This is a genomic window from Hydrogenovibrio kuenenii DSM 12350 (assembly GCF_000526715.1).
GTDB classification, from domain to species: Bacteria; Pseudomonadota; Gammaproteobacteria; order Thiomicrospirales; family Thiomicrospiraceae; genus Hydrogenovibrio; species Hydrogenovibrio kuenenii.
Map to the genome: position 1 here is coordinate 115,344 of NZ_JAGP01000001.1, position 57,671 is coordinate 173,014.

Consider the following 57,671-nt stretch of genomic DNA (forward strand, 5'->3'; position numbering starts at 1 on the left):
TAATGTCTTTCACTAACGGTTTCCACGGTATGTCGATGGGGTCGTTAAGTATTACTGGTAACAGCTATTACCACGATGAAAGTTATGGTGTGCCTGGTTATACCACTCAGGTACCTTTCCATAACTATTTAGGCGATAAGGTCGATACCATCGCGTATTTGAGAAAAATTTTGGAAGATGCGTCAAGTGGTACTGAGTTACCTGCGGCGATTGTATTGGAAACCATTCAGGCAGAAGGTGGTATTAACGTTGCCGGAGAACCCTGGCTAAAAGATTTACGTAAAGTTTGTGATGACTTCGACATCCTATTGGTTGTTGATGACATTCAGGCAGGTAACGGACGTTCAAGTGATTTCTTCAGTTTTGAGCGTGCTGGTATTGTGCCGGATATCGTGACTTTGTCGAAATCGATTGGTTCTGGTCACCCTATGTCGATTGTATTGATGAAGCCTGAGTTGGATAAGTGGAGTCCAGGTGAGCACTCGGGAACCTTCCGTGGTAACAACTTAGCGTTTGTCGCAGCAAAAGCGGCAATTGATCATTATTGGTCGAATGAAGATTTTCGCAAAGAAATCAAGCAAAAGTCAGATCACGTGCAACAGCGTATGCAGAGCCTTGCATTGAAGTTTCCAAAAGCGATTCGTGAGATCCGTGGTCACGGCATGATCTGGGGAGCTGAATTTAGAGATCCAGAACTTGCGTCGAGTATTTGTGAACAATCCTTTAACGATGGCTTGGTGGTAGAAACCGCAGGTGCCGATGGTGAAGTTATTAAGTTTTTAGGTCCATTGATTATCACCCCAGAGTTGATCGACGAAGGGTTTGATATTTTGGAATCAGCCACGACAAAAGTGCTGTCAAAAGCTTAATTTTTATACCTACTATTAACAACGAATTTTTACTCTATAAAAATAGGAGAAAACCATGATTGTAAGAAATTTATATGATGACATTATCGGCACAGATGCGGATGTTGATTCCGAACAATGGACCAGTCGTCGCTTATTGCTGGCAAAAGACGGTATGGGTTTTTCTTTCCACGACACCATTATCAAAGAAGGTGAAGTTTGCCATTTCTGGTACAAAAACCATTTGGAAGCGGTTTATTGTATTGCCGGAGAAGGTGAGATTTATGATAAAGCTACGGGCATTACTCACCCTATTCGTGAAGGAACGATTTACGCATTAAACGAGCATGACCGCCATATCCTGAGTGCAAATAAAGGATCTGAACTTCGTCTTGTTTGTGCCTTTAATCCGCCAGTTACTGGGCGTGAACAACATGATGAAGATGGTTCTTACCTGTTGGTAAAGGAATAATCACTCGTCATGTCACAAAAAAAAGAACAATCTGACGGTAGGCTGTTAAGCGTCGAGAAAATCGGCGGTACGTCGATGAGTGACTATCAAGCGGTTCGGGACAATATTGTTCTTTATCCTGAGAGTCCTTATCAACGCATTCTTGTTGTGTCCGCCTATGGCGGCATGACGAATGATCTTCTTGAGCACAAAAAGACCGGGCAACCGGGTGTTTACGCATTGTTTGCGCATAATGATGCAGATGATGATGGCCTAGAAGATGAAGAAATATCTTGGCGAGATGCTTTGGAAGCTCTGTCGGAGAAAATGCAGGCATTTAATGATGAACTTTTTGAGGATGCAGATTTAAAAGCATCAGCAAATGCATTCATTATTGAGCGTATTAAGCACACCGAGAAATTGCTGTCACACTTGCAGAACCTTTGTCTTCATGGACATTTTACATTAGACGATCATTTGCTCACGGTTCGAGAGCTTCTTGCCAGTATTGGGGAAGCGCATAGTGCCTGGAACTTGACCAAGCTTTTGCAAGCCGAAGGTGTCAATACATGCTGGGTTGATTTAACTGGCTGGCAGGATGATGAAAAACTGCCATTGGATGAAGTGATTCGTAACAAGCTTTGTGATCTAGATTTTGACAAAGTGTTGCCGATTGTCACCGGCTATGCGCACTGTGAAGAAGATCTGATGAATACGTTTGATCGTGGTTATAGTGAAATGACGTTCAGTCGTATTGCTGTTTTGTGTCAAGCGACCCAAGCGGTTATTCATAAAGAGTATCACCTGAGTAGTGCAGACCCACGCTTAGTGGGTGAAGATCAAGCGGTTCCTATTGGTAAAACCAATTATGACATTGCAGACCAATTGGCAAATCTGGGTATGGAAGCTATTCATCCAAAAGCGGCGAAAGGGCTTCGCCAAGCGCAGATTCCGCTGCTGATTAAAAACACGTTTGAGCCAGACCATCACGGTACGATTATTCGAGAAGATTATGTCAGTCAGTTCCCTCAAGTGGAAATTATTGCTGGCCGTCACAAGATTCTCGCATTAGAAATCTTTGATCCGGAAATGATGGGTCAGCAAGCCGAGTATGAAAGAGCTGTTTTGGACATTACACAACGTATGAAATGCCAAGTTTTGACCAAAGATTTTAATGCCAATACCATCACGTTATATTTACAAGCTTCTTTGAAAGTCACTAAGCGTTTGGCTACCCAATTAGGGGAACGTTTACCTACGGCAAAAATCTCGACTAGTAAGGTTTCTTTAGTTTCTGCCATGGGTAGTGATATGCGTATAAAAGGTCTATTGGCAAAAGCGGTACAGACCTTATATGAAGCGGATATCAATATTCAAGCGTTGCATCAAAACTTACGTCAGGTAGAGATGCAATTTTTGGTCAGAGAGCAAGATTTTGAGCGTGCGGTTAAACGACTGCATGAAAGTTTAATCGAAGTTCATAATCATGGAAAAGCGATATGGGAACACTAAATAGTGTCATTAAAACAGGGATGTTACTAGCGGGTTTACTCATGATGAGTAATGCTGTTTTGGCGGCAGATACTTCTGCGCAGTCAGCTAAGGTTGCATCATCTGCACAAGATAAACAGGTGGAAAAAGCGGTCGATCACCTGAAAAAACCTTTATATACGCCGTTTATTGAAAGGTATGTATTGGATGACCTTAAGCAATTGCGTGTCGATATGAATAATCTGCGGGTGGATATGACCAAAGAAGTTACCGATCGCGAATTAACGGCAACCAATCGTGCAGTCAACTATGCGACGGATACTGTCACCTATTTCTTTTATTTGATCGCCGGGATCAGTTCGGTGTTGCTACTGGTTGGTTGGACTTCTTTACGGGAAGTTAAGGAGCGAGTACTTAACCTTGCGGATTCTAAAGTTAATGCGGTGGTGTCACAGTATGAAGGCCGGTTAGCTAAGCTGGAACAAGACCTACAAAAGAAATCCGTCGGTATCTACAATGCGCAGAAGAAGCTGGAACAACATCAGGATATTCATAGTCTCTGGTTGAAAGCCGGCCAGGAACAGATATTGAGTAATCGCTTGGATATCTATGACCAGATTTTGGAGTTGGATCCGGAAAATGGTGAAGCCATGACCTATAAGGCCGACGTTGCGCTAGAAATGGATGAACCACAATGGGCGATAAATTTGTGTAATCAGGCATTGAGTGTTGATCCGGAAAACAAGCATGCGTTCTATCAGCTTGCAGGTGCCTATACCTTACTTGATCAACCCAATGAAGCTTTATCAAATCTTGAAAAAGCGCTCAAGGATGCCGAAGGGATGGCAGACGAAGTCGTCAATGATCCCATATTTGCAAGTCTACTCGACAATCCAAAATTCAAAGAACTATTGAGTATTGGTGGTGAAAATGTGCAAGGCGAGTCAGACACACCACAACCCAAAACCTAAAAGTACGGCATTATGATTTTAATAACCTTTCTCTTTTTTCTTGGCCTGTTCTTTTTGATTGGGGTGGCGACCTATTTCTTTTCCAAAAACACCACAGAGGATTATCTTGTAGCAGGTAAACAAGTGCATCCAGCGCTCGTCGGACTATCCGCAGTCGCTACCAACAATAGTGGGTTTATGTTTATCGGAATGATTGGTGCAACCTACAGTATGGGGTTGTCATCGATTTGGTTGATGATTGGTTGGATTGTCGGGGATATGCTCGCACAACGCACGACAGTCGGTGCGATTCAAAATCATGCCCAAAAAGATGGCGTGCATTCCTTTGGCGGTTTGTTGTTGAACTGGATGGGGCATCATCAATCGCCAAAGGGACATAGATTAAGACAATTGATTGGGTTGTTGACGATTGTTTTTTTGGTTGTCTATGCCGCTGCACAATTGAAAGCCGGTACCAAAGCTACACAAGTCTTACTGGGCTGGTCTTCGCAAACCGGGATTTTCTTGGCCGCAGCCATTATTTTTGCTTACAGTTTGGCGGGTGGGTTGAGAGCCTCAATCTGGACGGATGCGGCTCAGTCGGTTGTGATGATTACCGGTATGATTTTGATGGTATTTTTCGGAATCACTGCTTTAGGAAGTTTGCCGGAAATTTTGTCGCAATTACACGCTGTGTCTCCTCATTATATGCACTGGTTTCCCGAGGGAATGACTGGTATTTCAGCAATTTTATTCGTTATAGGTTGGGTGTTTGGTGGCATGGGTGTAATCGGTCAGCCCCATATCGTTATCCGTTTTATGACGCTACATCCAGAAAGAAAACCAGGTGAAATGCAAGCTTACTATTATGCTTGGTTTATCGCTTTTTATGGATTGACGGTTACCGTTGGTTTATTAAGTCGTTTGTTGATTCCAACGACTGGAGGGTTCGATGCGGAGTTGGCCTTGCCAACGCTGGCAATTGAGTTGATGCCGAAAATGTTTGCAGGACTGATGTTGGCTGCGTTATTTGCTGCCACCATGTCAACAGTCGATTCGTTGGTACTTTCCTGCTCGGCTGCTTTAACACGAGATTTGACGCAAAAACCGATAAACAGTTTGTATTTAACCAAGTTCGCGACGTTCAGTATTATCGTGACCGCCGTCTTGATAGCTATTTCCAACAATCAAACTGTGTTCAAAATGGTGTTGGATGCTTGGGGCTTGTTAGGTTCTGCATTTGGGCCTCTGATCATTTGGCTGGCGCTGAAGCAGCCTATGGGTCAAAAGTGGGCAGTAGTCACAATTTTATCGGGAATTTCTACGTTTGTACTTTTCTCTTACTTTGACTGGATGCCAGAGGTCTACCCAGTTGCATTTGGTATGTTGACTGGGTTGATAGTCGCATTTTTGATGCCTGCTGTTCCAAACCTTCAAAAACAACCCAACGACTAGATATGAGTCAGGCCTAAAGTGGACAAAAACAATTATTTATCAAATATTTATTGAGGTTTTTATTGGGGTTTATTTGAAAGGGTAGTAAACTAATAACCTAGTATTACTCGGGTTTTTACATAAACGGGTATCAGCCACTATAGGTTTGTTTTATGCCCTTAAACCCACCACCATGGACTTTCAAGGATTGTGAAATCCATGATGCCAGTGAACAAGCCGCGCTTCAACGTTGGCTACCGCTGAGTTGCCGTCAAATCAGTTCTGGTCGTTTTCTCGGACATTATAGAGAAGTAGACTTAGGCAGTTTTCTGCTGGTTAACGAATGTCAAAACCAGGATGTTGTCAAAAGTGCAGTGACACCGCAAGGGGTTTGCACCTTATCCTTTATTGCGAACGAACACAATTTAGAGCGATTTTCACAGTATCGAGGTTCCTCTAAGTCCGCACTTTATCTGTTACCGGCTGACACCGAGGCGGATATTTTAGCGCCGAAAGATATTGAGACAATCTATGTGAAGTTAAGCCAGGATGTGCTCATGGAAAAGCTTCGGACAGTAAATGAGCCTTTTTTCCAACTCAATCCTCATTTCCTTCAGGTTTTTCAAGGCGCCAAACATATCGAAAAGCTCACAGAGTCTGTTCGGGTTATGCAATTTCTCGCGAGTCAGACAATCAACACCCAAGACCTGCTCAAGATGAGAAAGCCTTTCCTTGATCAACTGGTTCTGGCTGTGGATGCCTGTGATTCTGTCATTGGCGGCAATGCATTGGATATGGAAGATTGGTATCGAAGGTCGTATATCATCACACAGGCAAAACACTATATTGATGAGTGTTTACACAAAGGAGAGAATGTTTCTGTCGTTGACCTGTGTGAATACTTTCAAGTGTCTGCTCGAACCCTGCAATACTACTTTCAGGTAGAGTATGGCTTGACCCCAATTTCCTACATCCGTATTGAACGTTTAAATCGTGCGAGGGCTGATTTGTTGAACCCTGTTCGATCGGATGTAACAGTCACTGAAATTGCTACACAGTGGGGCTTTTATCATCTCAGTCAATTTTCAAAAGACTACTTTTCTTTCTTTGGCGAAAAACCCTCTCAAACTTTAGGTAACGCGCTAGGTTAACTACTATTAAATCACCACTTTGTTTAGAATAATTTGACTGATTTTGCTCATATCAACGCCCAACTGCTTAAGTGCCTCGAACGAGACTAAAGAAAGTTCTTCTTTTTTAAAGGTGTTTCCGAGTTGAGTTGGTACATCAATAATGGCTTTACCATCACTAGTGATATGGGTTGTTACATTAATTGGGTTACCCACTTTGTCAGTCAATTGGAATACCACTTTTTTTGCATGGTCCGCATCCTGATAATTGCTTTGCTCTAATACCTCAGGTAAATCCGCAGAAGAGAAAGGTTCATTTTGTGGAGACATCAATATCATCTGATGACCGACCTGCATAAAATTAACAGCCCATTTTTTTCCCGAGATGTTCAATGTTGTCGGATTTTGGCGCTGGTCTCGCCAAAGATAATTGTTTTCAAGGCCGTTTAAGAAGGAAGTGCCGGAACGAGTGTTAATTGTCTGATTCGGAGCTGGGGCACTGTCTGGTTGATTGGAGAAATCTGCTGGATTAAAAGCGGTGTTCTGATTGCTGCTTGGATCAAGCTTCGGATAATCGCTTGGGCTAGTCGTTGAAGAATTATTTGTTGATTGATTGCTCGCCAAAATATTGGCCGAAGCCGTCGCGCTGGTGGATGCTAAGTAATAGTTACCAGCATTCGTTCCCGACAATTGGATATTACTGATATTAACGGTTTTATTGTTCCCCGCGTTTTTATCAACGAAGTTAGCGGTGCCTTGAATCGACAGCACATCATTAGTGAGTCGGTTGTCGGTGAAGGAAGCAGTTGCAGACGTATTGCCATCATAGGTCTTATTAGCAACTTGATAGTTAAGAGTCAGTAAGCGTTTTGCAATCGTGAGTTTTGCGGTGCCATAGTTAAAGTAATAATCAGCCGCTGCTCCTTTACTGTAACTGTAGTTCACTACACCTGTGTCGTTGAAATTATATTGCCCTGCATTCGTCCGCGTTGTGACTGAGGCGGTAACATTGGAAGCCCCAATCCCATCAAGTGAGAAGGGGCTGGCGTTCCAACTGCCATAGGTTTGGGAGCTGCTATTGGTGCGGACATAGTAATTGTAGGTGGTGTTGTCGAAATTCTTCAACACCATTAAGTTACTGTTGTTTCCCGTTTTAGATTTACCCCAGATATTGGTGAAGTCCCAACCCGCGTCGATGAACTTAAATGGGTTTTTCATTTCGGTAGAGGTTAGTCCTGTACCTGTTCCACTGGATATACCCGTGACGGAGGTATCCCAAAAACTATTGGAAACTGTTCCTTGAGAGAGTTGCCCCACTAGACCACCTACATATGTAGTTGCCGTTGACGTCACCGAGCCACTGGCATAGGAGTTGGTGATGCTGCCCGTGGTAGTCCAGTCTGAAGATCGCACATTTAATCCAACCAGTCCTCCTACATATCCATTCGTGCTATTCACACTACCCGTCGCATAGCTGTTTTTAATGGCATTAGCATTTTTGCCGATTAGTCCACCAACGGAAATTTTACCTTTAACCTGTGCTTGACTGTAGGACTCATTGATTCTGCTGGCATTATTTCCGACGAGGCCACCGACATTACTTGCAAGTGGCGCAGAGATGTTTACCGTGTTATCGACATAAGAGTGTGATATTTTGCCGTTATTGATTGCTTGCCCTGCAATACCACCCGCATTGGCTGTGCCCGTGGCTGTAATTTGAGTGTTTGACACATGAACATTTGAAATGGTTGTTGACATAGCATAGCCAACTAAGGCTCCAATATTAGCGCTTCCGGTAATGTTAAAGTTAGCTAGCCCTAAATTCTGAATGGTGGCTCCGGAAGTAGTAGCAAATATGCCTTTTGCACTGGAGGACGAGTCATTGATGGTTAGATGACTGATGGTGTGGCCTAAGCCATCCAACTTTCCAGTAAAGTATGAGTGTGTTGAAACTGTTCCTATTGCAGAAAACCCAGTTCCACCATTCCAAGAGCTGGTAGCAGAGGCATCTATATTAGCACCGAGCACATAGTTGCCTGCAAGATTACCGCTTATGCCCTGTAAGTCCTTGCCGGTGGTACTACCTGCTGCGCCTAAAGCGGTAATTACCCTCCAACCGGTTAGTGCGCCGTCCGAACCCTGTTTCGTCCAAAAATTGAACCCAGTTTGAAGGTTGATTGGTGCATTGATGCTATAGGTTGCAGTATTGCCGGAGGTGACTGAGCCTTGACCATATTCTAAGTACAAATCTCCGCCTGAACCGCCACGAGCGTTAATGGTTGAGTTGATGGTGATATTGCGTTGTGCAATCAGCTGTAATGAATTGCCACTGCTCCAAGTTATCGTATCATTCACAAAGATATCGCCATTACCGGAAGGGTTTGATCCGGAAGTCGACTGAATGTACATGTTACTTGTTGCAAGGATTGAACTTGACAGTGCTCCGGTCATATTGCCACCCGAAGCCGCAATGGTATAGTCTCTTGGGTCAATCAACCAAGTACCTGTCTGACCGTTTTGTGCTTGAGTGGTAACTTTTAAATCAGGTTGTGCCTTAACCGTTGCCGCAGAAGTTTCAATAAACCCACCATTTCCAGTTGTGGGGGCACTGGCATCCAAGGTGCCCGCAGCCGTCACCGTGCCGTTGGTCATGCCCCCCAACAACAGAATCTTGCCATCTTTTGACGCCAGGGTTTGTGCCTGAACAATCCCATCGTTATTGATTAGGTTTTTATAGATATCATTACGTGCCTGAGTGGTCATCACCACTAAGCCACCATCGGCTTGAACCAGGCCGCCGTTATGAACAAGCGCATCCACAACCCCCTTATCCACCGACACCTTCATCAAGCCATCACCACTGAAGTCTAAGGTGACTTGATCACCAGCCGCTAAAGCGACATTGCCCTGGTTCGATAAGACCGTTCCCTGATTATCAACCTGCTGACCGATAAGCGCGACAATCCCGCCATGGGCTTTAATGTAACCAAGGTTTTTAATGGTACCGTTATTCAAGTCCGTTTTAGAGAACTGCAGTTTATTGTTCAAAAAGTCATCATCACTGATGTTCAGAGTTGAGGCGATTAAGCCGCCAACATCCACCTGAGCGTTTTGCCCAAACACAATGCCGTTCGGATTGATTAGATAAACCTGACCATTCGCATTCAGGTGCCCAAGAATCTGACTTGGATTATTATCCAACACACGGTTCAATGACGCACTAGAGATACTCGGTTGAACGAAGTTCACCGTCGCATTCTCACCGACATTGAAGGTATTCCAGTTAGTAATCAACTTATCAGAGTTCTGTTGGATGGTTAGGGTGTTACCAGACTGACTGATAGCCGCCGACCCATGAGTGATGTTCGCACCAGTAGGTAGTGCAGAGGAATCAATGGCATAAGCATTCAACGAACAACCCAACAAAAGTGTTGCCAGTGTCAACGCAACATGAGACTTACCTTTTGCCGAAGAGCCTTCAGCTACGGGAATAAACATCTGTTGAGCATCCGACCACACCAAACGATAAGTGTGGTTCATTGAGGGGCGTTTGAGTTTATGGTTAGCGTGTTTCATGTTATCTCCTTAGAACCAGGCAATGGCTTGTAGCCAAAAGCGTCCGCTATTGGCTTGGTTTTCGGTGTCTTTGCCAGTGGTGGTTCGGTCATTGACTTGGTCATTGAGTTTCCAAGCGTAACTGGCTTGCAGGCTGTAACGCCCAGCTTGGCTTAGGGTTGCGCCGATGCCGAAATCTGACATCTGATAGTCATTGGTTTTGTTGGTGTTGGCTGGCACATAGCCAGCCCATGGGTTTGCTTGCAAGGTGACATGACCAGTGTCAATAAAGGTTTGCAATTGAAGCTTACTGTTGGGAATAAATGATTTGGGGAGGTCATAACGCCCTTCTAAAGAAAGCAACCAACCCAAATCTCCCGTTCCTTCACCGACCGGATAGGCTCTAAGCCCATTGGGCCCGCCTAAACTGAATTTTTCAGATGAATCTAGGTTGCCTGATGCATAGGGTTGTAGATTTGCTTTCATTAACAAGCTACTACGATGAGTCAGTTTTTGTAGGCGTGAAGCATTTAAGTTGAGCTTGGTGAAGAACCCTTGGGTTTTTGCGGTGCTTTGATCGTAGTTGTAGTCAGTCTGGTTCCCTTTTCGATCAAGGTCACCTAGCGTCAAGCTGATGCCATAGTTGTTTAAGCCGCCAGCGCGCCAACGATCCCAGTTGTCGCCGTTTAATTCTAGGGTCAAATTGGTGTATTTTCGGTCACGAATAGTGGCAGCGTTTTGTTTGTCTTCTAAAGATTGGTAGTCAAGTGTGGCGCTGGCATAAAGGTTTTTTTGGCGAGAACGTGTAATTGGATACCTTAATCCGCCGGAGAGGGTTGCTGCGCTACCGCTATAACCTAAATTGGATAGGTCTTCTCCCAAGGTGTAGTTCATAAAGCTTAGGTTGGCATTGGCGGTTAAGCCACTGTATCCAACTGGCGCTTGGTACCCCAGCCTGGCATATTTTAGATTTTGCGTAACCGAGGCGGTTGCATTCAGTTGATCGCCTATGCCGCTGACATTGTTGATTTTTCCGAGCGCATTGACTCGTGCACTGCCCGTGTAACGGTTGCCATAGTTATCTAGCCAGGCGTTACCTGTATAGCGGGGCGTTGCCTTCAATAGAACATTCATTCGGGTCGTGCCAGGTTCTGACCCTCTAGCCAGTGTTGAGGTTGCTTTAACGCCGGATAGGTCATTGAAAATCAATAGCCCTCTTTCCATAAGCCCAACGCGAATTGCTCTGGGGGTTTCGGGTTTTAAGTTATAGTTCAAGGTACCTGAAATTTGCTCACTAGATAGGTTGATCCCTTTGCCTTTGTCCTTTCTATACCATTTTCCGTTAGACTCAATTTGGCCAAGCTGTGCAGTAATGATTAAATGTCCATTACTGACGTCTTGTTCTGGCAGATAGGCAAACGCGAGAAAAAAGCCTTTGTTTACCAAGTATTCGGTAACAAGATCAGCCAAGTGTTGTAATCCGTTGAATCCGAGTTTTTGTCCTATGGCTGGTTTGACAAGTGATTGCAGTTCTTTGTTGGTCGCTAAGCTCTCAAACCCTTTGAATTCGACAGATTGAAGTTTGATTTTTATCCCAGTGTCTTTCATTGGAGCTGGTAGTTGGCTTTTATGATCTGTTGCAGGTGCTTGTTGAGGCGTGTTTTTTTCAAGGTCTCTTAATAAAGAACCTGCATCGGGTACAGTTGGTTGCGCAGCTATAGCAGACGTACAGCTAAAAAAACCGGCCAATAGTCCAATATTACGAATAGGGTCCCTTTCTTTAAAAAATGGCATAAATTTATCCTTAATCTTAATAAAGAAAGGGTAGGTTAGATGCATTAGGTCGGCTATCTAAAATGCGCAATCAAAGAAGGTTTTTGTTTAAATTAGGTTAATTGTTTAAAAAACTAACAAGTGTTAGTAAAAGAGTTTGAATCAGATGGAGTACTCGTTGTAAACTACCTGCCAGGTGTTTTCGTGAATGGACTCAAGTAAGCTACCGTTGGTTTTCCACAATGACTTCACGGTTTAAGGAATAGAATGCTCTATTATTCCGTTTAACTAGAAGTGGATATGCATTTTCGAGATATTGGCAAAGGTGACATTATGACAAAGTGGTTTAAAAGCTCGGTTAGAACGTTAATTCTGATGAGTAGTTTATTGGTTGCATTAGCACCGGGCTATAGTCAGGCTGCAGATTTCTTTGACGAGACTTTTGGTAACCTTCAGGATGAGCTGGAAACGGCTAAAGAAGAAGGTAAACAAGGTATCTTTTTGTTTTTCCAAATGAGTGATTGTCCTTTTTGTCATCGTATGGAAACCACTATTCTGAATCAGCCGGATGTCATTAAGTACTACAAAAAGCATTTTTTGGCTTTTTCGATTGATATTGAAGGGTCAAACGAAATGACCGACTTTGACGGTACGACCGGCACTTCACAAGAGCTCTCTGAAAAAAAATACCGTGTTAGAGCGACGCCTGTATTGATGTTTGTCAACTTAGAAGGTAAGCGAATTTTACGCTATACCGGGCCAACACGTACCAAACAAGAATTTATGCTGATGGGTCAATTTATTGTGGATGGCGCTTATAAAACCACCAAGTTTACCCGTTATAAAAGAGAACATATGAAATCAATAGCACCCTAAATAAAAGGTGCTCTATGATCTTCAATAACATCACATTGACTATGACGAATTTAAAAGGTTTAAAGCCTATTTATTTTTCTGTATTGCTGTTGTGCGCCGTGGCGCCAGCGATGGCGGCTGAAGATAAAACAGCGCCAACACCTGTATCTGCTAACCCTGCCGTACCAGTGCAAAAAATGTCGCAAACGCAGGTGGTTCCGCAGACAACTTTACCCGATCCCTTAACTCTTGAAAGCATTATGAATTTGCCGCATAGCGTCAGCCCTCAAGTTCTTTTGAGTCAGGCAAAGCAACAACAAGCGTTGGCAAAATACCAACAATCCAAAGCGACGGATGGCGTCGAATTGGATTTAATGGGGCGCTTAGGTTGGCGTGAGTATGCTAACGAAACACAAGACAACCATTTGCTCGCATTGCATGTTGGCAAGCAACTCTATGATTTCGGCAAAACAGAGGCTGCTCAATCCTCTCAGTTGACTTTATCGGATGCTGAGTCTGAGTTAAATCAAGATCAAGTTATTCAGTTCCAACTGCGTTTGATGCAGGGATTTTTTAATGTGATTTTGTCGGACTATCAGTATCGAATCGATAATGAAGATATGGCGACCGTCTATGTGACGATGGATAAGGCCAAAGATAAACATGAGTTGGGGCAAATATCAGATGTTGAGTACAGTCGCCTGCAAGCAGAATATGAAAAGTCCTACGTTAAACGTATGCATTCGGAGTATGAGCAGCGACGGACACGTACCGACTTGGCAAACCTCTTAGGCCAGCCACAGAATTTACCTGATAAATTGAAGTTTCCAAGCTTGAAAGGATTGCTGAAAAGACCTTTAAAGTCTTTAGATGATTATCAAAAAGAAGCTTTGGCAAATAACTTGCAATTACAAAGTCTAAAGCTGAAATTAAAGGCCGCTAACTATCAGATGGAGAGTCAGTCAGCTGGAGATAAACCTACATTTAGAGTTGATGCTTGGGGTGGAAAATTATCAAGCTATGAGTATCAAAGAGAAGGTCGTTGGCGTTTTGATTTATCGATGGATTATCCGTTATATGATAGCGGCAGCCAGTCGGCAAAAATGAGCGAAGCGCGTGCAAAAATGATGCAGGCTCAAGCAGATGTTAAAGCCATGGAGCAGTCGCTGAGAGATCAGGTGGCGGATGTTTACTTCAAATTGCAGTTAAATAAGGCGCAACGCAAGCAAAATACTGCTTTTTCGAACTATGCAGATTTATATTTAGACTATAGTCGTGGTCTTTATGAAAATGAATCAAAAACGGACCTTGGGGATTCCATGGTACGTTTGTCTGAGGCAAATTATCAAACAATTATGACAAGCTTTCAGTATGCATTAGATTGGGCAAAACTGGGCTATTTAACTGGACAAGCGATAGCGTTAGATAAGTATCGTTAAACATTCAATTCCGCTTGTATTGATGGGGCGGTCGTTTAAAAGGGTTTTTTATGAAAGTGTTTCATTTTTCTGTTTTGAAAACTTTGGTTGTGTCAGGCCTTGTGTGGGCTGGGTTAAGTTTTTCCGCCTATGCTCAAACGATACAGATAGGTGCCTTAGTTGCTGGTCAGGTCATTCAGGTGTCGGTTAAACCTGGTCAACATGTGAAAAAAGGGCAGCTTTTGATGAGGATTGATGATACGCGTTATCAAGCGAAATTGCGCTCAATGACAGCATCACTTCAGATGGCGAAATTAAAGTTAGCAGATCAAAAAATCAATCTGGATCAGGCTTTGGATTTGTATGATCGTACTGTGACAGCTACGCGCGAAAGAGATGCGGCACAATTGGCCTATGATCTGGCTAACCAAGCTTTTCAGAAAGCAAAAGCAGATTTAGAGTATTACCTGGCTTGGGCAAAGTATTTTGTGATTAAATCCCCTGTCAATGCCCGAGTGAAGAAAATCAATGCACCAACCGGCACAACAGTTTATAAAGAAAACACGCCTTTAATCCAGTTAGAACGCTGAGTCTATAAAGCCTTTCTGGGAGCTGCCTGTGCTCCCTTGTAATAACCATTGTTTGACCATGCTTCATTCATGGTGTGTTCATAAAATCCCCTGCCTTTTTGCCGTAAAATCTAATAAGGTTATTTAATGCTTTAGATAGAGCTATTTATATATTGGGGGTGCAATGTTTAAAACCATTAAAGCAAAACTTATTTGGAGTTTCGCTGTTCTGATTATTATGATTGTTGGTCTATCTTGGTTTAGTGTCACTAAGATCAACGAATCGGCCGACGGGTTTAACGAATTTCGTCATATTTCAAGTAACTCAGTTTTAGCAGCTCGTATCCAGTCCAATATGTTGGATATGCGTTTGTCTGTACAAAGATATTTAGACTCTAGCGAAGCGTCTGAGCTTAAAACTTTTAATAGTGCATTTCAAAAAACATCGAATTTATTGAGCAAAGCCCATCGTGAAATTTCGGAACCTAAACGTTTAGCAGCCATTCAAGCAATAGATAAAGATTTGGCAGAGTACAAACAGGGTTTTGAACAAGTGAAATCCCTGATGACGCAAAGTCATCAATTGGTGGAAGATACGCTTGATGTCAAAGGCTCTAGCATGACTAAGCGCATGAAGGATATGTTACTTACGGTGGAGAAAATGCATAACGATCAGGCGGCATTTATAGCGACGTCCGCAATGCATGATTTGCTTGAAGCAAGATTGCATGCCGCAAAATTTATTCAGACCAAACAAGCTTCTGACGCTGATCTGGCGCAGAAAGATTTAGCGCAGTTACAAACGGATTTGATTGCCTTAATACCTTATCTAGAAACCTCAGCTAAAGGTTCGACAGTAATCCTCCAGTCACAAATTAAAGACTATGCACAGGCATTGTCAGAATTGGTACAAACCACGAATCAAATTAGCCACTTAGTAGAACATCAGTTGGATGCAACAGGCCATCATATTTCCAGTATGTCTGAGAAAGTAAAAGTTTCGATTCGCGATGAACAGGAACGTATCGGACAACATATTACTCTTCTCAACAAACAAATTATTGAATTCTCAATTGGTATTTCTCTGTTGATCGTATTGATTTCGGCACTAATCGCTACACTGATTCCTCGTTCGGTTTCAAGAGGTTTGCATGCCATTGAATCACGCTTGGCTAAAATTACCAAAACAGGTGATTTCTCAATTCGTGCAGATGAAAGCAGACAAGATGAAATCGGTGCTATGGCGCATTCGGTTAATGATATGTTAACCAATACACAAACAGCTGTAACGGAAGCGAATCATGTGGTGCAAGCTATTGCCAAAGGGAATTTTGCTCAACGTGTTCAGGCAGATCTTAAGGGAGATTTATTGGTTCTGAAAGACGGGGTAAATGCCAGTGCTGAGAGCGTTGCCTTTACCATGTCTGAATTGAAAAAGGTCATGGAAGGATTGTATGACGGTGACTTCTCCGTTCGGATGGACAACCGTGTAGAGGCTGCTTTCCGTGAAATGGTTGATAAATCAATGAACGCAATGAGTACGGTTATTTCTGATATTAGCCGTGTAATGGCAGCGATGAACGAAGGTGAATTCAATCATCAGGTAGAGGCTGAGGCAAGAGGCGAATTGCTTGAGATGAAAAATGCAATCAACGACTCTATGGTTCGTTTGAAACAAGCGATGGATGTCATTGCTACAGTGGTTCTGGCGCAAGCCGAGGGTGATCTGACACAGAGTTGCCAAGGCGAGTTTAGAGGTGATCTGAAAACTTTGTCTGATGCGATGAATCAATCGATTGGTAAATTGAGCGATACGGTTGCGAAGGCTGTGCAAGCCGCTGGTATTGTTAATACGGCAGCTTCAGAGGTGTCGCAAGGGGCGACGGATTTAAGCCAACGCGTTCAGGAGCAAGCGGCAGCATTGGAAGAAACGTCTGCCACCATGGATGAGATGAATTCTGCAGTGCAAGCCAATACGCAAAGTGCGATGGATGCGGCAAAACTCGCGTCTGAAGTTAGAACGCAATCCTCTCAAGGCTCAGAAGTAATGGGGCAGACAATTGATGCCATGGAAAAGATTCAGGAATCCAGTCACAAGATTGCCGACATTGTCACCTTGATTGATGGTATTGCTTTCCAAACCAATTTGCTGGCGCTAAATGCTGCGGTTGAAGCTGCCAGAGCTGGCGAGCATGGCCGTGGCTTTGCCGTTGTTGCTGGTGAAGTCCGTTCGTTGGCACAAAAGTCTGCCGAAGCGGCAAAAGACATCAAAACCTTGATTGACGAAAGTGTAAATCGCATCAACCAAGGAACAGAATTGGCTTCACAATCGGGCGGAGTGTTAGGTGTCATTAATGAATCGATTGATTCTGTCACCAAAATGATTGAGCAGATAGCGAAGGCTTCTGAAGAACAAGCGGAAGGGGTTAGTCAGGTTCATCAGGCAATTGGTCAGATAGACCAGGTCACACAACAGAATGCCGCCTTGGTGGAAGAAACGACTGCGGCGGCCGAAAGTATGAGTGACCAAGCGGAAGTGCTGTCAAAAGATATGTCTTATTTTAAAACAGGCACAACCTCAAAGGTTTCAGAATCACCGACTAGAACAGCTCCGACACCAATCTCTAAAGTCCAAGCATTGCCTAAGAAGTTTGAGAAACCATCGAACTCATCCCACCAACTCCCGACACCTTTACAAGTCGTAAAAGGGAATGACGATGAGTGGGGAGAATTTTAAAGTTAAAACTCTGGCAGGCTGGTGCAATTCGTATTAGTCTGTCAACATCATTACAATTAACCTAATACCTTCATTTCTTTATGGGATTCCTGTAGCATTGGTTTGACGCTATAGGCTAAGCGTACTGGAAAACTTTTCAGCAAAGGCGACATACCATGAAATCAACCAATGATTATGAATCGCAAAACGTTTCGCAAACTCTGCAACAGCTAGAAACCTCTCTTGAAAAAGGTTTGTCCGAAATGGAAGCGACAAATCGACTGCAAACCTACGGCTATAACGAAATCCAAGAAAAAACGGAAAGTGCCTATAAACGTTTTTTAAAGCGTTTCTGGGGGCCAATTCCCTGGATGATTGAAGCGGCTGCGTTGATGTCTGCCATCGTTCAGAAATGGGAAGACTTCACCATCATCACCATCCTGTTGTTTGTTAACGCCATTATCGATTTCTTCCAGGAAGCCCGTGCTATGAATGCCATTAGCGCATTGAAGCAGAGGCTGGAAAATAAAATCATGACCCGACGTGATGGTGTGTTCAAACAAGTCCTGTTCAAGGATTTGGTACCAGGCGACGTCATCAAACTGAAAATCGGAGACGTCATCCCTGCCGATGTTCAGCTGATTCAAGGCGATTTTATTTCTGTAGACCAATCCACGCTTACGGGTGAATCTTTACCCGTCGCCAAAAAAGTGGGCGAGATTGCCTATTCCAATACCGTTGTTAAGCAGGGCGAAATGCTTGCTGTTGTAGTAAATACCGCCAATCAAACCAACTTCTATAATGTGGTTGCTCTGGTTGCTAATGCGCAATTGCATGAAGTGAGCCATTTCCAAAAAATGGTTATCAAAGTGGGTAACTTCTTGATTGGCATTACGATTTTGATGATCGCTATTATTCTGGTTTCAGCATTTCTCAATCACGAAAACATGCTGGAGGTGGTTCGTTTTGCGTTGGTCTTGACGGTAGCGGCAATCCCTGTTGCTTTGCCAGCGGTGTTGTCGGTCACTCTAGCAGTGGGTGCGATGAACCTGGCTCGGAAACAAGCGATTGTCAGTCGTTTAGTGGCAATAGAAGAGCTGGCAGGCGTCGATGTTTTTTGTCTTGATAAGACGGGAACGCTAACCCAAAATAAAATGTCGGTGATTCAGCCGATTAACTATAAAGAAATTTCTGAAGAAACTTTGTTTTTAACCGCGGCTTTAGCCTCGAAAAAAGAAAATAACGATGCGATTGAGGTGCCGATTTACGATTACCTCTCAACCGAGTTTTCACAAGTCGATTTAACGCAGTTTGAACAAGTCAGTTTTATCCCTTTCGACCCTGTCAGTAAACGCACAGAAGCGATGGTTCGCTCGCAAGATGGCTATCAAAAAGTCTCGAAAGGGGCTGCGCAAATTCTGCTGGAAATGTGTGGCTTGGATGATGATGAGCAAGCCAATATTAACGAAACAATTGATGAGTTAGCGCTAAAGGGCTATCGTACATTGGCGGTTGCCAAAACCGCTATTCATGCCGAATTGGAAACACTCAATCAGGATGAGGGGTGGCAGTTTCTAGGGTTGATTCCACTTTATGATCCGCCTCGAGATGAGTCGGCAGAAGTGCTGCAAAGCATGCGAGATCATGGTGTTCACCCTAAGATGGTCACCGGAGACAACCTTGCTATTGCCCGCGAAACCGGAACAATTTTAGGTTTTCCGAAACAATCTATCCGGGCAAAACAGTTGACGGGTGCGACAGAAGATACGCTGAAAAACTTACTGACGACTTTGACGGAAGCCATTTACCATCGTTTAACGCCTCTAGCAGATATGAAGGCATCTAAAGATTTTGCACAGCAGGTTATGGATGACCTTCAGCAAGAGTTTGATACCAGTCAGCTGGATAAAGAACTTTTGCATACACATGAATCAAGCATTTTGGAGATGATAGAGCGAGTTGATATTTTTGCCGAGGTTATCCCCGAAGATAAGTACAAAATCGTTGATGTTCTGCAAAAAGCGAATCATATTGTCGGTATGACGGGGGATGGCGTCAACGATGCGCCAGCACTGAAAAAGGCTGACTGTGGTATTGCTGTACCGGGGGCGACTGATGCGGCACGTGCCGCGGCGGATATTGTCCTCACTGCACCGGGGATTGGTGTCATTAACGACGCCATCATGCAGGCTCGTATTACCTTCGAGCGGATGAAGAGCTACACCATTTATCGTATCGCTGAAACGATACGCGTCATTATCTTTATGACCTTGGCGATTGTGGTGTTCCAGTTTTATCCGATCACGGCACTGATGATTATTATGCTTGCCTTGCTCAACGATATTCCGATCCTGACCATTGCCTATGACAACACCAAGGTGCGAACCCAACCTGTTCGTTGGGATATGAAAGAGGTGTTGGTCTTGTCTTTTTGGATGGGGATGGCAGGGGTCTTGTCTTCGTTCATGTTGTTCTGGATTACCATGACCCAAATGCATCTGACGCTGGAATTTATACAGACGCTGTTCTTCCTGAAGTTGGTGGTCGCGGGGCATGGCACGATTTTTAATACTCGTATTGATGATTGGTTCTACAAACAACCTAGACCCTCCAAACAACTTTTTTGGGCGAGTTTAGCGAGTGCGGTGTTCGGTACGGTGTTGGCCGTTTACGGCTTTGATCTGATGACGCCTATCGGCTGGGAGTGGGCAATTGGTATTTGGGCATATGCGATGATATGGTTTGTATTCAACGATATAGTCAAGATGCTGGTGATTCGCTATTACCGAAAATTCTATGGCGAAGAGGTTCTTTAGAAAGAACTGTCAGAGATTTAAAATCTGCCAGGCTGGGGTAAAGCCTTTTCCCCAGCCTAGTTGTTAATCAGCTTCATTACGTTTTTGTAAGCGACTTCGTATTTTAGCGACAAAAGTATTTTTCTTATCAACCTTTGTTTGAGCTGCTTCAATGACCATTTTTCGGATAGGACGCTGCAAAATCAAGCTATTAGGGTAGGTGAGCAGATCACCATGCTCATCTTTGAGTAAGACGTGGAAAATATTGATTTCAACGATCTTGCCTTTAAGGCTGTTCGCACCATCAATGATTTCTACTTCGTCGCCAATGCGTATCGGTAATGCAAAAAATAAAATAACACCAGCGGTAATGTTTGACAGAATCGACCATTGCGCGACCAAGGCAACACCCAGTACAGCAAGAATGGATGACGCAAACACCCAAAGTCCACGGTAATCGATACCCCAAACAGCCAATAACAGCATCACCGCTGTTAAGAAGGCAATGATGCGGAAATATTTGCGCACATGCACAACCCTGATGAGAGGCACTTTTTTGTTTTTACCCAATGAAAGTAAAAGTTTGCTGGATGCCCAGTTTGTTATAACCAGACCGACCAAGATAACAATACTCAGCAGCAAATGCATAAGGGGGAGTTTGGAAAATGTCAGCTCAATCATGTTTCTCGTCCAGAGTTTATTGTTCTATCAGATTACCGGAAAATCATCTGAATAATAAGGGGCTTCGTCAGAGATTTCTTCGGTAAATTCATCCACAACGTCGGCAGCAATATCGCTTCGAGCAAACTTAGCAATATGGTACAAGGCTTCTCCTTCATTCACTAACGGCATACGCATTTGACCGATAACAATACCGTTATTCGGAGCATAGAGTTCAATTTCCGATTCGCCGAAGGGATCAGAAACAATGCCCATAAGCGTTTGATTGGCAATGACTCGTTTACCATCGGGTACAAGAGAACGGAAAATACCGCTATGAGGTGCTCGCATCCAAAAACTTGAACGCGCTACAACAGATGCACCAGATGATTGAGATGTTCTTGATTTGGTAATCATATTCAGTTCGCGCATCACGTTGATAATACCTCGAACACCGGCACGAATGGATACCTCATCAAACCTTAAAGCTTCGCCGGCCTCATAAAGTAGTACGGGAATGTTTTTCTTAACGGTAGCTGCGCGCAATGAACCAGGGCGTAACTCGCTATTCAGAATAAGTGGTGCGCCAAACGCTTGTGCTAGATTAAGTGTTTCAGGATCATCTAGCATTGCGCGAATTTGAGGCAGGTTGGTGCGGTTGATGGCGCCAGTATGTATGTCGATTCCATGCGTTGATTGTGCGACCACTTCATTTAAAAATAAATACGCCATTCGCGAAGCAACAGACCCTTTTTCTGAACCTGGAAAGCTACGGTTGAGGTCTCGGCGGTCAGGCAAGTAGCGACTATGATGGATAAAACCATGCAAATTGACGATAGGCACGGCGATTAAAGTCCCTTTGAGTCTGTTGAGTGATTTAACCTTTAGTAGGCGACGAATAATTTCCACGCCATTTAGCTCATCGCCATGAACCGCAGCACAAACAAACAAAACCGGGCCGGCTTGACGACCACATAATACCTGGACAGGCATGGTTAATTCACTGTGGGTGTAAAGTTTACCGACCACAAGGTCGATGGTTTTACGCTCTCCAGGTTGAACGGTAATGCCGCCAATGGTGATAGGAGTGTTCTTTTGCATATCCGCGTTAACCTATTGTTAACCCTTGCCTTTGGTTCGGGTGTTGTGAGGCTTGGCATTTTTCTCAATAAACTGGATGATCATCGTTGCCACATCTTTTGCCGAAGATGCTTCAATCCCCTCTAGTCCTGGAGATGAGTTCACTTCCATAACCAAAGGCCCGTTATTAGAACGCAGAAGGTCAACACCGCATACATTCAACCCCATGACTTTTGCAGCCCGGATAGCGGTTGCACGCTCCTGTGGTGTAATGCGAACCAGCGTCGCTGAACCGCCCTGGTGTAAATTGGAGCGGAATTCGCCTTCTTTTCCTTGGCGTTTCATTGCAGCAATCACTTTGCCGCCTACCACAAAGCAACGGATATCGGCGCCTTTCGCTTCTTCAATAAACTCCTGTACCAGGATATTCGCTTTTAAACCATGAAAGGCCTGTATAACACTTTCCGCTGCCGAATGCGTTTCTGCTAAAACAACTCCTACACCCTGTGTTCCCTCAAGCAGTTTCACGACGACAGGTGCACCACCAACTTCTTGTAAGAGGTCGTCGACATTATCTGGTGAATGCGCAAAACCGGTAACCGGCAAGCCGACGCCTTTTCTGGAAAGTAGCTGTAAGCTTCGGAGTTTGTCTCGCGAACGCGCAATTGCGACGGATTCATTCAATGGATAAACGCCCATCATTTCAAACTGACGCAATACTGCCGTACCATAAAAGGTAATAGAAGCACCGATACGAGGAATCACCGCATCAAAATCATCCAATATTCGCCCTTGATAGTGAATGTGAGGGTTGTTAGATGTGATATTCATGTAGCAGCGTAAAGCATCGATTACTTCTACTTCATGACCACGCTCTTCAGCAGCTTTAACAAGACGCTGCGTAGAATAAAGTTCGGGTTCACGGGATAAGATGGCGATTTTCATAGAAAATTCCTCAAAATTGAGTGGTGTCAAGGTTGAACATACGCTAGACGAGAATCTAAGTCAATTGTCCCTTTGGCGTTTTTGAAGAATTGAATTATTTACCGGTTACTGACAAAGGGCGGCGAATTATACAGCTAGAATTTGAAGTTTTCACAAATTATTTTCATTAGAAAAATGGTGAGTTAAATATTCTTCTAAATCACTTATGGTTAAGGGTTTTGAAAAATAATAACCTTGAAAAATTTCACAGCCGAATTGTTTAAGAAGTTCAAATTGTTCCTTGTTTTCAATGCCTTCGGCAAGCGGTTGAGCATCCATTTTTTTAGCGATATTGATAATGGTTGAAGCCATTCCCTGATCTTTTTCATTCTCTTGGATGTGATCCACAAAACTTTTGTCTATTTTGAGCTCATCTAAAGGCAGTTGACGTAGAAGGTTTAAAGAGGAATAGCCTGTTCCGAAGTCATCTAACGAAATGGCTGCTCCAAAGGATTTGAGTTTATAAAGTAAAGGTAGCAGGGTATCTATTTCTTCGATAAACACCGATTCAGTGACTTCAAGCGTCAGGTTAACTGGGTTAATTGAACAGTGAGAAAGACAGCTTTGAAATTGATCCAAAAATTGAGGTTCAAGGAATTGTTTAACAGATATGTTAATGCCGAGCTTAAACGTCAGTGAAAACTTGTCCTGTAGCGCACAGATTTCCTTCATCGCACGTTGAGCAATATACCGGCCCATTTCTGGCATTAAGCCGATTTCTTCGGCGATGTGTATAAACTCGTCTGGTGGAATAAGACCTAATACCTCGTTGTTCCAACGGGCAAGCGCTTCAACACCATGCAATGAGCCATCTGCTTTCAGTTGCGGCTGGTACATGATGAAAATTTCGTCTTTTTGCAGTGCGGTTCTGAGCTGTTGCTCAATTTGCATTTTACGGGCACTTTTTTGGTATAAAGCATCTGAAAAATATTCAATCGCGTTTTTACGTTGCTTAGCAGCGTACATGGCAATATCCGCTTGAGAAATCAGCGTTTCAATCGGTATTTGTTTGGAGTCTGTATGGGCAATACCAATGCAAGCCCCCAAAATGAACTGCATCCCTTCAACAAAGTAGTGTTGTGATAAGGCATCGATAACCTCTCTGGCAATAGTTTGCTCGTCTCTTTCTTGAAAAATAAACAGTAAAAACTCATCTCCACCAAATCGAATAAGGTATTCACCTTTTTCTACGAAAACAGCCAAGCGCCTCGCCACTTCAGAAAGAATCTGATCGCCTATTTTGTGTCCAAAATTATCGTTGATGGTTTTGAAGTTGTCCAAATCGATAAATAACACAGAAAATTGTCGGGGGTCTACAGTCGGTGAAAGCTCTTTTTCGAGGTAGTTTCGACTGTATAAACCGGTTAAAGGATCATGGTTCGCCTGATAGACCAGTTGCTTTTTAATTCGTTCTTCATAATTCGAAATAATCCAGAACAGCCAGAATATAACCAGGTTCGTGATCGCAAAGATAATGACATATTGGAAAAGGGCATCTAGCAGTTTGTTGCTTGTATTCGAAGCGGGTTGAAGAAAGAAAGTCCATATTTGATAGGTTGGGTCGTAAACGGCTACTGAATGAGCTTTTTGCTGCAAGAAGTCGGAGCGACCAGTCATTAAAAATACACGACTTTTATTTGCTTGATAGACTTGTTCAAGGGTTGTGTTGTAATTTTTTGCCAGCACTTGCGCAGCGTGTTTAACAAGCTCGCCTTTGACGGGTTCGTTGTAAAGCATTTGAAATTGGCTTGGTTTCGCACCACTAGCATAGAGCCGGAAACGATTGGCAGCATTGATGAAAACAGCATGTTTGTTGTCCGCAAAGTTATTCACACCTAAAAATTGGGTGTTGTTTAAGCGTATGCCTGTTGTCATGACAGCAACGACCTTACCATCCTTGTCGTGCAATGCTTTGCGTAAGGGAATGACCCATGACTTCAAGGGTGGGAAGTAATAGGTACGGCCTAAGACCATTTTGGAGGACGCTAGTGTTTTTTTGAATGAATCGTGAGACTCGGGCTGTTTTAAAAGGTTTGGCGTTTTGGATAGATTGTCCATATTGCCACTCAGCGCAATGTAGTTGCCATCCGGTGTTAATAGGCCAAAGCCAGCCAAAGAGGGTTTGGTCGCCAGCATTTTTTTAAGCAGAAGGTGGGTTTTGTGATGGTTCTTATAAAGGTCATTTTCAAGCAGGCGGCTGCCTAGCACATCTAATAGCAGTTCATTCTGTATAAGTGTGGCTCGAAAAGACTGGGACAACAATTGGGCAATGGAAGTGTTTTCCAAGTCTTGTTGCGTTTTTATGGATTGATATTTGTTATAGGTCATTGCTATAAGGGCAAGTGTACTGACCACCACTATGGCATAAAAGATCAGCCATACATTTTTTCTAAAGTACATTTTTTGAGTCCATTCAGCGCGTTATAAAGTTACTTTACCTGTTTTTCGTGAGATAGAAAATAGCTTATTGGTTGTAGGCGCTCATAATAAAAATCCTGTATCAGATGACAATGGTCTCGAGCAGTGCTTTAACTTGCTCCGTGGTTTCTACGCCTTCAGTTATGGTCTCTTCAGATGTTGGAGATAAGCAGATAGAGTAACAAAGCTAAAGCTTTCAAATATTCTTGGCTGGCTAACCGAGGGCCAGCCAGAGTGCTTTGTAATTACACAGACTGTTTGTTTTCCAGAGCCGGTGTCTGATTGACTTTGAATTGATCGATTTTTTCTTTCATCAGCTTAGCCGCAGCGACGATTTGGGTACTGGTTTCGCCAATTTCCTCTACCAGAGCGGCATTTTGTTGGACGGTTGAATCCATTTGGGAAACAGCTCTACCAATTTCTTGAGCCGTTATCGCCTGTTCCTTGGAGCTATTGGCAACTTGAGAAACCATGTCCATCTCTTCTTGAATTGCTTGAGTGATATGGTCAAGAGATTCGCCAGACTTTTCCGCCAGCTCTGCACCTTGGGAGATTTCTTCAACAGAAGAATTAATCAGATTTTTGATGTCATTCGCTGCTTTAGATGAGCGCCCAGCAAGGTTGCGAACTTCACCCGCGACAACAGCGAACCCTCTTCCGTGCTCTCCAGCTCTTGCGGCTTCGACAGCAGCATTCAGAGCAAGTAGGTTGGTTTGGAATGCGATAGAGTCGATAATGTTGACGATGTCTGCGATTTCGTCACTGGATTTTCGAATGGTGGCCATGCGTTCAATTGTTTGATGCATGATCTCGGTACCATCCGTTGCAATCTTGCTTGAGCGTTCTGATAACTCTCTGGATTTTTGTGTGTTTTCGGAGTTGTTTTCAATTGTGGAAACCATTTCTTCCATTGCCGCGGACGTTTGTTCAACCATGGCGGCCGCTTCTTGTGTTCGGCTTGCAAGATCAACATTGCCTTCAGAAATCTGGTTGATTCCATTGGTGACGGTTTCAGTCACTTGAATAACTTCTGAGACGGTATTGTGCAGATCGTGAATGCTCGCATTGAAGTTTTCCGTTAGTGTTTTCAACTCTCCCTTATCCGAACGCGGTAGTTGAACGGTCAAGTCTCCTTCAGCCAAGGTGCTGATACCAGCATTAATATTTTTGAAAGCCGTTCTGAGCTCATAAATCGCATGATTGATTTCAGATTTCATTGGTAGCCATTGGCCTTTGACTTCAGCCGTCAATTCTTCTGAAAAATCCGCGTTTGAAATACTGCTCATGATGCTATTTATTTCAGTCAGGACATTTTCCGTTTTGCTCATCGCTGTGTTGACTTGTGTGCGGAGTGGGCCGGCAATTTGATCCGATAACCGTGCGTTGAAGTCACCATTGCCCAGCGCGACCATGATATTTTCCAGCTCCTGCATGGTAAAGTCGAGCGTGCCAAGAGCATGGTTGACGTTTTCAGAAAGCGTCGCAAACTCGCCATGAAGGTCGCTATCAATTCTTTCATTGAATTGTCCATTGGCAACGGTTTGCATGACTTTGTTTACATCTTCAAAGTTATTGTGCACGTTCTGCAATAAGCGATTGTAGATTTGTGCAATTTTGCCGAATTCATCATTGCGCTTGGTTTCGATCAGGTGGCCAAAATCACTGGTTTCATCGGTTTTTTTGATGCCGTTCAGAATCAGGTTTAAGCCATTGGAAATATTTCTCGAGGTCATAAAAATGAAGCCAAGCAGTAGCAGGGCAAAAAAAGCAGAAACCAGGATGGAAATCAGCTCATAGGTTTTTTTCGTTTGATTGGCCGCTTGATTAACGGCTGTAATCATCTTAGCTTCAATGGCTCCCAAAGAGTGAACAATGTTGCGCATTTGCCCCTGTAGACCGGATTTTTCATTTAAGCCGAGCTCGTCATTACCCTTCACCACTTTGAAAAATAGTGTTTTGTAGGTTTCCATTTTGCTGCGTATGAGGTTTTGGGTTGATGCAGGGAGATCAGATGCCTCTAAATCTGAAATAAAAATGGCGTAGTTCTTTTTAAATTTTCCCTGATATTTCAGGTTAAGTCGAAGCATGAAATCCTTTTCATTTCGGCGCAACATCAGCATGTCTTTTGCCAGTTTGTAGCCATCAGCACTGTTTTTGGAAGCATTGTTTAAAATATGTTCGACGTTATGAACGGCATCTCGGAACTGCCCGTATATCCCAAGCTTTTCATCCAGCCCCATGTCTTTGTGCATTTGAGCCAGTTTTAGGAAGGTTTGCAGATACTCATTGGAAATTTTCTTGAAATTGTTTAGAGCTTTTGGTTGAGATTTACCTAAAGGATTTTTCGAAAACTCATCGATTTTTTTCATCAATGAGTTTCCAACTTGAGCATGTTTATCAACATATTTCCAGTTTAAGCGAGCCAGAAAATCCTTTTCGTGTTTTCTTAAAGTAAGTACGTCAATGCGTAACTCTTTTAAGTCTGTTTGTGCTGCAAAAACTTCATCCAGTTTTTGGATTGAAAAAATATTGATGCCTAACAAAATAATGACGACGGCCAATGCTAGCGTTGCCATTAAAATCAAACGAATACGTATGCTCATGTTGCCTGCTCCTTGCTGGGTTTACTCGCTTCCCTTCATTGGTAGAACAAGTTTTAAAAATCTCTTTAGTCTTTTTATTGTCTGTATGGATACCTTGTCTTTGGATATATTAACTTGTACAACTGTTTGTTTAATCGCGTCATATTTAATGGCTTTATTTGTTAAGTATTAATTTTTTTTAGATAAAAATCCAATTTTTATTAATCTTTTAGTCAGTCTTTAGTCAGTCTTTAGTCAGTCTTTAGTCATGTTTTTCACTATTTTTGGGATTTGGAAAGGGGAGAAGAAGGGTAGATTTAGCAAAGAAATTTTTTTTTGTTAAAAGCGCAATATCAGGCCTTTTTGTGGCTTAAAATTGACAGCGTGTAAATGATTTATAGCCGTTTATATAAATAGTAATAGAGATTGCATAGACATCAATGGATTGATAAGTTGCCATATGGCAAACAGTCTTGGTGTATTAAATGCAAGTACCAAAAATAAAATTGTTATGTGCGGGGGAAAAATGCAGCGAAATGTTTTCATGCGAGCTGGCTTGTACGGCCTAATAGTAGCGGTGAGTATGGTGCTTGCGCCAATAGCCAATTCAGCAGAATCAAAGCTTCCCGTTAAAATGCAGGCAGTGACGGCAACTAAGGTTGAAGTAGCCTCTTCCCGAAGTTGGCAGTTGACTGGTCAGATTGAAAGTCGTTTTGCCATCCCATTGAGTTTTCGTGTGGGTGGACAAGTTGATTCAAAGTTAATTGAAGTGGGTCAAAAAGTCTCTAAAGGTGAAACGCTTGTTACTTTGGATAAAGCAGATTTAACCTTAGCGTTAAAACAGGCTCAAGCAAATTTGAGCAAGGCTCAGGCAGACCATCAAAATGCCGTACGTGAGCGTAATCGACTTTCCAAAATGTATAAAAACAAATTGGTGAGCGAGCAGGATTTGCAGCGAGCGGAAACCGCTGAAATAGCCGCAAAACAATCGGTTTTGGCAATGCAGGCGGCATTGGATCTAGCACAGCGTCAACTCAATTACAGTCAACTCAAAGCACCGGCTTCCGGCATATTAACCAATGTGGATGTTGAAGCAGGCCAAGTAGTCTCAGCAGGTCAACCTTTGCTGACTTTGGCAACAGGAGCTCATGAAGCCGTTGTCTTTTTACCGACCAATCGCACGCACGCAGATTTATCTCAGGTTGAGGTAAAAGGTGTCGACCAGCCTGGTGTTTGTCATGCAGCTTTAAGAGCAAAAACACCGATAAATGATAAGGTAACCCTCCAATATAAAGCCTATTTTACATTGAGTGATTGCTCGCAGCCCTTGCCTTTGGGAGCGGTTGTTGAATTGAATGTGAAACAGACTTTGAATGATCTGCTGCAAGTACCTGTAAGTGCATTAATCGATACAGGCAATCAGCCGAGAGTCTGGTTGATTAAAGATGGCAAGGTGCATGGTGTAGCGGTCAAGGTGGTTTCTATGGGCGCGCAATATGCAGTGATTGAAGCCTTGCACACGGCTCGATTACCGTTGGATTCGCAAATAGTTGCCGATGGTGTGCATCTGCTAACCGAAGGTATGCCTGTTGAGGTTGTCAAAAAAGAGGATGATAGCGCCGATTCTGGTTTGGTTGAGGCTATGTAATGATGCAAAAATGGAACCTGTCTGAGCTGGCTGTTAGGCATAAAACGCTAACACTTTATTTTTTATTGGTTTCTTTGATTCTAGGAACATTGTCTTTTATTAAGCTGGGTCGAGCGGAAGACCCTAGCTTTACGATTAAAGTAATGGTTGTGTCAGCAAAATGGCCTGGTGCAACAGCAGAGCAAATGCAGGATCAGGTTGCTGACCCGATTGAAAAACGGTTACAGCAAGTAGAATATTTTGACCGAGTGGAAACCACGGCTCGCCCGGGACAGGTTCAAATGTTGGTGACGTTTAAGGACTACACGCCACCTGATAAGGTTCAAGATCAGTTTTATCAAGTTCGCAAGCGTATGCTAGATTTACGCGGTAGCTTACCGTCAGGAGTGCTAGGGCCTTTTGTCAACGATGACTTTTCGGATGTGTATTTCACACTCTATGCCTTAACCCAAGGCAAACAAACCTATTCTCAATGGGTGCAAACAGCCGAGCATACTCGCGATGCCTTGTTGCAGGTTGATGGGGTACAGAAGGTAAATCTGCTGGGTGAACAACAGCAACGGATTTCTATAGAATTCAATCAGAATAAGTTAGCCGAACTAGGGTTGACGCAAGCTCAGGTTTTAGCCAATGTCTCTCAATATCAAACCATTGTGCCCGCAGGGTTTATCGAAACCGATGGGCCGAGAGTCTATGTGCGTAATGATGCATCCGTTCATACGGTCGAGCAGTTAAAGCATTTACCCGTTATGGCACAGGGACAGTTGTTGCACTTGGGAGATTTAGCAAAGATTAGCCGTGGATTTGTCACCCCTAGCCCGTTTTTAATTCGTAATGAAGGTAAGCAGACCTTGATGTTGGGCGTGGTGATGAAACCGGGTGAAAACGGTTTGACTCTGTCTGATAATTTATCCAAATTTGAAAAAACCTTTCAATCTCGTTTGCCTAAAGGGGTCAAGTTAGAAAAGGTAACCAACCAAGGCGATGCCATTGCATTAGCGGTTGATACCTTTCAGTTGAAGTTTTTTATGGCCGTTCTGGTAGTGATGGTTGTAAGCTTTTTGGCACTTGGGCTACGTGCAGGTATAGTCGTCGCCTTGGCGATTCCCTTGACCTTGGCATTGACGTTTTTCTTAATGGAATTAACCGATAAAAACCTAGATAGGATCACGCTGGGGGCGCTGATTTTAGCGCTTGGTTTGTTGGTTGATGACGCGATTATTTCCATTGAAATGATGTTGGTAAAAATGGAAGAAGGTATGGAGCGCGCCAAGGCGGCAGCCTATGCTTGGTCGGTGACCGCTTCTCCTATGTTGTTTGGAACACTGGTGACCGTGGTTGGTTTTGTTCCCATCGGTTTTGCCGCATCCAATGTTGGGGAATATGCAGGGAATATCTTCTGGATTTTGGCTTTTGCATTATTGTTATCTTGGCTGGTTGCCGTCACCTTTACCCCTTATTTAGGGTATAAATTACTGCCAACGCCTAAAGTCATTCATTCTCATAATAGTCTGCCGCATAATTTCTTTAGCCGGAAGTTATTGGGCATTGTTACCTTTTGCGTTCACAACCGTAAAAGTGTCGTGCTGGTCACCTTATTATTATTTGTCTTGGCGGTTGTCGGCATGAATAAAAAAGTTGAGAAACAGTTCTTTCCGTCTTCTGATCGACCTGAGCTAATGGTGGATATTAATCTACCGGAAGGGACGAGCGAAAAAGTCACCAATCAACTTTCACTTCGCATTGAGCACTATCTAAGACAGCAGCCGGAAGTAAAAACCATGACCAGCTATATCGGTCAAGGTGCACCTCGTTTCTTCTTGGCTTTAAATCCTGAGTTACCTGATCCGGCGTTTGCCAAAATCATTATTGTCACCAAAGACGCAAAAGCGAGAGAGCAATTAAAAAAACGTGTTGAAGCCCACTTAAAACAGGGGGCATTTACTGCGGCTAGGGTACGTGTACATACTTTGCTTTACGGGCCACCAGTCATCTGGCCGGTGACTTTTAGAGTGATGGGTGAGAATGTTGATATGCTTCGTCAGATAGGTGAAAAGGTGCGCAAAATCATGCAAACCAATTCGCACATTCGCACGCCAAATCTGGAGTGGGGAACAAAAACGCCAACGATTCAATTGCAATATGACAATGACCGTTTGGCGCTATTAGGGCTATCCCCTCAAAGCCTTTCTAGTCAGTTACAAACAGCATTGCAAGGCACACAGCAGGCAACTGTGCGTGAAAATACACGTCAAATTGAAATCACCAATTTTAGTTTGCATCAAGATTCTCAATTGCTTGATCACTTAAAAAATCTTGCTATAGAGACTGCTGGAGGGAAAAAAGTTCCCTTGCAGCAGGTGGCTGAGTTAAAGGTTGTGTTTGAAAACCCTGTGTTAAAAAGACGCAATCGTATGCCGTATATTAATGTCAACGCTGAGGTCGTCGGTGCACAGCCGCCTGATGTTACCCATGCTATTTGGAAAACTTTACAACCTTTGATTAAAACTCTACCTCAAGGCTATCACCTTGAAATTGGTGGCTCGGTTGAAGAATCCGCCAAAGCACAGGCTTCCATTACCAAGTTGATGCCAGTAATGGTGTTGTTAATGGTGACCTTGATTATGCTCAATATGCGCAGTTTTTTAGGTACTTTCATGGTGTTGATGACCGCTCCCTTGGGATTGATTGGTGCGGTTACAGCCATGCTTCTGTTCTCGCAACCGTTTGGATTTGTGGCGAATCTTGGGTTAATTGGTTTGGCAGGGATTTTAATGCGAAATACACTGATTTTGGTCGGTCAAATTGATGAAAATCAACGTTCCGGCATGGAACCAAAAGAAGCGTTGATAGATGCGACACTTCGTCGCTCTCGTCCGGTATTGCTGACAGCCATTGCGGCTGTGTTTGCATTTATTCCTTTAACCACCAATACCTTCTGGGGGCCATTGGCCTTTGTACTGATTGGCGGAATCGGGATAGGTACATTGCTAACACTACTCTTTATCCCTGCGCTTTATGCACTTTGGTATAGAGTCAAAATTTAATATTTTTCAATGATCTTGAAGCTACCCCAGCCTGGCAGATTTTCAAAATCTACCAGTCTGGGTTAGTTTCATGATGCCCGAATCCTGCCTATCAACAAAAAATTGGCTCATTGAGGCTGAAAAACTACGTTTCATACTGCTACCTTATCTAATTTAATCTGATTTATAACGTTTTCTGATACGTCTGTTATTTTCTACAGAGATTTTCTATTTGTTTTTATGGCTCTTTAGGTAAAAAATTAAGACAGTTTTTACTGTTGAAAAACTGCTGTTTTGATCAAACCCAACAGTGAAAAATCTGGCGATAATAAATTGTGTTTTCTAAAAAAATGCAAAAACAAGCAAAAAAGTTACAAAAAAATCTCGTGTTTTCTTGAGTTTTATAGTTTCGCCTATAGGTTAAAAAGTCTTTTTATTTCAATGCCTTATATGTGTTTCATTCCTTTTATATATAGATTTTGCTCAATCTTTTCTATCGTTTCTTTCAATTAGTCAATAGATCACCTTCTTACTTAAGATTGCTCTCGAATTCATTTCAACTCCAAAAACAAGGAGAGCATTTTATGGCGAGTAAAACGTTTGACGCTGGTGTACAAGATTACCAGCTGACTTATTGGACACCAGACTACACACCTCTAGATACAGATCTATTGGCTTGTTTCAAAGTTGTTCCACAAGAAGGTGTACCGCGTGAAGAAGCAGCAGCTGCTGTAGCGGCAGAATCATCAACGGGTACTTGGACGACAGTTTGGACTGACTTGTTGACAGACATGGAGTTCTACAAAGGTCGTGCATACAGAATCGAAGATGTACCAGGTGATAAGAACGCGTTCTACGCATTCATCGCTTACCCATTAGACCTATTTGAAGAAGGTTCAGTGGTTAACGTATTGACTTCATTGGTTGGTAACGTATTCGGATTTAAAGCCGTACGTTCACTACGTTTAGAAGATTTACGTTTCCCAATGGCATTCATCAAAACTTGTGGTGGACCACCATCAGGGATTCAGGTTGAGCGTGACAAATTGAACAAATACGGTCGTCCTATGTTGGGTTGTACTATCAAGCCAAAACTAGGTCTATCTGCTAAAAACTACGGACGTGCAGTTTATGAGTGTCTTCGTGGTGGTCTAGATTTGACTAAAGATGATGAAAACATCAACTCACAGCCTTTCCAACGTTGGAGAGATCGTTTTGAGTTTGTTGCTGAAGCGGTAGATAAAGCAACTGCGGAAACAGGTGAGCGTAAAGGTCACTACTTGAACGTAACCGCAGGTTCTGTTGAAGAAATGATGAAGCGTGCTGAGTTTGCAAAAGAGCTTGGTCAACCAATCATCATGCATGACTTCTTGACTGCTGGTTTCACTGCAAACACTACGCTTGCAAACTGGTGTCGTGACAACGGTATGTTGCTTCATATTCACCGTGCAATGCACGCAGTAATCGACCGTAACCCTAACCACGGTATTCACTTCCGTGTATTGGCTAAGTGTCTACGTCTATCTGGTGGTGACCATCTACATACAGGTACGGTTGTTGGTAAGTTGGAAGGAGACCGTGCTTCGACGTTAGGTTTCGTTGACCAGCTTCGTGAGTCTTTCGTTCCTGAAGACCGTTCACGTGGTGTTTTCTTCGACCAAGATTGGGGTTCAATGCCGGGTGTTATGGCGGTTGCTTCAGGTGGTATCCACGTATGGCACATGCCAGCATTGGTTAACATTTTTGGCGATGATTCAGTTCTTCAGTTCGGTGGTGGTACGCAAGGTCACCCAGGCGGTAACGCAGCGGGTGCAGCGGCAAACCGTGTGGCTCTAGAAGCTTGTGTTAAAGCGCGTAACGAAGGTCGTGATCTAGAACGTGAAGGTGGAGACATCTTGAGAGATGCTGCACGTAACAGCAAGGAATTAGCAGTTGCTCTAGATACTTGGAAAGAGATCAAGTTCGAGTTCGATACCGTTGACAAATTGGATGTGGGCTAAGCCACGCCTTATTTGAATGAATCCTAACAATACAAGGAGATAAAAATGTCAATGCAAACAGATGATTACCGTACACAGTACACGCTGGAAACATTCTCGTTCCTTCCAGAATTGACGGCTGACGAAGTTTACGATCAGATCGTTTACATCATCAACCAAGGTTGGACGCCAGCACTAGAACACGAAGATCCAGCAAATGCTTCAGCACATTACTGGGGTATGTGGAAGCTTCCATTGTTTGGTACACGTGATCCAAACGAAGTATTGGCTGAGCTAGACGCATGTCGTCAAGCTTACCCAAATCACTTGATTCGTTTGATTGGTTATGACAACTACACGCAGTGCCAAGGGCATAACTTTGTAGTTTACCGTCCTCGCGGAATGTAATTCGCACAGGAACCAAACGGATTAACGAGTGATTAAACGAGTCATAAAGACGAAATAGGAGGCTTTAGCATGAGTGCAAACAATGCTCAAAGCGGTCGAGCCGCAGCCATTGCGCGCCGCAAAGCACAGGTAAAAGGAAAAGGGGGTCAAACGTCTGCTGCGCCAGTAGCATCGCGTAAGCCCGCGCCAGCACCTGAGCCAGCGGTTGTCGCAGAATCTGTGTCTTCTCCATCGTCTCGTCCACGTCGTGAAGTGACTTCTGTAGCTGCTGCTCCTGTAGCATCAGCGGCAGGTCGCGAAGCGGCTAAGTTGAAGAGACAGCAACAGAAGAACGGAAAAAGTGCGGCTGATGCGGCAAAGCCAATGCCTAACCCTAAGGCAAAAGCAAAGCAGAAGTCTGAAGAGCCGATTATCGAGCCCCGTCAGACGAAAGCGGACAAGCCTGCTAAGCGACAAGATCGTCGTACAGCGGTTAAACCCGAAGCTGCTGTGCAGCCAAGCGGAAGACTTCAATCGAAAGCTTACCGTCAGGCACAAGCCAAAGGTAAAGCTGGACAAGTTGCATTTACGTCTAAGGGTGGTAGTCAATCAGGCGCAAAAGCCAAGTTGGCCAACCCAGAAGCTTCTACACGTGATATTGCTAAGCAAGTTCGTGCAGAAAAATGCTCGCGTGGCAAGGTTTGTTCGACAGGTAGTTCGCGACCAACTCGCAAGCCGAGAAACAGTGAGACCCTTCCTCAAAAAGTAGGTGAGTCTCAGACCTTAAGTGGTCAAACCGTTTCAGGGACGCAAGTCGGTCAAGGTGCTAATAAGTTCACAGGTGCTGAAACTGGTGCATGTCAATTGGTTAGCGGAACAGAGTACTTGGGGTCTGAAGAGTTTAACAGTAACTGTAATACTCAACCGACAGCTCAACCTGCCAAGGTAACGCAAACTCAGACCACTCGTGGTCAGGTTGTAAGCGGGTCAACAGGCGTAGGTCGAGCTGAAAAAATGACTGGTAACGAACCAGGCACTTGCTCAGCGGTAACAGGTACAGAGTACTTGCCAGCCGACCAAAGTCAGATGTTTTGTGGGACAGCGCCTGCAAAAGCTAAGGCAACCGGTTTTTCGGTGATGTCTCAGTCGGAGCAGAATAGTGGTAGCAAGATTACTGGTGGTGACAGTCGTAAGTCTCAATCGACTTCGATTACACCTAAAACGCCAGCGAAAGCACCACAGAAAGTGATGTCTTCACAGACAGCGAAAGGCAATACCACGACCGGAACGCAAGTAGGTAGCCTACAAGCGGTAACGGGTACTGCAAAAGGAACGTGTAAGTCAGTAACGGGTACTGGATATCAAAGTGTTGAAGAGGCAGAGGCGTTATGCCAAATGCCCGCTGTTGACACGGCGACAAAGGTAACTGCTTCTGGAACTCGCGGTGGTCAAAAGGTTACTGGTGATCGCAGCGGTGCTTACTACGGTATGACTGGTGCGGAAGCAGGAGATTGCCAAGCGGTAACGGGAACGCCTTACACAGGTTCGGAACAATCTCAATTTTGTTCTGTTGATCAGCAAAATGAGATGAAGGTTCGCCAACCAAGAGGCATTAATCCTGCGATTTCTGGTGTACAGCCAGGACCTGTTGGATTAACCGGTGCACAAAAAGGCGCATGTGAATTGGTGACGGGAACTCATTATCAAGGTAATGAGCAAACAGCCATGCTATGTGGTCCTTCAAGTGCAGCTCAACCAGGGGAATCGGATTTTCCGATGACAATGGCACAAGCAGCCGCAGAACCGATGGTTAAAGTGCAAGCAGATGACAGCTCTAAAATCACTGGAAACGGTTGGGATAGAGGCTCAAAAGTGACTGGAACAGATGGCCCTTGGGCGGCGCAACGTAATTCGTCAATCAAAGGTGCTTCTAGACAATCACCAATGGGTGCTACTCAGTTCAATCCAGGATCTATGGGTGAAGTGCCAATGAGTCCGGTTACAGGCTCATCAGGTAATACCGAAACAGGCGCGAAAGTGACCCTGTCCGGTGGTGCGAGAGCGTAACAGAAGTTGGGTGTATTGATGAATAGGTTAAAACAAACACATCGTCAAAGGTCATTGTTTTGGAAGCCGATAGCGCCAAATCCTCAATGGCAGCAACCGCAGGGGCAACAAAAAACTGCTCATGGGGCGCCTGCGATTATTGCTGAGGATAGCGTTGTAGCTTCGAAGACTCTGATAGACACCCATGCTTTGGTTAACCAAGCACAAAATGAATTGTTGCGTCGTTATGAAGTTGATATCAAAGCACGTTTCGATGACATCGAACCCGTGTTGAAAGAGATTTTGACGCAGCGTGGCCAAACCGATTTTATCGGTTGGGCTAACCAACAATTATTTGCAAAGTTGGGTGTAAAGCTTACGGAAGAAGAGTGGTTGTCTGGGTTGAATTTACAATCTCAGCAAACGTTTCAGGCGCTGTATGCCAAAACCCTCTTTGCACAATTTTTAAGAATGTCGGAAGACTTCTATATCAACGATCCTTTGATGGGTCAGAGAAAACAAGAAGCCGAACACATTTTTAGAGAAGCAGGCTTTCATGCAGTAGGCGTTGCGCCTTGTGCAGATGGACGTCTTGCACATTTGATTAGTTATGTACTCAGACTGCCTTACGATGCGGTCAGAAGAAAGGCCCATGCGGGTGCTTTGTTCGACATCAGCGAAAGTGTTAGAAACTGGGTGTTTATTGAACACACGCGGTTCAGAGAAGGTAAGCCAAATGCGGCTGAAGAACCGACGCGTTATTTAAAGATTGCGGTGTATCACTTTTCCAAGGCCGACCCAACCCATCAAGGTTGTGCAGCACACGGGAGTGATGACCAAAAAGCAGCGGAGGCTGCATTAACAAAACTCAAAGATTTTAGACAGGCAATTGAAAATCGTTTCGGTTGTGGGTCAACGGTTCAAACCTTGTTGATCGGGATGAATACCGATGATGACAGTTTGAAGATCCACATCCCGAACGAGCAAGGCAAAGTGTGTTTGAACCGCTTTGTGGAAACCGACAAGTTATATCAGCAAACAGCTGGCTTGTCGGCAGACCAGGCAAAGCAAACGATTGAGAATGCAATCGACGATTGCAACCTCAAACAAAGTTCGACCATGCCGCAGCCGGGCGTAAACCAATTGATTGCCTGGTTGATAGCAAACAATTTTTCGCAGATTGCCTACGTGAACCGTTATGAAAACGGTTGCTATAGCGATATTGGTCATGCGGAAAGGTTTATTGGGGTAGGTAATGGTTTTGAAGAAGTACAGCTTCGCAATCTGAGCTATTACAGCTTCCTTGATACGGTAGAAGAAGGTGTGAATGACGTGGATGTAGGTATCAAGATTTTTAAAGGTCTGAATGTCAAAAAAGGCTTACCGATTCCAATCATTGTTCGCTGCGATTATGACGGACGTGTTCCTGGCTCTAAAGACAGAGCGGAAGCGAAAGCAATACGCATCGAGAAAGCCTTGCACAACCGTTATCAAGAGCTGTCGGCATCAGGATTGTTGCAAACCCTGCCGACCTTAAGAGATTTTATCGGTTGTCAGCCGGCTGAAAAACTACCCAGCCTGGCAGATTTTTCTGCCTCGCAAAGAACCGCTTAGAAAGGAGGTTAAGGGTGAAAATTTTTAAAGTCGATAAGACATTGGTTTCCACCAGCCGCATCTCAATGATGGAGCACAAACCTCTGCTGGTGGTAAGAGAAAAAGAGGGTGGTGCCCCTCAGGTAGCAGTTGATCCAATCGGCTGTAAGCCTGGTGACTGGGTGTTGTGTGTTGGGAGTTCTGCCGCACGTGATGCCGTTGGGGTGAAAGGTTATCCCAGTGATCTGACGATTGTCGGGATTATAGACAAGTGGGAGATACCTGAAGATGGAAATACATCAAGTTAAACAAGCATTGGTATTGACCAGTCGTTTGAACGACTTAGGGCATCTACCGATTAAGGTTTTGGAAAGTGTATCTACCGGCGCAACATTGGTTGCAATGGACCCGATAGACGTCAAACCGGGTGATTGGGTATTCACCATCGCCAACTCCGCAGCAAGAGATGCAGCGGGAGATAAACGGTTATTAACGGATTTAACGGTTGGCGGCATCATTGATGACTGGCAATCAGAATAGAAGTAAGTTTTAAAAAAGTGAGCAACTCAAAGGAGAAAGTTATGAGTGATTACGGTATTGCGTTAGGCATGATTGAGACCCGTGGTTTGGTGCCTGCGATTGAAGCAGCAGATGCAATGACAAAAGCAGCAGAAGTTCGCTTGGTAAGCCGTGAGTTCGTTGGTGGTGGTTACGTAACAGTATTGGTACGTGGCGAAACCGGTGCAGTAAACGCAGCAGTACGTGCAGGAGCAGATGCTTGCGAACGTGTTGGTGACGGTTTGGTAGCAGCGCACATCATTGCTCGCCCACACAAAGAAGTTGAACCAGTTTTAACAATTGATCAGAAATAATTTAGTTACTTTATTTAGTAAGGAGAAAGGCTATGAGTACGGAATATGGTATTGCTTTAGGCATGATCGAAACCCGTGGTTTGGTACCTGCGATTGAAGCAGCAGATGCAATGACAAAAGCAGCAGAAGTTCGTTTGGTAAGTCGTGAGTTCGTTGGTGGTGGTTACGTAACAGTATTGGTACGTGGCGAAACCGGTGCAGTAAACGCAGCAGTACGTGCAGGAGCAGATGCTTGTGAACGTGTTGGTGACGGTTTAGTAGCAGCGCACATCATTGCTCGTCCACACAAAGAAGTTGAGCCAGTATTAACAGTTGAACAGAAGTAATTTGTAACCGCTTTGAGCGCTTGAAGATGCAACGCCCCGAAACGTTGTATTTACCAAGCACTTGAAGCGGGCACAAGAATTTTATCTTAAAGGAGAAAGGCTATGAGTACGGAATATGGTATTGCTTTAGGCATGATTGAGACCCGTGGTTTGGTACCTGCGATTGAAGCAGCAGATGCAATGACAAAAGCAGCAGAAGTTCGTTTGGTAAGTCGTGAGTTCGTTGGTGGTGGTTACGTAACAGTATTGGTACGTGGCGAAACCGGAGCAGTAAACGCAGCAGTACGTGCAGGAGCAGATGCTTGTGAACGTGTTGGTGACGGTTTGGTAGCAGCGCACATCATCGCTCGCCCACACAAAGAAGTTGAACCTGTTTTGACAGTTGGTAACGGCGCAACCCGTAGCTAATTGGAGTAAGAGGGTTAAATTTTTAACCCTCGATTATGAAGTTAGGAGGGAAATATGCGTTATTCACCAAGAATGCCAGGTTCGGTGATGCCAGGTGCAGGCGCATACCCGCAAGTTCCTCAAGCGCAAACGGCTGTGGCGAACAGTCAAATACTTGGGTACTTGGGTAGAGCACTGAGCTTGGAGTTTTCGGCCGGTCAGCATTACCTCGCACAGGCTTCCCTGGCGAAATTTCGTCAAGAAATCTCATATGCAGAAAGTTTTGTGACTTTGGCAAATGAAGAGTTTCAACATGCGAATTTAATTACTGATCGCATGGTTGCGCAAGGTGCGCTTCCATCAGGAAGTGTTTTACGCCCGGCGGGACCGGCATCGAATATAGTTGAAGCACTGAGAAGTTGTGAAGAAAGAGAGTTTGCTCTCATTCAGCTTTATTCAGAAGCTTCACAATATTGTGCGAATTTTGGTGCTCAGGAAGATTTGATGTTATTCAATCGACTTCTGGAAGAAGAGCAATCTCAGTTGAAGAGAGTGCAGTCCTGGTTGGAAGAATACTATCAATCTTTGACCATGCAGCAACAGCCAAATAGGAGCTTTTTATGAACGAACGTTGGAAAGTGAAAGCCAAACCAGCCAGCTTGGATGCTCGGTTTGAGTTTGACAACTACGATAACTTGAGAAGTTTTTTAGATGTATTGGCTGACAAAGCCGATGAGCTGGAACATCATCCTAATGTCAGTTTTGGCACTCAGCATGTTTCGGTGATTATCTATTCAACCAGTAATGAGCTCAAAGAAGTTGATTACGCTTTGGCAAAAGGTATGGACGAAGCTTATCAGCGTTTCGCTAATAATTCTTAAGGAGGTTGTTTATGACCACGACAAAGAATACGACTCAAACGGCGGCAAAACGACCTGCAGCAACGACTAAAAGTAATGTTACAAAGCCAAGCGCGCAGGCAAATGGCCAGGCAGCTAAGGTAGAAAATACAAAATCTGCTAATGAAACGACGACAGTCGAAAATAAGGTATCTTCATCTGCTGTAAAGGCAGAAAAGTCGTCATCATCGCATATAGCAGATCAAATTAAGGGTTTTTCTCGTAGAAGAGTTTGGCCAGATTAATTCACCTCTTATGACAATTTAAGTCTTTGTCATAGTTAGGCAGACGCTGGTCTGCCTTTTTTTTACCCATTTTGAGATAAAGAAACCCTATTGGGTAGGGGTTTGAGAGATGAATGATAGACAAGAGTCTATGATAGGTATTTGGAATTCGATTTGTTCTAAATGATTGAATTGCCTATTATTTTGTTCAGTTTAGGAATTTTGAAGGTTGGTTGAAGTGATTGATTGGATTGAGCGTGAAGATGGCCATGAAGAGAAATGGCACTTCAAGATGGAAAAGAAACAAGCAGAATCAAAAGAACAGGACCAATCTATTTCATTGCTGGCGCGTGACGAAAAGATGATTCAGATTTTGGCTGAAAAAAATTTGCAGGAAAAGATTGTTTTCATTTTGAACGAAACTGGCTTGGATAATTACGTGATTCACTCCGAGGAGTCGATAGCCGATATTCAGATGCAAGATGGGGAATACCAAAATAGATTGGTTTTTATGGTTGTCGTAAAGGCGAGCATCTATCCCCAGTTACAAGCAAATTTGAACCAGCATTTAAGCAAGGATGAGCAGAAAAAAACGTCATGCTCCGAAGCTTTGTTTCAGATCAGTTTAGATGGTGAAGCTTGATGATGGTTTTGGCGACAAACAATCCGCACAAGGTTGCTGAAATTTCCCCGATGATTTTTTCGGAAGGATTTGAGTGTAAACCTCAGCAGTCTTTTTTTAATGGAGACGTTGAAGAAGATGGCATGACCTTTTTAGAAAATGCTTTAAAGAAAGCAAGGTATGCCAGTGCTCAAACGGGTTTGCCAGCCATAGCGGATGATTCGGGTTTGGAGGTGACAGCACTGGGTGGCCAGCCTGGCATTTTTTCGGCACGTTATGCAGCTGGCACAACAGGCCGAGCTTCAGATGAACAGAATGTTGAAAAGTTATTAGAGCAAATGGCAGGGCTACCTTATGCACAACGCAGAGCTCGATATAGTTGCGCGGTAGTCTATGTGGAACATGCCGAAGATGCGATGCCCTTGGTCGGCGTTGGACATTGGTACGGAGAGATTTTAATGCAGCGTAGAAGCGAACAGGGTATTGGTTACGATGATGTAATGTGGATACCGAATTTGGTGAAAGCGGTATCGGAAATCCCCCTAGACATAAAAAATAGAATGAGCCATAGGGCACAAGCTGTACAGATGGTTTTGAATCAATTAAAGCAAAAGGTGCAAGCATGATTGAATTGCGTACTTATGTTTTCTTGGATTCACTTCAACCACAGTTGGCGTCTTATATGGCAACGGCTTCCTTAGGGTTCTTGCCTGTGCCGGGGGATTCATCCCTTTGGATTGAGGTTGCACCAGGGATGGCGGTGCATCGTATGTCCGATATTGCATTGAAGGCATCGAATGTACGCTTAGGTCAGCAGATTGTTGAGCGTGCTTATGGTTCGATGGTAGTTCATCATCGAGACCAGAGTGATGTGTTGGAAGCGGGTCAAAAGATTTTGAGCCACCTCAACACCCACGAATTTGATCGTCAGAAATGCGTCATTATGTGGAATGAAATCATTCGCGGCGTCACAGCAGACCATGCAACGCTCATCAACCGGGATAACCGAAAAGGATCGATGATTCTGCCTGGGCAAAGCATGTTTATTATGGAAACGGAGCCGGCAGGTTACATTATTCTGGCCGCAAATGAAGCGGAAAAGGCGGCCAACGTCACGCTGGTCGAGGCAAGAGCGGTTGGTGCATATGGTCGTTTATTGATGTCTGGAAAAGAAGCAGATGTCATTGAAGCAGCAAGAGCGGCAAGAGAAGCCCTTGAGCGGTTGACTTGCCGAAGCGATAAATAATTTTTACTAAAGAGGTGTACTCCAAGTTATCGGAGTCAATATAAGGTGATGTTATGAGTGATGTTTTACCACCACAAAATAACTTTTTAATCAGGCACGCAACACTTAGGCAAATACAAGTGTTTGAGTCTGTTGCACGTAACTTAAGCTTTACCCGCGCAGCGGAAGAGCTTTTCCTTACGCAGCCTACCGTATCGGCTCAGGTCAAAAGCTTGGTTGAAGCGATTGGTATGCCTTTGTATGAACAAATCGGGCGCAATATTTATCTAACCGAAATCGGTAATCAGGTAGCTTGTAGTTGCCGTGAGGTATTGAACCATTTCTCTAATCTTGAAATCATGTTGGATGATTTTCGTGGCATGAAACGAGGGCGTTTAAGGGTTTCGGTTGTCTCGACAGCAAAATACTTTATGCCGATTGCCTTGGGTAAGTTTTGCAAGAAGTACCCAGACATTGATTTGGATTTGACCATCAGCAATCGAGAAGTTTTGCTAAGACGTATTGATCAGAACTTGGATGATCTTTATATTCTAGGTCAGGTTCCACCGAGTAATTTGGATTTGGAAGTCATTCCTTTTGCGCCAAACCCATTGGTTATTATTGCTAATAGGAATAATCCATTGGTTGGCAAAAAAGTGAGTTTGAAGCGTTTGGCGAAAGAACCTTTTATTATGAGAGAAGCTGGCTCGGGCATAAGGTTAGCCGTTGAAAAAGTCTTTACGGAAAAAGACTTGAAGGTGAACGAACGTCTTACCATGAAAACCAATGAGGCAATCAAACATTGTGTTGTTGGTGAACTGGGTGTTGCCTGTGTGTCAAAGCACGCGCTTTACCTGGAAAACGCAGAAGGCCCTATTGCCGAACTGGATGTGGAAGGCTTTCCGATTGAGAAAAATTGGAATATTGTTTACCCAGCAGGAAAGGAACGTTCGTTACTCGCTGAGGAATTCTTGGACTTCTTGAAGAAAGAGGGAACTAATTATATTAAGCTTGAAGGCGTATAACTTTTCAGATCGACAGCGTTTAGGTTTTTGAAAAAAAACTAAATACTTTGTTTGCCTAAGCGCTGTATTTCCATTTGTTTTTCCTATTTTAATCTACTTGAATTTCTTGATAAGTGGAGAGTGCTTCCTGCACGGTAATTTTTTTGTATAAGCCCTTCTGGTAACCATTTCCCAGAGTCTATAGATTGCATACGATTTCCCAATTTTTCATTCATGACAACTTCTCCTAATATTTAAAAAGGATTTTTTCAGTCAGCTTTTTTGTTGGACATTGTTTGGTTTTAGCAACGAGTCAGTCTGAACCAAATATAAGATGAAAGGAGTTTTTATGAGCTTGCAATGGATCGGAACCCTGATGACATGGTTTATACCATTAAGCTTGTTCGTTGTTGCCATGATGAATGAAAGGAAAGCACGTTGGCAGTTAGCGCGTGTTGTCAGTTTCATGGGATTAGTGATGACAATGATATTGGGAGCGGCGCTCTACTTTAAATGGATTAACTTAGGTGGCAGCGAACATTGGCTAGTGACATCTAACGCCAGTATTTTGGTTTTAGGGTTGGTGACTTTTATTGGTTTTATCAATATCGGTTATTCGCGTGTTTATATGTCTGGAAACCTTGAAGAAGAAAAGCGCTATTTGCGCTGGCTTTTGGTAATCCTGGGAACAGTTGCGACCGTTATTACCACCAACCATATGCTGGTATTGGTGATTGGCTGGATTGCCATTACCTTGGGGCTGCATCGTCTGTTGATTTTTTATCCTAACCGTCAACGTGCGGTATTGGCTGCATATAAAAAATATATCTTCGCCAGAATTGCTGAGGCTTGCTTGCTCGGCGCAGTATTGATTCTGCATTATGAGCATGGCACTTGGTTCATTAGTGACATCTATCAAGACATACAAGTGTCGACACATCTCACAAATCTAGATCATTTGGCCGCATTGTTATTGGCATTGACTGCATTAATCAAATGCGCGCAATTACCTGTGCATGGTTGGTTGATTCAAGTTGTAGAAGCCCCAACCCCGGTTTCGGCACTACTGCATGCCGGCATTATCAATCTGGGTGGTTATCTATTGATTGTTTTTGCCCCTTTGATTGTGAAGTCTGATATTGCTCAGTGGATGTTGTTGATTGTCGGTGGCATAACGACCGTTTTAGCGGCATTGGTGATGATGACGCGTGCTTCAGTCAAAGTCCGTTTGGCTTGGTCGACCATGTCGCAAATGGGTTTGATGTTGGTTGAGTGCGCACTTGGATTGTTTGAGTTGGCATTGCTACATCTTATCGCGCACTCTTGCTACAAAGCTTATGCCTTCTTGAACTCTGGATCTGAGGTTGAAGCAAGTATGAAACGTCGCCTGTCAGAAGCCGAGCCACCAACTCGATTAGAGTGGTGGGTTGCCGGGTTGTTTTCGCTGGCGCTGGTAGTGGGCATGATCTTGGCCTTTAATTTACCTGAACCTTATAGCCCATGGTTGTTGTTTGCCATTGCTTTAACCCTATTGATAGCGGAAAGACGTGGGCGTTTATCAACCACAAGCCTGTTTGAAATGAGCCTTTTGGCGGTGTTTTTATTGGCAGTTTATATCTTGCAGAAGAACGGTGCAGGTTTATTGATTCCCAACTTGCCGACCAGTGTTGGCTGGCAAGGAGACTTGTGGATAGCAACCCTCTTGATTGCCTTTATGGCAGGTTATATTTTGTTGCGCTACCACCAAGATTTGCCTTGGATGAAAAAGGTACGCCGTGCGTTTTACGCAGGGTTCTATCTCGATGAATTGGTAACACGGTTGAATTTGAGAATCTATCCAACACGCTTGCCGGTTAGATTCAAGCCGAAAAAATTACAGATTCCAAAAGAGGAGTTGTTTCACTGATGAAATTGACGCATAAATCAGCAGAAGAGTCAGTACAAATTCAAGCGCAACCCTTGGCACCGAATTTAACTGACAAGCAAAAAATTGAGCTAAAAAAAGCCTGTGCGAAAATCGCGCCCACCTGGCCGCTGGACGAACTGGTTGCGGTTAACCCTTGGTGGGAAATGCGCGATCAGCATTTTTCAGAAGTCTCCGCAAAGTTGACTGCTCTAAGCCAGGCACAATGCTTGATGCCAAAATCTTATTTTCAGGATATTTGGATGGAAAGCCTTTTGCCGCATCATTTAGAGCAAGCCGTTAAAGAGCTGGGAGTGGATTATTCCGTCGAAAATCTTGAACGTTACTTGTTGGAAGACGACGAGCATACCCATTGGCACAATGTCAGTGACTTCGTGGACAGTGGGCGTGACCGTAAGTACAAAATGGCTTGGCGTGATGAAATTACCCATCAAATCAGCCAGTTTTGTGCGGATTTCTTCCGTATTCGTATGCGTGAAGATTCCTATGCGAAAACCTATCAAGGTTTGTATAGCGAATGGTTGGCCACTACCCGTCAAGACAAAGGGATTGAAATCCTGATGGCGGAAGATGGCTTGACCGAGCAATTTATGAGTTTACCTGAGTCGGCAGAAGACTTGATTGCTGAGGCTTTAACCGTTCTGCGCGTGTCTGATGATTGTGTGTCAGATTATGCACATGCATTGTTATTAGATATTAACGGTTGGACGTCATGGGTCGCTTATTTGAGATGGCAAGATGGTTTAAACGCGGACGAAAACAGTTTGATGATGGATTTGCTAGCCATTCGCATCGCTTGGGAGCGTGTGCTTTGGCGTCATCAAAAGTTTCATGACCGAGCGGCCTTTAATGAATTGCGGGTTATGTGGCGTCATCAAATGAATATTTTGCCGGAATTGGTCACCACTCACAAAGCTGCGCAAGCGAAAAAGTGGATTTGGCAAAGAGCAGCCGAGATTGCTTACCAGTCTAACCTGAATCAGCAGTTGAAACATGCGGCGGCAATTGATGTCGACGCAGAGAAACAACAACCTAAGTTACAGGCAGCATTCTGTATTGATGTGCGTTCTGAGGTCATTCGTCGTGCATTAGAAGCTCAGGATGCAAGCATCGAAACCATTGGTTATGCCGGGTTCTTCGGGTTGCCGATTGCTTATCAGCCAGTTGGCACTGACGTTTCGCGTCCACAATTGCCTGCATTGTTGAAGCCTAGCGTTCAGGTAAAACCCTTGATGCCTGAGGCGCAAGGAGAGGCAACGAAAAAATCGCTTAATAAAAAAGCGCGCTGGTTAGAGTGGGGAATCGCGGCACCGGCAACCTTCAGTATGGTTGAATCTACTGGATTGCTTTATGCGTTTAAGCTGTTGCGAAACAGCTTGTTTCCACAAGACCATGAACATCCGATTAATCACCTGCCGATGTCAGATGAATTTGAGTTGATGCGTGATAATGAGGCGTTGAGTCTTGATCAGAAAGTAGAGCTGGCGGCAGGTATTTTGCATGGCTTGGGATTGGATCGTCACTTGGCGGAAACCGTTATGTTGATTGGTCATGGCAGCAGCAGTTGCAACAACCCCCATGCGGCCAGTTACGATTGTGGCGCTTGTGGCGGGCAAACGGGTGAGATAAATGTTCGAGTATTGAGTTTCTTGCTAAACGACGAAGCGGTTCGTCATGGTTTGAAGAAACAAGGCATCGAGATTCCCGCTAATACGCGTTTTGTTGGTGCGATGCATAACACGACGACAGATAGCTTTACCTTCTATGGTTCAGAGGCGCCTGATGAGGTCATTCAGAATTGGTTTGAACGTGCTTCTGAGCTATCTATGCAAGAACGAGCGATGCGAATGGATCTTAGTCATATGGAAGCAGATGATATCTACAAGTCTATTCGACGCAGAGCAAAAGATTGGTCTCAGGTGCGACCTGAATGGGGCTTGTCTGGCAATGCCTCGTTTATCGTTGCACCAAGAAGTCGTACCCGAGGATTGGATTTACAAGGCCGAGCCTTCTTACATGATTACGATTGGCAACAGGATGCTGATGGATCATTGTTGACTCAAATCATGACTGCACCGATGGTGGTGACTAATTGGATCAACTTGCAATACTATGCATCCGTTTGTGATAACTATGTTTACGGTAGTGGTAACAAGGTGTTGCATAACGTTGTTGATGGTAGTATCGGGGTATTTGAAGGTAATGGTGGCGACCTGAGAATCGGTCTGCCGATGCAGTCCATCCACGATGGTAAGCAATGGATGCATGAACCGCTTCGTTTAAGTGTCTATATCGATGCGCCAAGAGACGCTATCGCCAAAGTCGCCGAAGAGCATGAAGTCGTTCGTCAGTTGATCGACAATGAATGGCTATACTGCTTCAGGTGGGATAGGGATGGCGTTATCGAAAGATTCATTAACCAAGGATGGGAAAACGCTGAAATAGCGTAGTGAGTTGCTGAGAGTCTATACAGAACCTTATTTTTAGCGGAAATTTCAATATTTTTGAAATAGTATTTGACACTCAGAAAGCCCCTCTCTATAATACGCAAATTCAAAAAATGGCCACATAGCTCAGTCGGTAGAGCAAAGGATTGAAAATCCTTGTGTCCCTGGTTCGATTCCAGGTGTGGCCACCACATTCGCGAGCGTGGTGGAATTGGTAGACACGCCAGATTTAGGTTCTGGTGCCTTTGGTGTGAGAGTTCGAGTCTCTCCGCTCGCACCACATTCTCAAAGCCTGAGCATTTATGCTCGGGCTTTTTTATTTTTAGAAGCATTTAAATTGGTGCAATACCAGTTTCTTTTGAAGCACTGTCTTTGAATGAGCGCACTTTTTCCTGATAACTATTCGCTAACGTATTGTTAGATAACTACTTGTTTTCATTAGCCTAACATTTGCTTTATTTCCTTAAATTGTTCCACGAGGAGTTAAGGAAATGCATGCAGAACTCAAAAAGTACAAAGTCGGCACAGGCTATGACGAGGTTCTTTGTGATAAGGGGGAACCTAAGGCGGCCGCTTCCGCGCTGGTAGAGCATCTAAAAACCTTATCACTTTCCGATTTAAGAGAGCTTCAAAAAAATGCGGAAGCAACGATTGCGCAGATGGGCATCTCATTTACGGTCTATAGTGATGAAGGCAATATTGATCGATTGTGGCCGTTTGATCTTTTGCCGAGAGTCATCGATGAAGACGAATGGAAGCAAGTTTCATGTGGTCTAAAACAAAGATTAAAAGCGCTCAATTTATTTATTGAAGACATCTATAACGATCAAAAAATTCTAAAAGCAGGCATAGTTCCTTCTGAAATCATCCTTTCTTCTAAAGATTATCGTCCTGAGTGTCATGGCATGAAGTTGAAACATCATTCTTGGGCATCTATTTGTGGCTCGGATTTGGTACGAGACGGTTCCGGTAATTTTTATGTGCTAGAAGATAATCTTCGGGTGCCTTCCGGCGTGTCTTATATGTTGGAAAATCGCGCTGTGATGAAGGGGGTGATGCCGGATGTGTTTCGCGATATTTGTATATTACCAATGAATCAGTATCCCTATGAATTATTGTCAATGCTACGTTCTTTGTGTCCGACCGACACCCTTCAGCCCGAAGTTGTTGTCTTAACGCCAGGTATTTTCAACTCTGCCTATTATGAACATTCCTTTTTAGCTCATGAAATGGGAGTGGAGTTGGTCGAGGGTGGTGACTTGGTTGTCGGGGATGATGATTGTGTTTATATGCGCAATATTGATGGGTTGCAAAAGGTCGATGTGATTTACCGGCGTATTGATGATGCTTTTCTAGATCCTGAAGTTTTTAACCCGGATTCTGCTTTGGGTGTGCCAGGCTTGATGCGGGCATGGAAGGCTGGTAATGTGGCAATCGCTAATGCGCCAGGCTGTGGGGTTGCGGATGATAAGGTGCTTTATGCTTATGTGCCAGACATTATTCGTTTCTACTTAGCTGAAGAGCCCATTTTACCGAATGTTCCTACCTATCTTTGTAGTCGAGAGGAAGACCGTCAATATGTGTTGGCGCACCTTGAAGAATTAGTGGTGAAACCGGCAAATGAGTCTGGCGGTTATGGATTGTTAATCGGACCCAAGGCAGATAAGCAAGAGATCGAAAAATTTAGAGGGTTGATTGAAGAAAATCCTAGAAATTACGTGGCGCAACCGACCTTGTCTTTGTCGACTGTGCCGACACTGTGCGAAGAAGGTGTGGAGCCGAGACATGTGGATTTACGTCCTTTTATTTTGCAGGGTGAAAAGTCCTATGTCACAGCGGGTGGTTTGACACGCGTTGCTTTGGTGAAGGGGTCGTTGGTAGTGAACTCTTCTCAAGGGGGTGGCAGTAAAGACACTTGGATCGTTAAAAAGGAGGGCGTGTAATGTTGTTGTCTAGAGTTGCAGAGCGCCTGTATTGGTTGGCCAGATATGTGGAGCGTGTTGAGAATACGGCAAGATTATCAAAAATTCATTCTCAGTTGATGTTTGATTTACCTAAGTCGGTAAAGTTGAACTGGTATACCTTGGTAGAGCTGACCAGCAGTGAAGATTATTTCGATGAGCATTATGATGCGCGTACCGAGAAGAATTGTATGTGGATGCTGTTGGGCGATAGAAACAATTCAGCCTCGCTGATTTCATCTTTGTGGTGGGCGAGAGAGAATATTCGCACAACGCGAGACTCTTTGCCACGAGAGGCTTGGGTGTATATCAATGAGATCTATTTGTATGTTAAGGACAATATTGATGACCTTCAGGTGAGAAGCCGTCGCAATGCGTTATTGGAGAAGGTGATTCGTGCTTGTCAGGCGATTTCCGGCATGTTGATGGGAACGATGGCTGATAATGCCGCATTCAGGTTTTTGATGCTGGGGCAATTGATTGAGCGTGCGGATATGACTTCTCGTATTTTGGATGTTGGTGGTTATTTTGCAGCGCAAGAAGACAATCCTGAAGAAGTGGAACAGTATGGCAGTATTCTTTGGGCAAATATCTTGAAATCCATTGGTATTTATTTCATGTATCGTCAGACCGTGCAAATTGAGATTAACGGGAATTCTGTCATTGAGTTTTTGGTGTATGATGACAAGCAATTCCGCTCTCTTAAATATTGTTCTGAAAGGCTGTATGAGTTATCCAGTTCATTGCCAAACTCAAGAAAGGTTTTGATGGTGATTAAGCAATTACAAGATTTGATTCATCAACCGCCAGAAATAGAGGCTGGATCAAGCACGCTACATGATTATTTGGATGAAATACAATTGGCTATTTCCGCTATTCATAGTGTTTGTTATCAGACCTGGTTTTATCCAGAAGTGGAAGCAGTTTCAGATATGAAAAATATTCAATAAGGAGTAAGTTGCTGTGAAGCGTTTTTTTTGCCGCTGTGGGCAAGAGATTTTTTTTAACAACTTATTCTGCGAGAGTTGTGGTCGAGACTTGGCTTATGATCCGTTGATTCAGAGTATGTGGAGTGGAGAGTTAAGTGAACAAGGGTTCTTGCCACATTATCAGGATGGTTCCAATACCAATGTGGTGTTGAAACCCTGTGATAATCGCCATTATCCAATCAATTGCAATTGGTTGGTCACCGATGAGGCGGCATGCCAATGTATTTCATGTCAAACCACTCGGACGATTCCAGACATGAATGTACCGAAAAATCCGCAAAGGTGGCGTATTCTTGAGCGGGCAAAGCGTCATTTATTTTCCACGCTCTTGTTGTTGAATTTGCCTATTCAGAATTATCGACAAGTGGTTAATGGATTGTCGTTTGATTTTCTGGAAGATAAACGAACCAATCCTAATGTGGCCTTGGAGCATGTTTTGACCGGACACAGTCATGGGCAAATAACATTAAATGCTGCGGAAGCCGATGAGGGGTTTTTGCACACCATGAAAGAAGAGATGGGGGAGCCATATCGTACGGTTCTTGGCCATTTTCGACATGAGATAGGACATTATTATTGGGATAAGTTGATTAATAACCAACAAAGGTTGGAAGCCTTTAGAGAATTGTTCGGTGACGAGCGTCAAGACTATGATGAAGCGCTTAAGCGTTATTATGAAAACGGTGCCCCTGAGTTTCGCAGTCATCAGTATATTTCTATGTATGCAAGCAGTCATCCATTTGAAGATTGGGCAGAGACATGGGCTCACTATATGCATATAGTTGATACTCTAGAAACCGCAGTGAGTTACGGTCTGAGTGTGTATAAGCCAAAGGTAAATGACTTTAATAGCTGGTATTCGGAGTGGGCAAGAGTTGCTCAGGTGATGAATGCTTTAAGTCGAAGCATGGGGCATGATGATGCCTATCCATTTGTTCTGACGGATATTGTTAAAGGTAAATTGAAGTTCATAGATAAGGTTGTAGATAGTTTTTCCGAACAGGGCGCAGAAGTGTTGAATTAAAGTTAAGATTTGAGAGGAAAGGCCGATAACTTAATTTGAATTCTATACACTAAAATAAGTGATGTATTCGAAGGGAAAGTCATGGCCAAAAAGCAGTTTGATACGGAACTAGACAGGGAATGGATAGGTAAGCTTGTCAAAATGCCATTGGAGCAACGTAAACTGGAGTTGAAGCATTGTGATTTGCACTCACTTGCCAAAGCCTTGTCTGACTACCCCAATTGGCAATCAGAAAAGATTGCAGAAGCCCTTCAAAAACCTCTATCTCAAGAATTTATTAAAGCTGTAAAAATCTACAAAGGTGAGTTGCCATTTCCTAAGAAAGTTCGAAAACGTATTCATGTATTAAATAAATCACGTTTAGCGACATCGATTTTTTTAGTGGTTTTGTTGATAGTTCTCATCTTTGTTTTGAATGTTTTATTTCCTTCGTAAATCTTTTCGAGAGACAAAAAAAGCCCGCAACCGCGGGCTTTTTTTATAAGCAAGTGAATTAAGCTTTAGAACGACCAGCTCTTTTACGCTCGTTTTCGGTAAGTAATTTCTTACGGATACGAATGCTTTCTGGCGTGACTTCAACCAACTCATCGTCATCGATAAACTCAAGTGCTTGCTCAAGAGAGAAGCGAATTGGTGGTGTTAAAACTTGTGCTTCATCTGTACCTGATGCACGCATGTTGGTTAGCTGCTTCCCTTTTAGAGGGTTTACAGTTAGGTCGTTTGCGCGACTGTGCAGACCAATGATCATCCCTTCATAAACCTCTTCACCATGACCGATATACAGACGACCACGATCCTGTAGGTTGAATAGAGCGAAGGTCAATGCTTTACCTTGGCCGATAGAGATCAATACACCATTGGTGCGTTCACCCAAAGTGCCTGCAAACTTAGGACCATAATGAGAGAAGCTTGAGAAGATCAAACCGTTCCCTTGCGTTGCTGTCATAAATTCAGTGCGGAAACCAATCAAACCACGCGAAGGGATGATGAAGTCAATACGCACGCGACCATGCCCGTCTGGTACCATGTCTTGCATTTCAGCTTTACGTTGTCCCAATTTTTCCATGATGGTTCCTTGAGCTTCTTCAGGCACATCAACGGTTAGGTTTTCATAAGGCTCTTGTGTTTCACCATCAACTTCTTTGAAGATAACTTCAGGACGCGAAATACCCATTTCAAAGCCTTCGCGACGCATGGTTTCAATCAATACAGACAAGTGAAGTTCACCACGACCTGAAACACGGAATTTATTCGCATCTTCAGTATCTTCAACGCGCAACGCAACGTTGGTTAGTAGCTCTTTGTCTAGACGCTCGCGAATTTGGCGAGAAGTCAGTAACTTACCTTCTTGTCCTACAAAAGGAGAATTATTGACTTGGAAAGTCATGCTAACAGTCGGTTCGTCAACTGTTAATGGTGGCAACGCTTCAACGGCAGTTGGATCACAAAGCGTGTCTGAAATATTTAGAGGGTCTAAACCACTAAAAGCGATAATGTCACCAGCGTGAGCTTCATCAACATTGACACGCTCAAGACCTAGGTAACCAAAAATTTCGCCCATTTTTCCGTTACGCTTAGCACCATTTTTATCAATAATCGTGATGTTCATGCCTACTTTGACTGATCCACGTTTGATACGACCAGTACCGATAATGCCTTTGTAAGTGTCGTAATCCAAAGAGATACACTGCATTTGGAAAGGGCCTTCGAAATCGACATCAGGTGGACTTACTTTTTCAACAATTGTTTCAAAAATAGGCGTCATATCCCCTTCGCGAACAGACTCATCATGTCCTGCAAAACCGTTCAAACCTGAAGCATAGATGACATCGAAATCCATTTGTTCGTCAGTTGCACCTAGGCGGTCAAACAAATCGAAAGTTTGATCCAATACCCAGTCAGGACGAGCACCAGGACGATCGATTTTGTTGATGACAACAATCGGGTTTAAGCCTTGTTGGAGTGCTTTTTCCGTTACAAAACGCGTTTGAGGCATAGGCCCTTCAACCGCATCAACCAGTAGTAATACAGAGTCTACCATCGACAAAATACGCTCAACTTCACCACCAAAGTCAGCATGGCCTGGGGTGTCTACGATATTGATGCGGAAATCATTCCAGTTGATAGCGGTGTTTTTAGAAAGGATGGTGATACCACGCTCTTTTTCCAGATCATTGGAGTCCATTACGCGATCGCCAAGGTCTTTTCGAACATCGTCAAAGGTGCCGGATTGTTTGAGAAGTTGGTCAACTAGGGTAGTTTTACCGTGGTCAACGTGGGCGATGATCGCAATATTGCGGATATGGTCTGCTTTCATTAAGAGCGCTCTCTGGAAAATTAAAAGAGCGTATTATACTGAAAACCTGAACGATTTTTGTTAATTGATTGAAATAATTGGCGTTTTAAATGAAAAAGGCGACCTTTTGGTCGCCACAACTCATGGAAAGTTTTTATTAAGAACCGCAGCTATTGTCTGGGCAAGGGGGTACTTTGTTTTCATCGTCAAGATTTAAAGCTTTATGTCTGCGAGCCATCATTAGGTAGGTTTGTAGTAAGCCGTATGCCGTTGTTCCAATAAGGAGTCCAATCAATGCGAAGATAGCTCCGATTTTACCTTCGCCAATCATTGCAGGGATGGTGCCTGGGCAGGAGGCACTCATCCCCCAGCCAATTCCAAATAACATGGCGCCAACTATTAAACCTTTTTGGTATGGCTTTTTTACAAAATCCACTTCACTACCTGTCGCGATAGCACGAACCTTTAAGCGTTTTAGAATCAGTACTCCAATCATGGCAACTGTAACGGCTGTGCCAATGACAATCATTAATTGAAAGTTTTCAAATAAGAACATTTTGGCATGAAAGTCATAAGTGGTTGCACCTGCATGACTCATTAGAAAACCAAATAAAATACCCGTTAAGAGTCCAAAAAAGTTGTTACGGTAAAGGAAGCCAAATGAAACAATATAATTACGGATACCGTCTTTCGCTGGAAGTTTGTGCATGGTGATTCTCCTAGGTTCCGAAAAGTAAGCGTGTAGTAATAAAGGCGCTAACAAAGAAAATGCCACCGGCGAGCAAACTTGGTGGGTTTAGCATTGCACCACCTACTAAAGCATGGCCTGTTGTGCACGCACCGGCTAGACGAGCACCAAACCCTAAAAGGGTTCCGCCTAAAATTAGCCAGATAGCGCGCCCCGCATCCGTTTGAGGAAAAATGCTGTCATACATACCCATGTCGAAACTGAAATGCCAAGGTTCAGGAGAGGAAAGGGCGCTTAGTAGACCACCAAATGGAATACCAATTAAGAACCAGAGTCTTGAATTGTTTAGTTTTGAGTATTCACCTACGCGGAAATATTCAACATTTTTAAACATCAAACCACAGAAATTACCATATCCAGTAGAGCAACCGGCTGGTTTACCCATTAACCAGAAATGAAAAATAACAAATAGACCAATTGCTAGACCTGCAATCCAAGGGCTCCAAACGACAATTTGCATGTGCGTCACCTTCATAAAATCAACTAATGTAAAGCTATTTTATGGCGGCAGAAACCCATGTGCAAAATGAGGTTTTTTGCTTTGATATAAGAAAATTTTATGGAATAAAACTATTTTTTATTCGTATAAGAGTATTAGGAGATTCTTAATAATAAAAAAGGAGCCCTTAAGCTCCTTTTTATTAAACAAAAAAACGTCTTGAAATTATTTTAGTTCAAGAATGTCTTTCTTTAGCTTTTGAGTAAACGGTAGGTTGTCATTCATCCAGCCCACTTTGTTACGCTTACCATGGTCAGCTTTGTTTGGACCACCTTGGAAACCACCAACAAGAGTATAAGCGTGAGTAAAGCCATGCTTGGCCATCATGTTAACGGCAACTGCTGAACGGTCACCAGAACGACACATGAAGATGATTTTGCTATCTTTGTTAAGACCTTTTGCTTTAACCAAAGCTTCAACTTCAGAAACGAATTGCTTGTTTTTTACAGTGCCAAAACGCTTTTTCTTAGCATCGTATTTAGAGAAATCACGATAAACTAAAGGGATATTTTTGTCGATAACAGTAGGTGTACCAACAAACTCTAATTCTGCAGGTGTTCTAACATCGATGAAAAGAACCTTGTTACCGTCTTTCATTTTCATGTCATAAGCTTCTTGAGGAGAAGCATACAAACCTAGAGTTGTCTGTTTTTTCTTGCTGTGTGGCGTAGCTGCTGCAAAAGCAGAAACTGATGATAGAGCGAAAGTGACTGCTGCGAAGGTAAGTAATAGTTTTTTCATTATCAAATCCTTAGATAACTATTTTTATAGTAAAGTTTCATTACTCAGAAAGTCCGAGAACATAAGCATAGTAGCAACTCTTAAAATTTTGCGCTAAGAAAAAAATTTTTATCCTTATAAAAGGGATTGATACTTTAACGAAGGATTAGGGTTTGCTAGTTAGCGACAACCGTTTTAGTAGGTAAAAGGCGAGTCGAGAAATATTTTTTTAATTTCTGGTGAGGAAAAGTTTTCATATTTTTGTAAATATATACTTTGTTTGATTTATATCAAACACGGTGTTTGGGTATATGTATTAGCTTTGAGATAGGCGCTATTTAATACTATTCAGTGCGGGGGGAGCAGCTGTTCCAGACATTCGGGTTTGAATTTTGTGCCATGGTTGTCGACGGCTTCACCATAATATCAAAGATTGAGATTAATCCGTGATGACTTTATTTTTTCCGGTTTTCTTTGCTGTATACATAGCATCATCAAGTCGGTGGAAAATGCTATCAGGACTATCTCCAACACGACAGCTTGTTACGCCCACACTGATGGTGATAGGTTTGTTTCTCAATTTAATCAGAGCATCATCTTGTTCAATTTGATTTTTAAGATGCTCTGCTGTGAATTCAGCTGTTGTGAGAGATGTATTTGCCAAGGCAATAATAAACTCTTCACCACCCCAACGAGCAATGAGATTACCATCTTTGAATAGGTTGTGGAGAATTTCTCCCATCCGAGCAAGCACTTGATCACCAATTTGATGGCCTAGTTGGTCATTGATCTCCTTAAAGTCATCAACATCAAAAAAGATTAGGCTCAGAGGGTGTCCGCTTTTTTGAGAAATAGGAAGTAACTTTTCAAAATATTCGTTAAACGAACGGCGATTTTTGAGATGTGTTATTGGATCGTTGTGGGCGAAAAACTCTAGTTTACGGTTATAGCTACGCACAACGGTCAAGATAAAGAGTGTCACTACAAGGGTAATGATCAAGGAAATAGATAGGTTGAGATAAAAGGTTTTTCGCACCTGTTTGGTAAAGTCGTTTAGATCGGCTTGTACCAGCAAGTATGCTCCGAGCTCAGGTATATATTGGGTGTTCAATAAAT

General features: G+C 43.5%; 48 protein-coding genes and 2 tRNA genes (2 of these 50 cut by a window edge). 37 read left to right on the top strand and 13 right to left on the bottom strand.

Annotated features, from left to right (window positions below; translation table 11 throughout):
- The 6 genes from ectB to N745_RS12140 form a co-directional block, all read left to right on the top strand.
- Positions 1-869, top strand: the 3' portion of a protein-coding gene (gene ectB, locus N745_RS0100465) for a diaminobutyrate--2-oxoglutarate transaminase (RefSeq protein WP_024850178.1). Its footprint begins 400 nt before the window's first position; only the last 869 of its 1,269 coding nucleotides appear in the window; the start codon falls outside the window, past its left edge; the stop codon is at positions 867-869.
- A gap of 55 nt (positions 870-924) precedes the next feature.
- The gene (locus N745_RS0100470; protein WP_024850179.1) at positions 925-1,320 is read left to right on the top strand and encodes an ectoine synthase; all 396 of its coding nucleotides are present in this window, start codon (positions 925-927) and stop codon (positions 1,318-1,320) included.
- A 9-nt stretch (positions 1,321-1,329) separates the two neighbouring features.
- Positions 1,330-2,811, top strand: coding sequence for an aspartate kinase (locus tag N745_RS0100475; protein WP_024850180.1), 1,482 nt, complete (start codon positions 1,330-1,332; stop codon positions 2,809-2,811).
- Entirely contained in the window at positions 2,799-3,761 is a 963-nt protein-coding gene (locus N745_RS0100480; protein WP_024850181.1) for a tetratricopeptide repeat protein, read from the top strand. The genes N745_RS0100475 and N745_RS0100480 overlap by 13 nt, the downstream gene beginning before the upstream one ends.
- A 12-nt stretch (positions 3,762-3,773) precedes the next feature.
- The gene (locus tag N745_RS0100485; RefSeq protein WP_051453353.1) at positions 3,774-5,195 is read left to right on the top strand and encodes a sodium/proline symporter; all 1,422 of its coding nucleotides are present in this window, start codon (positions 3,774-3,776) and stop codon (positions 5,193-5,195) included.
- 152 nt (positions 5,196-5,347) lie between these two features.
- Positions 5,348-6,325: a helix-turn-helix domain-containing protein gene (locus tag N745_RS12140; RefSeq protein ID WP_024850183.1), complete on the top strand. Its 978-nt coding sequence runs from the start codon at positions 5,348-5,350 to the stop codon at positions 6,323-6,325.
- Positions 6,326-6,331: 6 nt separating this feature from the next.
- On the opposite strand, the gene N745_RS11505 is transcribed toward N745_RS12140, so the two are convergent.
- Positions 6,332-9,880, bottom strand: a complete 3,549-nt coding sequence (locus N745_RS11505; protein ID WP_051453354.1) for a two-partner secretion domain-containing protein — start codon at positions 9,878-9,880, stop codon at positions 6,332-6,334.
- Positions 9,881-9,889: 9 nt separating this feature from the next.
- Positions 9,890-11,653, bottom strand: a complete 1,764-nt coding sequence (locus N745_RS0100500) for a ShlB/FhaC/HecB family hemolysin secretion/activation protein (protein ID WP_024850185.1) — start codon at positions 11,651-11,653, stop codon at positions 9,890-9,892.
- Between the two features lie 312 nt (positions 11,654-11,965).
- Between N745_RS0100500 and N745_RS0100505 the strand changes: the two genes are divergently transcribed.
- The 5 genes from N745_RS0100505 to N745_RS0100525 all read left to right on the top strand — a co-directional run bounded on the left by N745_RS0100505 (position 11,966) and on the right by N745_RS0100525 (position 20,006).
- Positions 11,966-12,508, top strand: a complete 543-nt coding sequence (locus N745_RS0100505) for a thioredoxin family protein (protein WP_051453407.1) — start codon at positions 11,966-11,968, stop codon at positions 12,506-12,508.
- Between the two features lie 41 nt (positions 12,509-12,549).
- Positions 12,550-13,926 (top strand): TolC family protein, encoded by a 1,377-nt coding sequence (locus N745_RS0100510; RefSeq protein WP_245595649.1) that lies wholly within the window; start codon positions 12,550-12,552, stop codon positions 13,924-13,926.
- Between the two features lie 50 nt (positions 13,927-13,976).
- Positions 13,977-14,495, top strand: a complete 519-nt coding sequence (locus N745_RS0100515) for an efflux RND transporter periplasmic adaptor subunit (protein WP_024850188.1) — start codon at positions 13,977-13,979, stop codon at positions 14,493-14,495.
- Positions 14,496-14,658: 163 nt separating this feature from the next.
- Positions 14,659-17,211, top strand: a complete 2,553-nt coding sequence (locus tag N745_RS11510; RefSeq protein WP_024850189.1) for a methyl-accepting chemotaxis protein — start codon at positions 14,659-14,661, stop codon at positions 17,209-17,211.
- A 155-nt stretch (positions 17,212-17,366) separates the two neighbouring features.
- Entirely contained in the window at positions 17,367-20,006 is a 2,640-nt protein-coding gene (locus N745_RS0100525) for a plasma-membrane proton-efflux P-type ATPase (protein WP_024850190.1), read from the top strand.
- A 63-nt stretch (positions 20,007-20,069) separates the two neighbouring features.
- On the opposite strand, the gene N745_RS0100530 is transcribed toward N745_RS0100525, so the two are convergent.
- The 5 genes from N745_RS0100530 to N745_RS0100550 all read right to left on the bottom strand — a co-directional run bounded on the left by N745_RS0100530 (position 20,070) and on the right by N745_RS0100550 (position 27,730).
- Complete coding sequence (locus tag N745_RS0100530) at positions 20,070-20,666, bottom strand: mechanosensitive ion channel domain-containing protein (protein WP_024850191.1); 597 nt, start codon at positions 20,664-20,666, stop codon at positions 20,070-20,072.
- A gap of 27 nt (positions 20,667-20,693) precedes the next feature.
- Complete coding sequence (locus N745_RS0100535) at positions 20,694-21,746, bottom strand: succinylglutamate desuccinylase/aspartoacylase family protein (protein ID WP_024850192.1); 1,053 nt, start codon at positions 21,744-21,746, stop codon at positions 20,694-20,696.
- A gap of 18 nt (positions 21,747-21,764) precedes the next feature.
- The gene (gene rimK / locus N745_RS0100540) at positions 21,765-22,670 is read right to left on the bottom strand and encodes a 30S ribosomal protein S6--L-glutamate ligase (RefSeq protein WP_024850193.1); all 906 of its coding nucleotides are present in this window, start codon (positions 22,668-22,670) and stop codon (positions 21,765-21,767) included.
- A 150-nt stretch (positions 22,671-22,820) separates the two neighbouring features.
- A complete protein-coding gene (locus N745_RS0100545) occupies positions 22,821-25,109 on the bottom strand; it encodes a bifunctional diguanylate cyclase/phosphodiesterase (RefSeq protein WP_024850194.1) in 2,289 nt (762 codons plus the stop codon).
- 263 nt (positions 25,110-25,372) lie between these two features.
- Complete coding sequence (locus N745_RS0100550; protein ID WP_024850195.1) at positions 25,373-27,730, bottom strand: methyl-accepting chemotaxis protein; 2,358 nt, start codon at positions 27,728-27,730, stop codon at positions 25,373-25,375.
- 505 nt (positions 27,731-28,235) lie between these two features.
- On the opposite strand from N745_RS0100550, the gene N745_RS0100555 reads away from it, so the two are divergent.
- From N745_RS0100555 to N745_RS0100640, 18 genes are all read left to right on the top strand, one after another.
- The gene (locus N745_RS0100555; RefSeq protein ID WP_157833720.1) at positions 28,236-29,357 is read left to right on the top strand and encodes an efflux RND transporter periplasmic adaptor subunit; all 1,122 of its coding nucleotides are present in this window, start codon (positions 28,236-28,238) and stop codon (positions 29,355-29,357) included.
- Complete coding sequence (locus tag N745_RS0100560; protein ID WP_024850197.1) at positions 29,357-32,404, top strand: efflux RND transporter permease subunit; 3,048 nt, start codon at positions 29,357-29,359, stop codon at positions 32,402-32,404. The genes N745_RS0100555 and N745_RS0100560 overlap by 1 nt, the downstream gene beginning before the upstream one ends.
- A 563-nt stretch (positions 32,405-32,967) precedes the next feature.
- Positions 32,968-34,383: a form I ribulose bisphosphate carboxylase large subunit gene (locus N745_RS0100565; RefSeq protein ID WP_024850198.1), complete on the top strand. Its 1,416-nt coding sequence runs from the start codon at positions 32,968-32,970 to the stop codon at positions 34,381-34,383.
- Between the two features lie 45 nt (positions 34,384-34,428).
- The gene (locus tag N745_RS0100570) at positions 34,429-34,770 is read left to right on the top strand and encodes a ribulose bisphosphate carboxylase small subunit (protein WP_024850199.1); all 342 of its coding nucleotides are present in this window, start codon (positions 34,429-34,431) and stop codon (positions 34,768-34,770) included.
- Positions 34,771-34,839: 69 nt separating this feature from the next.
- A complete protein-coding gene (gene csoS2 / locus N745_RS0100575; RefSeq protein ID WP_024850200.1) occupies positions 34,840-36,816 on the top strand; it encodes a carboxysome assembly protein CsoS2 in 1,977 nt (658 codons plus the stop codon).
- Positions 36,817-36,834: 18 nt separating this feature from the next.
- Positions 36,835-38,409: a carboxysome shell carbonic anhydrase gene (locus N745_RS0100580; RefSeq protein WP_024850201.1), complete on the top strand. Its 1,575-nt coding sequence runs from the start codon at positions 36,835-36,837 to the stop codon at positions 38,407-38,409.
- A 14-nt stretch (positions 38,410-38,423) separates the two neighbouring features.
- Positions 38,424-38,696 (top strand): carboxysome peptide A, encoded by a 273-nt coding sequence (locus tag N745_RS0100585; RefSeq protein WP_024850202.1) that lies wholly within the window; start codon positions 38,424-38,426, stop codon positions 38,694-38,696.
- On the top strand, positions 38,677-38,928 hold the full coding sequence (locus tag N745_RS0100590; protein WP_024850203.1) for a carboxysome peptide B: 252 nt from the start codon (positions 38,677-38,679) through the stop codon (positions 38,926-38,928). Before N745_RS0100585 ends, N745_RS0100590 begins: the two co-directional genes overlap by 20 nt.
- Positions 38,929-38,969: 41 nt before the next feature.
- Complete coding sequence (locus N745_RS0100595) at positions 38,970-39,260, top strand: BMC domain-containing protein (protein WP_024850204.1); 291 nt, start codon at positions 38,970-38,972, stop codon at positions 39,258-39,260.
- A 32-nt stretch (positions 39,261-39,292) separates the two neighbouring features.
- Entirely contained in the window at positions 39,293-39,586 is a 294-nt protein-coding gene (locus tag N745_RS0100600) for a BMC domain-containing protein (protein ID WP_024850205.1), read from the top strand.
- 102 nt (positions 39,587-39,688) lie between these two features.
- Positions 39,689-39,994, top strand: coding sequence for a BMC domain-containing protein (locus N745_RS0100605; protein ID WP_024850206.1), 306 nt, complete (start codon positions 39,689-39,691; stop codon positions 39,992-39,994).
- 54 nt (positions 39,995-40,048) lie between these two features.
- A complete protein-coding gene (locus N745_RS0100610; protein WP_024850207.1) occupies positions 40,049-40,597 on the top strand; it encodes a ferritin-like domain-containing protein in 549 nt (182 codons plus the stop codon).
- A complete protein-coding gene (locus N745_RS0100615) occupies positions 40,594-40,854 on the top strand; it encodes a 4a-hydroxytetrahydrobiopterin dehydratase (protein ID WP_024850208.1) in 261 nt (86 codons plus the stop codon). The genes N745_RS0100610 and N745_RS0100615 overlap by 4 nt, the downstream gene beginning before the upstream one ends.
- An 11-nt stretch (positions 40,855-40,865) precedes the next feature.
- Positions 40,866-41,117 (top strand): hypothetical protein, encoded by a 252-nt coding sequence (locus N745_RS0100620; protein ID WP_024850209.1) that lies wholly within the window; start codon positions 40,866-40,868, stop codon positions 41,115-41,117.
- 217 nt (positions 41,118-41,334) lie between these two features.
- Complete coding sequence (locus N745_RS0100625; RefSeq protein ID WP_157833721.1) at positions 41,335-41,739, top strand: hypothetical protein; 405 nt, start codon at positions 41,335-41,337, stop codon at positions 41,737-41,739.
- Entirely contained in the window at positions 41,739-42,344 is a 606-nt protein-coding gene (gene rdgB, locus N745_RS0100630) for an RdgB/HAM1 family non-canonical purine NTP pyrophosphatase (RefSeq protein ID WP_038070529.1), read from the top strand. The genes N745_RS0100625 and rdgB overlap by 1 nt, the downstream gene beginning before the upstream one ends.
- The gene (locus N745_RS0100635) at positions 42,341-42,964 is read left to right on the top strand and encodes a BMC domain-containing protein (RefSeq protein WP_024850212.1); all 624 of its coding nucleotides are present in this window, start codon (positions 42,341-42,343) and stop codon (positions 42,962-42,964) included. Before rdgB ends, N745_RS0100635 begins: the two co-directional genes overlap by 4 nt.
- A gap of 53 nt (positions 42,965-43,017) precedes the next feature.
- Positions 43,018-43,968 (top strand): LysR family transcriptional regulator, encoded by a 951-nt coding sequence (locus N745_RS0100640; RefSeq protein ID WP_024850213.1) that lies wholly within the window; start codon positions 43,018-43,020, stop codon positions 43,966-43,968.
- Between the two features lie 83 nt (positions 43,969-44,051).
- On the opposite strand, the gene N745_RS12780 is transcribed toward N745_RS0100640, so the two are convergent.
- Positions 44,052-44,183, bottom strand: coding sequence for a hypothetical protein (locus tag N745_RS12780; RefSeq protein ID WP_281171879.1), 132 nt, complete (start codon positions 44,181-44,183; stop codon positions 44,052-44,054).
- Between the two features lie 113 nt (positions 44,184-44,296).
- Between N745_RS12780 and N745_RS0100645 the strand changes: the two genes are divergently transcribed.
- From N745_RS0100645 to N745_RS0100680, 8 genes are all read left to right on the top strand, one after another.
- A complete protein-coding gene (locus N745_RS0100645) occupies positions 44,297-45,853 on the top strand; it encodes an NADH-quinone oxidoreductase subunit L (RefSeq protein ID WP_024850214.1) in 1,557 nt (518 codons plus the stop codon).
- Positions 45,853-48,321: a YbcC family protein gene (locus N745_RS0100650; RefSeq protein WP_024850215.1), complete on the top strand. Its 2,469-nt coding sequence runs from the start codon at positions 45,853-45,855 to the stop codon at positions 48,319-48,321. The genes N745_RS0100645 and N745_RS0100650 overlap by 1 nt, the downstream gene beginning before the upstream one ends.
- A gap of 112 nt (positions 48,322-48,433) precedes the next feature.
- Positions 48,434-48,509 (top strand) — tRNA-Phe (locus N745_RS0100655).
- Between the two features lie 5 nt (positions 48,510-48,514).
- Positions 48,515-48,598 (top strand) — tRNA-Leu (locus N745_RS0100660).
- 211 nt (positions 48,599-48,809) lie between these two features.
- On the top strand, positions 48,810-50,261 hold the full coding sequence (locus tag N745_RS0100665; protein ID WP_024850216.1) for a circularly permuted type 2 ATP-grasp protein: 1,452 nt from the start codon (positions 48,810-48,812) through the stop codon (positions 50,259-50,261).
- Positions 50,261-51,229 (top strand): alpha-E domain-containing protein, encoded by a 969-nt coding sequence (locus N745_RS0100670; protein WP_051453355.1) that lies wholly within the window; start codon positions 50,261-50,263, stop codon positions 51,227-51,229. Before N745_RS0100665 ends, N745_RS0100670 begins: the two co-directional genes overlap by 1 nt.
- Before the next feature lie 13 nt (positions 51,230-51,242).
- Positions 51,243-52,292 carry a zinc-binding metallopeptidase family protein gene (locus N745_RS0100675; protein ID WP_024850218.1) on the top strand — a complete coding sequence of 350 codons (1,050 nt, stop codon included), beginning with the start codon at positions 51,243-51,245 and terminating at the stop codon, positions 52,290-52,292.
- An 81-nt stretch (positions 52,293-52,373) separates the two neighbouring features.
- A complete protein-coding gene (locus N745_RS0100680; protein ID WP_024850219.1) occupies positions 52,374-52,727 on the top strand; it encodes a hypothetical protein in 354 nt (117 codons plus the stop codon).
- Positions 52,728-52,785: 58 nt separating this feature from the next.
- Here N745_RS0100680 and typA read toward each other — a convergent pair whose 3' ends face one another.
- The 5 genes from typA to N745_RS0100705 form a co-directional block, all read right to left on the bottom strand.
- Positions 52,786-54,609: a translational GTPase TypA gene (typA, locus tag N745_RS0100685; RefSeq protein ID WP_024850220.1), complete on the bottom strand. Its 1,824-nt coding sequence runs from the start codon at positions 54,607-54,609 to the stop codon at positions 52,786-52,788.
- 136 nt (positions 54,610-54,745) lie between these two features.
- Entirely contained in the window at positions 54,746-55,297 is a 552-nt protein-coding gene (locus N745_RS0100690; protein ID WP_024850221.1) for a DUF6691 family protein, read from the bottom strand.
- 10 nt (positions 55,298-55,307) lie between these two features.
- Complete coding sequence (locus tag N745_RS0100695) at positions 55,308-55,796, bottom strand: YeeE/YedE family protein (RefSeq protein ID WP_024850222.1); 489 nt, start codon at positions 55,794-55,796, stop codon at positions 55,308-55,310.
- A 204-nt stretch (positions 55,797-56,000) separates the two neighbouring features.
- Positions 56,001-56,576: a rhodanese-like domain-containing protein gene (locus N745_RS0100700; protein ID WP_024850223.1), complete on the bottom strand. Its 576-nt coding sequence runs from the start codon at positions 56,574-56,576 to the stop codon at positions 56,001-56,003.
- A 418-nt stretch (positions 56,577-56,994) separates the two neighbouring features.
- Positions 56,995-57,671: the final stretch of a sensor domain-containing diguanylate cyclase gene (locus N745_RS0100705; RefSeq protein WP_024850224.1), read on the bottom strand. It continues 763 nt past the right edge of the window; only the last 677 of its 1,440 coding nucleotides appear in the window; its start codon lies off the right edge, out of view; it ends in the stop codon at positions 56,995-56,997.

Excerpts from the sequence above, each read along its gene's own strand:
- N745_RS0100470 (WP_024850179.1), top strand. The coding sequence starts at position 925 with ATGATTGTAAGAAATTTATATGATGACATTATCGGCACAGATGCGGAT.
- N745_RS0100475 (WP_024850180.1), top strand. The coding sequence starts at position 1,330 with ATGTCACAAAAAAAAGAACAATCTGACGGTAGGCTGTTAAGCGTCGAG.
- N745_RS0100480 (WP_024850181.1), top strand. The coding sequence starts at position 2,799 with ATGGGAACACTAAATAGTGTCATTAAAACAGGGATGTTACTAGCGGGT.
- N745_RS0100485 (WP_051453353.1), top strand. The coding sequence starts at position 3,774 with ATGATTTTAATAACCTTTCTCTTTTTTCTTGGCCTGTTCTTTTTGATT.
- N745_RS12140 (WP_024850183.1), top strand. The coding sequence starts at position 5,348 with ATGCCCTTAAACCCACCACCATGGACTTTCAAGGATTGTGAAATCCAT.
- N745_RS11505 (WP_051453354.1), bottom strand. The coding sequence starts at position 9,880 with ATGAAACACGCTAACCATAAACTCAAACGCCCCTCAATGAACCACACT.
- N745_RS0100500 (WP_024850185.1), bottom strand. The coding sequence starts at position 11,653 with ATGCCATTTTTTAAAGAAAGGGACCCTATTCGTAATATTGGACTATTG.
- N745_RS0100505 (WP_051453407.1), top strand. The coding sequence starts at position 11,966 with ATGACAAAGTGGTTTAAAAGCTCGGTTAGAACGTTAATTCTGATGAGT.
- N745_RS0100510 (WP_245595649.1), top strand. The coding sequence starts at position 12,550 with ATGACGAATTTAAAAGGTTTAAAGCCTATTTATTTTTCTGTATTGCTG.
- N745_RS0100515 (WP_024850188.1), top strand. The coding sequence starts at position 13,977 with ATGAAAGTGTTTCATTTTTCTGTTTTGAAAACTTTGGTTGTGTCAGGC.
- N745_RS11510 (WP_024850189.1), top strand. The coding sequence starts at position 14,659 with ATGTTTAAAACCATTAAAGCAAAACTTATTTGGAGTTTCGCTGTTCTG.
- N745_RS0100525 (WP_024850190.1), top strand. The coding sequence starts at position 17,367 with ATGAAATCAACCAATGATTATGAATCGCAAAACGTTTCGCAAACTCTG.
- N745_RS0100530 (WP_024850191.1), bottom strand. The coding sequence starts at position 20,666 with ATGATTGAGCTGACATTTTCCAAACTCCCCCTTATGCATTTGCTGCTG.
- N745_RS0100535 (WP_024850192.1), bottom strand. The coding sequence starts at position 21,746 with ATGCAAAAGAACACTCCTATCACCATTGGCGGCATTACCGTTCAACCT.
- rimK (WP_024850193.1), bottom strand. The coding sequence starts at position 22,670 with ATGAAAATCGCCATCTTATCCCGTGAACCCGAACTTTATTCTACGCAG.
- N745_RS0100545 (WP_024850194.1), bottom strand. The coding sequence starts at position 25,109 with ATGTACTTTAGAAAAAATGTATGGCTGATCTTTTATGCCATAGTGGTG.
- N745_RS0100550 (WP_024850195.1), bottom strand. The coding sequence starts at position 27,730 with ATGAGCATACGTATTCGTTTGATTTTAATGGCAACGCTAGCATTGGCC.
- N745_RS0100555 (WP_157833720.1), top strand. The coding sequence starts at position 28,236 with ATGCAGCGAAATGTTTTCATGCGAGCTGGCTTGTACGGCCTAATAGTA.
- N745_RS0100560 (WP_024850197.1), top strand. The coding sequence starts at position 29,357 with ATGATGCAAAAATGGAACCTGTCTGAGCTGGCTGTTAGGCATAAAACG.
- N745_RS0100565 (WP_024850198.1), top strand. The coding sequence starts at position 32,968 with ATGGCGAGTAAAACGTTTGACGCTGGTGTACAAGATTACCAGCTGACT.
- N745_RS0100570 (WP_024850199.1), top strand. The coding sequence starts at position 34,429 with ATGTCAATGCAAACAGATGATTACCGTACACAGTACACGCTGGAAACA.
- csoS2 (WP_024850200.1), top strand. The coding sequence starts at position 34,840 with ATGAGTGCAAACAATGCTCAAAGCGGTCGAGCCGCAGCCATTGCGCGC.
- N745_RS0100580 (WP_024850201.1), top strand. The coding sequence starts at position 36,835 with ATGAATAGGTTAAAACAAACACATCGTCAAAGGTCATTGTTTTGGAAG.
- N745_RS0100590 (WP_024850203.1), top strand. The coding sequence starts at position 38,677 with ATGGAAATACATCAAGTTAAACAAGCATTGGTATTGACCAGTCGTTTG.
- N745_RS0100595 (WP_024850204.1), top strand. The coding sequence starts at position 38,970 with ATGAGTGATTACGGTATTGCGTTAGGCATGATTGAGACCCGTGGTTTG.
- N745_RS0100600 (WP_024850205.1), top strand. The coding sequence starts at position 39,293 with ATGAGTACGGAATATGGTATTGCTTTAGGCATGATCGAAACCCGTGGT.
- N745_RS0100605 (WP_024850206.1), top strand. The coding sequence starts at position 39,689 with ATGAGTACGGAATATGGTATTGCTTTAGGCATGATTGAGACCCGTGGT.
- N745_RS0100610 (WP_024850207.1), top strand. The coding sequence starts at position 40,049 with ATGCGTTATTCACCAAGAATGCCAGGTTCGGTGATGCCAGGTGCAGGC.
- N745_RS0100615 (WP_024850208.1), top strand. The coding sequence starts at position 40,594 with ATGAACGAACGTTGGAAAGTGAAAGCCAAACCAGCCAGCTTGGATGCT.
- N745_RS0100620 (WP_024850209.1), top strand. The coding sequence starts at position 40,866 with ATGACCACGACAAAGAATACGACTCAAACGGCGGCAAAACGACCTGCA.
- rdgB (WP_038070529.1), top strand. The coding sequence starts at position 41,739 with ATGATGGTTTTGGCGACAAACAATCCGCACAAGGTTGCTGAAATTTCC.
- N745_RS0100635 (WP_024850212.1), top strand. The coding sequence starts at position 42,341 with ATGATTGAATTGCGTACTTATGTTTTCTTGGATTCACTTCAACCACAG.
- N745_RS0100640 (WP_024850213.1), top strand. The coding sequence starts at position 43,018 with ATGAGTGATGTTTTACCACCACAAAATAACTTTTTAATCAGGCACGCA.
- N745_RS12780 (WP_281171879.1), bottom strand. The coding sequence starts at position 44,183 with ATGAATGAAAAATTGGGAAATCGTATGCAATCTATAGACTCTGGGAAA.
- N745_RS0100645 (WP_024850214.1), top strand. The coding sequence starts at position 44,297 with ATGAGCTTGCAATGGATCGGAACCCTGATGACATGGTTTATACCATTA.
- N745_RS0100650 (WP_024850215.1), top strand. The coding sequence starts at position 45,853 with ATGAAATTGACGCATAAATCAGCAGAAGAGTCAGTACAAATTCAAGCG.
- N745_RS0100665 (WP_024850216.1), top strand. The coding sequence starts at position 48,810 with ATGCATGCAGAACTCAAAAAGTACAAAGTCGGCACAGGCTATGACGAG.
- N745_RS0100670 (WP_051453355.1), top strand. The coding sequence starts at position 50,261 with ATGTTGTTGTCTAGAGTTGCAGAGCGCCTGTATTGGTTGGCCAGATAT.
- N745_RS0100680 (WP_024850219.1), top strand. The coding sequence starts at position 52,374 with ATGGCCAAAAAGCAGTTTGATACGGAACTAGACAGGGAATGGATAGGT.
- typA (WP_024850220.1), bottom strand. The coding sequence starts at position 54,609 with ATGAAAGCAGACCATATCCGCAATATTGCGATCATCGCCCACGTTGAC.
- N745_RS0100690 (WP_024850221.1), bottom strand. The coding sequence starts at position 55,297 with ATGCACAAACTTCCAGCGAAAGACGGTATCCGTAATTATATTGTTTCA.
- N745_RS0100695 (WP_024850222.1), bottom strand. The coding sequence starts at position 55,796 with ATGCAAATTGTCGTTTGGAGCCCTTGGATTGCAGGTCTAGCAATTGGT.
- N745_RS0100700 (WP_024850223.1), bottom strand. The coding sequence starts at position 56,576 with ATGAAAAAACTATTACTTACCTTCGCAGCAGTCACTTTCGCTCTATCA.